Raw genomic sequence first — 57,671 nt, forward strand, 5'->3', positions numbered from 1 at the left:
CACCGGAAAGTGTATTGGAGCTTTGGCCCATGCCGATATAGCCCAAGCCAACTTCCTGAAGCGGCTGAAGTTTATTGATGATCTGAGTTTTGCCTTTGAAAAATTCCAGGGCCTCGTCGATGGTCATTCCAAGCACTTCTGAAATGTCCTTTTCCTTGAATTTGACCTCAAGAATTTCATTCTTAAATCGCTTGCCTTTGCAGGATTCGCAGGTCAGGTGGATGTCGGCCATAAACTGCATCTCCACCGTTATGGTACCTTCGCCCTGACAGGCTTCGCATCTTCCACCATCTACATTGAAAGAGAAAAATGCCGGTTTGTAACCTCGTTGCTTGGAAAGGGGCTGCTCTGAAAAGAGATTTCGGATCGCATCATAGGCCTTGACATAAGTCACCGGATTGGAGCGGGAAGACTTGCCGATCGGATCCTGATCTACAAATTCTACCTGGGTGACCCGCTTATAGTCTCCTTCGATCCGATCGTATTTTCCGCTTTCGTCCAGGACTGTTCCCAGCATTTTTCCCAAAGCCGGATACAGCACTTTTTTGATCAGTGTGGACTTTCCCGAACCGGAAACTCCTGTCACGACGGTAAGTGTATTTAGTGGAAATTGGACAGTCAGATTTTTCAGGTTGTTTTCCCGGGCACCTTTCACCGTGATAGAATCCTTCCACTTCCGATTGCCGATTTTGGTGAAAATCTTCTCTTCGCCACGCAGATATTTGGCTGTATAAGTTGTTCCGGAAGTGATCAAGTCCTCGATTTTTCCCTGGAAAAGCAATTCTCCGCCCTTCACTCCGGCATCCGGTCCGATGTCGATAATCTGGTCTGAGGCTTTCATCACCTTTTCCTCATGCTCTACTACAATCACTGTATTCCCGAGATCCCGAAGTTCTTTTAATACTCCAATCAATCGATCTGTATCCCGCGGGTGCAGACCGATGCTGGGTTCATCCAAAATATACATGGAACCTACCAGGGCCGAACCCAAGGAAGTTGCCAGTTTGATCCGCTGATATTCTCCTCCGGAAAGAGAGGATGTAAGGCGGTTCAGTGTCAAATACCCCAAACCGACCTGATCCATAAATTCCAGACGGCTTACGATTTCCTTTAGCAATCGGTTGGCAATCTTGGCTTCGTGAGGTGCTAACTCTATTTTTTGGAAGAAAGTCAAGGCATCCTCAATCGGCATCAATACGATGTCAGTGATGGATTTTCCCTGGAGTTTGACATAGGATGCATCTTTTCGCAATCTGGTTCCGCGGCAATCCGGACAAGTAGTGCGACCACGGAACCTTGACAGCATGACCCGGTATTGGATTTTGTAGGTTTTGCTTTCCAGATCTTCAAAAAAGGCATTTAGTCCCTGAAAATATTTGTTTCCGGTCCAGAGCAATTCCTGTTCCTTTTCAGTAAGTTCTCCATAAGTCCTATGGATCGGGAAGTCGAATTCGATGCCTTTTTTCAGCAAAGGTTCCAACCACTGCTTGCTGGATTCACCGCGCCAAGGAGCAATGGCTCCTTCGTAAACTGACATTTCCTTGTCAGGAATCACCAAATCCCTGTCGATGCCCAGCACATTGCCAAAGCCTTCGCATCTTTTACAGGCGCCATAGGGATTATTGAAAGAGAAAAAGTTGACCGAAGGAAGCTCGAAACTCATGCCGTCGAGCTCAAACCGGTCAGAAAAAGACTTGGTTTGGACATCCGGCACGGTGATTTTACAGTCCCCATGACCTTCGAAAAGGGCAGTTTGGATAGAGTCGGCAATCCGGAACTGATTGTCTTCGTCGTCTTTCAGCACTGTAGCTCGATCGATTAGGATTTCGTACGAGCCTTTCTTTATTTTCTTTTCCCCCAAAAGATCCTCTACAAAATATACTTCCCCGTCGATGAGGATTCGGGTGTAGCCTTTTTGCAAAAGCAGCTCCAATTCCTGTTCGATTTTTCTTCCGCGCTCAATCTGCAGTGGACAGGAAATCATGACTTTGGCCCCTTCCTCAAAGGAAAGGACATAATCCACAATGTCGGTCACGGTGTGATGCTTCACTTCTTTCCCCGATACGGGAGAAAAAGTCTTGCCGACACGGGAGAATAGCAGTTTCAGGTAATCATAAATCTCCGTGGTGGTGCCGACTGTGGAGCGAGGGTTTTTGGTGCTGACTTTTTGCTGGATCGCAATGGCCGGAGCCACGCCTTTGATGTATTCCACGTCGGGTTTTTCCATCCTTCCGAGAAACTGGCGAGCGTAGGAGCTCAAGCTCTCCACATACATCCGCTGGCCCTCGGCAAAAAGTGTATCGAATGCCAGAGAGGATTTGCCCGAACCAGAAAGTCCGGTGATGACTATGAATTTGTTTCGGGGAATCGCCACGCTCAGGCTTTTGAGGTTATTGACCCTGGCGTTTTTTATGATGATGAATTCTCTGGGATCGAGGGAATCGAAGTCGATTTTAGCGGGTAAAGTGCTTAAAGTCATAGCTGGCAAAGTTAATCAGACAACAGAGGAAATGGCCAAATGGTTGGACTTTTTGTGCCTCGTGAGTGGTAAGTAGTTCGATTTACAACTTACCATTTACAACTTACAAACTCATTTATATTTCAAAATTGGCTTATTTCGAACATGGATCTCCAATTTCTCCTCGATGGATTTGCCGAAGGCTTGAAAAATATGACCTGGCTGGAGGCTGTGGCCATATTTTTTGGGATTGCTTCGGTTTTTTACTCCATGCGGGAGCATATTTGGGTGTATCCGACTGGACTGATTTCTACTTCAATCTATGTCTGGATTTGTTTTCAGTACAAGGTATATGCGGACATGGGCATCAATGCCTATTATTTCGGAATGTCGATCTATGGCTGGTTTGTGTGGAGTCATCCGCAGACTCAGACCAAGGTTCTCCCCACCACCTGGATGAGTTCTAAAGAATGGCATTGGGCAACTTGGTTGTTTCTGCTTTCTTTTGTCATTTTATCTTCTGTACTCAAGGCGTTTACAGACAGTGATGTGCCCTACTGGGATTCGTTTACCACAGCCTCGGCATTTGTAGGAATGTGGCTGATGGCCAAAAAGAAGGTAGAAAACTGGTACTTTTGGTTGCTGACTGACTTAGTCTCTGTACCACTTTATTTTTATAAAGGCTTGATCTTGACTTCATTCCAGTTTCTAATCTTCACCATCTTGGCCACTATGGGCCTAATTGCTTGGATCAAATCTGCCAAAAGCCATGCAGAAGCCTAAGCGAATTCTCATTTTGGGACCGGAGTCTACTGGAAAAAGTACCTTGGCGGAGGACTTAGCAAATCATTTTAGCGAACCTTGGGTGCCGGAATATGCCCGGGAATACCTGGAAAAAATCAATCGCCCTTATAACTACGAAGACTTACTGGAAATCGGTAAAGGACAAGTAGCATTGGAAAATCGCCTAGCCGAAAAAGCCCAAAATTTCCTCTTTTGCGATACAGACCTGCGAGTTATCCACATTTGGTCGGAGCATCGATTTGGCAAAACGGATGCTTGGGTTTTGGATGAAATCGCCCGGAGAAAATACGATTTGATTCTGCTGACTGACACGGATTTGCCTTGGACTCCGGATCCGCTTCGTGAATATCCCGAACTGGAAATGCGCCAGTATTTTTTCCAAAAGTATCTTCAATTGGCTCAGGAAAGCGGTTTTCCTTTTTTGATTGTTTCCGGCGATCAACAAATAAGGCTTCAAACTGCTTTAGATGCTCTAAATCAACTTGTGGATTAGAATCCTTTAATTTTTCAATTTTTCAATCTTCAAATTTTTCAACCCATTCACCACTTCCTCAATGAAAGAGTCGCCGCCTCAACCAATTTTATTTGATCTGGGTGATAGTTGTTGTTTAGTACGATGATCGTTTTGTTTTCCTCAATGAACCGAACCAAAATCGTTTTGTATCCCGGATTGTCACCGGTATGTAGGATCATTTTCCCAAAGGGGCTTTTGGGTTCCACTTCCCAGCCAAAGCCGTAATAGCTTCTTGTACCGTCGTTCAGAATATAGGGTGAAAATGCCTCTTCGAGTGTTTCCTTTTTGACTAATTTTTGGGTGTAAAGTGCCTGATCCCACCTGAGCAAATCCTGTGCAGTACTACTGACTCGTCCCGGACCTTTGCGGTTACCCAGCCAAACGGTGTAGTCTGAGGAATGGAATTTATTTGCATTCACATAATTTCCCAAGCTGTCCAAGAGATGGCCCGCGGCAAAATTAGGAATGGCAGCCTTTTCCTCCAGAGTCCGAATATCTGTGTCTTTCATGCCTAATGGCTTGAAAATCCATTCTTTTGCCAATTCAATGAAATCTTTTTTGCTTGCTTTCTCCACGATGCTTGCCAACAGAACATATCCGGTATTACTGTAGAGGTATTGCTCTCCGGGGTCAAAGATTTTTTGGGGTGCATACCGGTTGAGGTATTCGAGGATTTCCGGATTGCCGGCCACTTTACTTTTGTCCCAGTGCTCATCCATGATGGCCTGATAATCGGGCAGGCCGCTGGTATGAGTCAGCAGATGCCGGATGGTGATTCCTTTGTATGGGATGTCCAGGTACTTTTCCACCGGATCATCGAAGGAAAGCATCTTTTTTTCCCGGCACATCATCACGATCATGGCGGTAAACTGCTTAGAAACGGAAGCTAATTCGAAAATGTCTGATGGAAAAAGCAGGATATTTTGTTCAAAAGATCGCTTTCCTATTGCTTTTTCCATGAGGATTTTTCCGTCCTCTGCTACCAAAATTACCCCTGAGAAACCGTTGGATTCGGCTTGATTAAGAGCGCTTTCCAGGATTTTTTGCTGTGAAAATCCAGGATTTATCAACAGAAAAAACAAGACAATTAATGTGGATAACTTGCTCATTTCACCAAAGAATATTTGTTAATAAAATTGAAAGTAGCATCGAAAGCATTAACCCAGTTTTTATGTAGGAGGAACGAGTGAACCTCATCCGGATAGATTAATTGCTCCACGTGAACACCCTGTTTTCGAAGGACTTCCGCAAGCTCTACACTTTCTGAGAAAAGCACATTCCTGTCGTCATCCCCATGGATCAGAAGCACAGGGTCCTTCCAGTTTTTTACAAAGTTCATAGGGGAGGATTTGAAAGCCAAAGCGGCCATTTCCGGGAATTTCTCAGGTTTATACCAGGAGGCAAAGACCGGAATGTCATTGTTCCAGTTGTGCACGCCATGTATATCCACACCCACAAGGAATTTTTCAGGAGCCTGAGAAAGCGCATGTGCAGTCAGAAATCCGCCATAGCTACCGCCCCAAGGTGCAATTCTTGAAGCATCGACATCAGATCTGGACGCCAGATAATCTGCTGCGGCCATCACGTCCTGTACCTCACTTGCTCCTCCGGCACCGTAATTTTCCTCCTCGCGGAAGTCCATACCGTATCCGATTCCACTGCGGTAATTCAAAATAAATGCAATATATCCCTGAGTAGCGAAGTATTGCTGGGCGGCATAGGTATGACTGTAATACATGCCATAATTGAATCCCAAAAGCATCTGTCTTCTACTACCGCCATGGAGGAAAATTACCGCAGGATATTTCTTGCTTGGGTCGTATTCGGCTGGAAGGAAAAGCTGCCCATAGCTTTCAAAACCGTCTTTTGCTTTAAGTGTAATCGATTCAGGCTTGCTAAGTTTTTTTGGGAAATTAGCCGGAAAATACTCCTCCGCCAGCATTTTGGTCTTCCCGTAGGTTTTGATCATGGGCCATCCCGGACGATCCCAATTGGATTGAAACCAAGCCAAGCCATTTTCGATACGGACAGGAGCCCAATTGATTGTCTGCGGATCGGACAGTAGTTCCATTTCAAATGTGGATAAGTCCAATCTTGACACTTGTCTTCTATCGATATTTCCGATGTTATGGGTGACCAAAAGCTCATTTTTGGTGAAGGAAGTCTGAACCCATTCCACCTGCCCTTCGCCTGGAGTCAGGTGCTTGACTGCTTTGGTTTGTGGATTGACGGCATATAATTGCATCCAGTTGTTTTTTTCCCAAGGGAAAACCAAAGAACCTGAGGGAGTCCACCATAGCCGCTCGCTTACGGCTGGCAAATCGTCCACCATCACAGATCCCCGGCCTAGATCGGCCTTCCAGACCTCCTCAGCTTTCATCGAAGCAATATCGAGTACTCGTATACTCCAGGGATTTGCTTCTTTGATGGAAGTGAATGGAAGTAGGTTTAGGATGTTTGGAATCCGGAGGTAGGCCAATTTTTTCCCATCAGGACTCCAGGCCGGATAAGCATCAAAGTCAAGGCTGGATTCCGGATAGGTCAATTCCTTTTTCTCCAAATCCCATAATCCGACATAGGAATGGTCCGATCGGCCAGACATAAAAGCCAGATATTTTCCGTCAGGAGAAAAGGAAATCATTGAAGCACTTCCTCTAGCCGTGAACAGTTGCTTGACAGAATCTGTGGTGTCTGAGCTTGCCTTCAAATAAACCGATCCGCCGATTAGGTAAGCGACATTTTGGCCATCCGGACTGAAAACAGGTGAAGTTCCCGGAGAAAACCACTTGAATTTTCCGCTTTGCAGATCCAGGCTGTAGATCTTTTTGTCTGTATTTTCCTGAAGTTGTGCAGGATTTGCCGGTTGCCCAGCTGGATTTCTGGGATTACCACGGACAAACAAAATTGTTTTTCCATCCGGGGAAAAGACCAAAGGGCCTAAATCAATTCCGTTATCGCCTTTGTAATCGGTCAGTTTTTTTGCTTGATAATTCGGAGCTTTTGCATAAAAAACATTTCTTTCACCTTGGTCATTAACCACCCAAGCGACAGCTTTTCCGTCCGGAGCGGCAGTCATTGAGGTTGAGAATGGGACCGAAAGAAAATCGGAAACACTTTGTGCTACAAGTTGAAACCAAAGCAAAAGTAGAATAAAAGTAAAAGTGCTCTTTTTCATAAAGTTGGGGTTTTGTTCAAATTACTTAACCCAATGAGGGATTCAAAATGCTTGATGGGTATATGCGCTGATCCAGGAAACCGATATAAGATTATTTCCTAAAAAGTCCTAGCTTTTAGGACTTTATACCTAAAAACTAATGATCCATCGGCCTTTCCTGATTTTTTCCTTTTGGCTTTTTTCACAAATCTGTATTGCTCAAATGACGCCTCAGCAGCGGGATAGCTTGGACAAGCTGACACAGGCGGACCATCAACTGATGATGAAAATGCTTGGGATTGATTCTCTTCGACCAGGCCCGTCGGGAAATCCTCAAGCTCTTAATGCCGCGAATTCTGATGAAAGCAAAGTAAGACTGGAAAACATGCCTCTCCCACTGATTTTTGAAGATGGAAAATCAGTAAAAAATCCAAAAGATTGGGAAAAGCGAAAGGCTGAATTGAAAGAACTTTTTGATCGGGAAATGTATGGCAGGACACCCGAAAACCTACCTGGCGTAAAATGGGAGCTGGTTTGGGAAAAAGATACTCTGATTGGGTCAATAGAAACCAAGTATAGAAAACTGAAAGGAATTGTGGATAACTCTGCTTTTCCTGCGATTTCTGTTTCTATTGATTTTGAATATGGTGTCCCAAAAAATAGTGTAAAACCTGTTCCCTTGGTTAAGGAGTTTGGCTGGATCTGGCCGGCAGGAATGCAGAGACCTCCAGCTCCTCCCGGCCCAAGTTGGCAGGAACAACTTCTTAAAGAAGGCTGGGGCTTTGGGGTAATCATTCCGACAAGCTACCAAGCGGATAATGGTGCGGGACTTCGATCAGGAATAATCGGTTTGGTAAATAAGGGCGAACCCAGAAAACTGGATGATTGGGGAACCCTGAAAGCCTGGGCTTGGGGAGCAAGCCGCGCTTTGGATCACCTCGAAACCGATCCAAAAGTGGATAAGTCAAAAATCGGGGTCGAAGGCTTGTCACGATATGGAAAAGCCGCATTAGTTGCCATGGCTTATGAGCCTAGGTTTTCGATTGGCTTGATCGGTTCATCCGGAGCAGGAGGAGCCAAATTACTTCGAAGGATTTTTGGGGAACAGGTTGAGAATTTGGCTGCCTCAGGTGAGTACCATTGGTTTGCCCCAAATTTTATCAAATACGCTGGGCCGCTTAATCAGAACGATTTGCCCGTCGATGCCCATGAATTGATTGCTCTCTGTTCTCCGAGGCCGGTGTTTATTTCAGTAGGTTCTCCGACCGTGGAAGGGCAATGGATTGATGCCAAAGGAATGTTTGATGCTGCGGTTTTGGCAGGTCCGGTTTATGAATTGCTTGGAAAAAAGGGATTATCAACCGAAGAATTTCCTTCGATTCAGACTTTTTTAGGCGAGGGGGATTTAGCTTTTCGTCAGCATGAGGGCGGACATACGGTTGGTCCTAATTGGCTGTATTTTATAGAATGGGGGAAGAAGTATTTTGGAAAAGGAATCTGAAGATGTGATTGATGTTCCTGAATAAAGGCCGCTAGCGGAATAGGATTACGGAAAATCTGAAACTCGTCAGCCCAAATTTTGACAAAACTTTTGAGGGCTACAGTGGTTTTGCCCGATTGTCCTTGACTCTGTTATTTCCATATCAAGGATTGATCAATGCTTGCAATTGTGGCTCTTCCGGTCAATGCCATTGCCATTTCAAATTCAGCTCTCAAAATTTCTAAGGTTTTGGTAACACCTTCTGCACCACCCGAAGCCAAACCAAAACAGATCGGCTTTCCAACTAACACAGCATTTGCACCCAAAGCAATCGCTTTCAAAACATCAGTGCCTCGTCTTATTCCACCATCCATCAGAATGGGAATTCTCTTGTTTACTCTTTCCACAATTCGTGGTAAAACTTCAATTGTAGCCGGGACAGTATCTAAATTTCTGCCACTGTGATTGGAAACTATTATGCCCGATGCACCGATTTCAATTGCTTTATCTGCATCATCAGGATGTAGAATCCCTTTTAATAAAACTGGTACTTTTGCAAATGAAATTAGCCACTCCATTTCTTTCCAGGTAATAGACAATGATTCACCAATTCTATACGGTGCATTAATACCATCAGGCAATTTAAAATTTACTCTTGCTTGCCTATCTCGAGCACCCCCAACTGGTGTATCCACCGTAATGCAAAGAGCCCGACAACCTAACTCCTCTGCTTTTTGAACAAGGTTTTTGGTAAATTCTTTGTCGTCTCTCACATACAATTGAAACCAAAACGGTTCGGTTGCCACTTTTTTAATTTCTTCCAAAGGTGTGGTTGTAAATGAACTCACCACATAAATAGCCTCCGCTTTACTTGCACCTCTGGCAGTCGCCAGTTCGCCTTCGGGATGCATGATTTTATGAAACGCCGTTGGTGCGACTAAAATGGGATAAGGTAGTTTGTGACCAAAAAGTGTGACAGATGTATCCAATTTGCTGACATCATTGAGCACATTCGGATTTAATTTTATAGCATCTAATGCCTGTCTGTTCCAGCGCACAGTAAATTCATCAGCTGCACCACTTGCGACATATTCGAAGGCCATTTTGGGCATTTTCCCTTCGGCCATTTTCTCAAAATCAAACAAATTAATGATTTCGGACAAGTCAACCGTGTTGCCGTTAATCAATTGGAATTGATCTTGCCCAGCTGATTGGCTTTGTCCGGACAATGGAACCATTAAACCACCTGTCATTGCGGTGATTATTTTGAGTAAATCCCGTCTTGTATGTTCCATTTTGGGTTTGAATTAGTTTGTTTTTTTGGGCCTAAGGTTTCCCTTTCTCTACCTGAAAGTTCAATAAGGAACGCAAATCTTTTCCTCTTTCCAAAACCATAAGACCCTCATTTGCAGGAATGTCATACTTCTCAAATGAATCAGTAGTAGGAAATAGGTGGAGGAAGATTTTTTTCTCTTTCCGAAGCTTACCCAGAAATCAAACTCTTCATAAACCAAAAAAAGAGCCGGCTAAAAACCGGCTCCTCAGTGTTAATCCATTCCTCCTTTTCTGTTTGGAGAACGTTTTGCAGGCCATTCACCAGGTTCCCCCGTTCTTGGGTTGATCGGAATACGCTGCTCTCTTGAAACCATTTCAGGTTCTTCGCAGGCCATGTACACCAAAATCGCGGTCAGAATCGCATTGTTTCTAACATCGTCAAATACGATTTTGTCATAGGTGTCCAGGTTGGTATGCCAGGTGTAGTTGAAATAGGACCAATTGAGTGCACTTAGGTTGAATGCCGGAACACCAGCAGCCACGAAAGAAACGTGATCCGTTCCACCAGTTCCCGGATTACCAGGAAATTCAGTTTTCAGGTCTTTGGTGATCTCTCTCGGTACTTTATTCAGCCAGCGACCGATGTAATCGTAGCTATTGACGTAGCCCATACCTGAAATATTTGCGATTCGGCCTGTGCCGTTGTCCTGGTTAAACAAAGCTTGGATTTTGCCCATCATCTCTGGATGGTCTTCCACAAATCCTCTGGAACCATTCAATCCCTGCTCTTCTGATCCCCAGTGGCCAACCAGAATAGTTCGCTTAGGATTGGGATAAACTTCTTTCAAAATCCGCATTACCTCCATCATCAGGATAGTTCCGGTGCCGTTGTCTGTGGCACCTGTACCACCATCCCAGGAGTCAAAGTGTGCAGAAAGCATCACATATTCATCCGGTTTTTCAGAGCCTTTGATTTCAGCAATCGTGTTGAAAGTAGGCTGGGCACCGGTTTCTTTAGATTGTGCGTTTAGGTTGATCTGAGGTTTTTTGCCGCTTTCAGCCAATCTGAATAATAGGCCGTAATCTTCCAGGGAAAGGTCAACAGTGGGTACTTTTTTGGTAGAGGCAGAGAAAATCTTGTTTGCTCCAAATCCATTTGACCAGTAAGAAGTGATGATACCCAGAGCACCGGCATTTTCCAAGGCTAGGGGAAGAGCTCTGCGGTCTTGCCCGGTAGCTTCCAATCTTTTGTTCCAAGCCTCAGTTACTTTGGTTTTTTCTTCCTTGATTTTTTCAATGGATTCAGGAGTTCCGAATTCTTGCCAATTGTAATCCGGACGACCCGTCACCTGGGGCGCAGAGATCATGACGTATTTTCCTTTAGCTGAAGGAAGCCACTTTTGGAAAGCTTCTGCATTCGCAAATTCCGGAAGAATAACCACTTCGCCGCTTGCTCCGCCTGCTGGGGAGGCTGGGCTCCAAGCCAATTGTGTCCCTGCCAAAGATCTGGTCCAAGGTGCAACCATGTCGATGTGAGTGATTCCTCTTTCCCAGCCTCTCCATTCGCCCCATTTCTCGTTTCGGGCAGGAATTCCCCAAGATTGATAGGTTGAAACGGCAAAGTCGTGGGCTTTTTGCATTTGTGGGGAACCGACCAATCGGGGTCCTACCCCGTCCATGATTTCATGGGCTAACACTTCCAACTGGGAATTCTCAGTCGCTTCTTTGATGATTTTGTCGATGACTTCGTTTTGGGCCTGGACTTTTGTGGCAAACAAAAGCATAAGGCTTAAGCCATAGAGGTAGATTTTTTTCATTGGATTTTAGTTTAGGGGATAAAAATAGGCTATGGATCACACTTTAATAAACCGCTTGTGGATTTTGGGCAAGTGTGATTAGAGTTCCTTCACAACCCGACAGGGATTCCCCAATGCTAAAGTATTATCCGGAATGTCTTTGGTCACTACCGAACCTGCCCCGATGGTTACATTATTTCCGATGGTCACGCCGGGAAGAATCACGGAATTGCCACCGATCCAGACATTGTCTCCGATCATGACTGGCTTTGTCGAAGTTCGGTATCGGGTACTTCCACTCTCCTGAAAAATCCTGTCCGAGGCCTTCAATGGATGGACTGCTGTATAAATCTGCACATAGGGAGCGATCAACCCATTTTTCCCAATTCGGATCAGGTTGTCATCGAGAAACATGCAATTGGTGTTAACAAAGGTATTTTCACCGATTTCGATATTCACCCCATAGTCGCAATAGAATGGCGATTCGATCCATACTCCCGGGTCTATTTTTCCTAAAAGACTTCGTAAAAGTTGATCTCGACTGGCACTATCTCTGGTGTCGCATGAGTTGAAAGCCAAATTCAAAGCTCTGGCGCGGTGATACATTTCCAAAAGTTCAGAATCCCGACTATCGTAGGATTCACCTGAAAGCATTTTTTCCCGCTCTGATTTCATGAAAACCAACAGTTATGTTTTTTCTAAATGGATGAAAAAATATTGGAATTAGTTGGGATGAACCAAACCCAAGAGGATTTTAATTCTATTCCACTGACAATTTTATCTTGAATCTAAATCAGCAATGTTAAGCCTGCTTACCTAAACTTGATTTCGAAAACAGCCAAAATCTTCCAGCATTAGACATCTAGCATCCTCCATCCCACACAAAAACCAGCACACCACAGCACTGATTTTTGTCAGCAAATGGGGTTTTTTGAACCTATTGCCTAATATGTCTTTGGCATATGTTAAGCTTTTGAACTTACTTTAGACCTAAATCCCAATTGCTTTCTACCCCATGGATTCCCAGATAAACCTGATTGATTTCCTAACCTCCTTGCTGCAAAAGGATGCCGAGCCTAAGTCATTGGAATGGTTGAAATCTCAAACCGAAAAAATCCGGACGACTGGAGTACCTTCCCAGTTTTTCCTTGCATTTTCTCAAGCCTCCCGGTTTTTCAATAAAGAAGCAATGAATGTTTCTGATTTGGAAAAGTCACAAGCCGAAGCGTTGGTTTTGGGTTTTGAGCCTGCCATTTGGAATAGACTCCAGACAGCGAGAACAATCTTGATGCTGAGTTTTCCACAGGAAAAAGAAAAATGGTTTGCGGCGATCAACCAGCTTTTTGAAACGGGAGATATGTATGAGCAACAGGCACTTTATGCTGCCCTTTCTCTGATGCCTTATCCTGAAGATTTGCTTCCCCGGGCCATAGATGGATGCCGGACCAATATGACTTTGATTTTCGATGCGATTGCGTTGAATAATCCATATCCTGCCAAGTATTTTCCCGAAGCCAATTGGAATCAAATGGTTTTGAAGTCAATATTTATGCAGCGCCCTCTGTATCGAATCCAAAAACTGGACGAACGCAGAAATCTGGCATTAGCGGATATTGCATCTGATTTTGCCCACGAAAGATGGGCTGCGGGTAGGTCTGTGATGCCCGAATTGTGGAGGCTGGTGACGCCATTTATCAATGAAAAATTTCTGGGGGACCTGAAAAGAGTTGTCGAATCTGAAGACCAGATGGCGGTGGAAGCAGGGTTATTGGCCTTATATCAATGCAATTCTGAGGTAGCAAAACAACTCCTAAAGTCACGCTGTGAGGAAGTCATGGCGATCGAATACGGAGAAATCACCTGGGAAAAAATCGGAGCAGACTATCAGGAAAAACGAGTCTGATTCCTTTCCCAAATCTTAATTTTATATTCTTCATTCTTAATTTTGAATCATGGAAATGTATATAGACCCACATATTCACCTGGTTTCACGGACCACGGACGATTATGAGGCGATGCGAAAAGCCGGAATCGTCGCAACCATCGAACCCGCATTTTGGTTGGGTCAGCCCAGAACTGAGGTTGGTTCCTTCAAAGATTACTTCAGCACCTTGGTAGGTTGGGAGCGTTTCCGCGCCAGCCAGTTTGGGATCGTTCATTACTGCACTATGGGATTGAATTCCAAAGAGGCTAACAATGTGCCCCTAGCTGAACAAGTGATGGAGCTTTTGCCACTTTTTGCAGGAAAAGAAGGTGTCGTGGCCATCGGTGAAATCGGCTACGACGATCAGACTGAGGCCGAGGACCGCTTCTACCGGCTTCAGTTGGAGCTGGCCAAAGATGTCAATCTACCGGTACTTATCCACACTCCTCATCGCGACAAAAAGAAAGGAACAACCCGATCTATGGATGTGGCCGATGAGCACGGAATGGATCCGGGCTGGGTTGTGGTGGATCATAATAACGAAGAGACAGTGAAAGAAGTCCTGGACAGAGGATACTGGGCAGCTTTTACCATTTATCCACATACCAAAATGGGCTCTGAGCGAATGGTCGAGATTGTCAAACAGTATGGCCCTGAGCGTATAATTGTCAATTCCGCCGCAGATTGGGGGATTTCGGATCCCTTGGCAGTGCCAAAAACTGCTCATCTTATGCGAAAAATGGGAATTCCCGAAGAACATGTTCGTCTCACCACCTATCAAAACGCCCTGACGATCTTTGGGCTTAGTGGGCAGATGGATGAAAACGACTGGCTCAAAGCCCCCTCCATTGATCAAACCAAGAAATTGGGAGGAAACTCCGTATTGCGTGGAGGACAGGTTCCAAGAGTGGAAGGTCCTGCCGACCGTGTTGAAAACTAATACATGGCAAAACAAGGAATCTTCCCTTACCTTCAACTGACCCGCCCGGCAAATGTGATCACTGCGATTGCAGATATCTGGGCGGGTTTTGCTGTTGCCGGTGCTTGGGATTATATGGCGACGGATTATGTCTACGGGGACGGTGATTTTTGGTGGAATCTGCTGTGGCTTTCATTAAGTACAATCGGATTGTATGCAGGTGGAGTAGCGTTCAATGACATTGCTGATGCCGAGTTGGATGCTTTAGAAAGGCCGGAAAGACCGATTCCCAGTGGAAGGGCGTCCAAATCCTATGCGACTTTAATGTCATTAGCCCTATTGGTTTTGGGTGTAGTTGCTGCCAGTCAAGTCAGTTGGCTTTCTGCTGGGATTGCTTTTGGGGTGGCGGTTTTTGCGGTTGGATATGATTACTGGGGAAAGCATCAGCGGATTCTGGGTCCGATCAATATGGGACTTTGCCGTTCTGGAAATTTGCTTTTGGGAATCAGTGTCGCTCCAGAAGTATTGGAAAAGATCTGGCCTGTTGCATTGATCCCATTGATTTATGTTTCGGCTATTACCATGATCAGTCGGGGCGAAGTTCATGGTAAAAACCGAAATGCTTTGTATTTCGGAGGAGTGATGTACGGATCAATATTCCTGGTCATTTTCGCGATGGCCTATATCCAAAGCCCCGGATACCTTCAGGTTTTGCCGTTTTTGGCATTGCTGGCCTATATGATTTTCCCACCTTTGTTTAAGGCAATCAAAACTCAGGAACCTAAATTCATCGGAAAATCAGTGAAAGCTGCCGTAATTTCCCTGATTATTGTCAATGCTTCCATTGCTGCCGCATTTTCAGGCTGGCCCGTTGGAATCATCGTTTTGCTGCTTCTTCCCATTTCCCTTTGGTTAGCCAAAAAATTTGCCGTAACCTGAGCGAAAATTAAACTTAATCTCCGCTGAAATTGTCTTTAAGGCGGTAATTGCCCGAATAACCTATTGCCGATACCAATGAATACGATTCTCGAACAGACCTTTTCAGTTCCTTTCCGATACCCGGTGTGTTTCACGGAGGATCTTTTTGATCCCAAAAATGCAATTTTGGTCGATGTCCTTCGGGGAGAGCGTGTTCCCAAAGTCCTTTTTGTGATCGACAGCGGTGTGGCTGATACCCATCCTGAGCTGATTCAGCAAATAAAAACTTACTCCCAAACGTACGAGGAAGTTTTCACTCTTGCTGTAGAACCCATGATTGTGATTGGGGGTGAAGCCTGCAAGAATGACGAGAAGTTTTACCAAAAAATTGTTGAAGCCACGCATTTGTATGGCATAGACCGGCATTCTTACATTGCCGTGATCGGTGGAGGAGCGGTGTTGGATATGGTAGGATTTGCGGCAGCTATTTCCCATCGGGGCATTCGGCTGATCCGGATACCTACTACTGTACTTTCTCAAAACGATTCTGCTGTTGGAGTAAAAAACAGCATCAATGCATTCGGAAAAAAGAACTTCCTTGGCACTTTCACTCCGCCCAATGCGGTTTTAAACGATTTCAATTTCCTGAAAACGCTGGATGACCGTGATTGGAGAGCAGGAATTTCGGAAGCGATAAAAGTGGCTCTAATCAAGGATTTGAGCTTTTTTGAATGGTTGGAAGCAAATGCAGAAGGCCTTGCAAAACGGGAAATGGCGCCGATGAAGGAACACATCATCCGCAGTGCGCAAATGCACATGGACCACATTGCCGGCAAAGACCCGTTCGAGTTTGGTTCTTCCCGGCCATTGGATTTTGGACATTGGGCTGCGCATAAGCTGGAAAAGCTGAGTGATTTCCGAGTCCGTCATGGAGAAGCAGTGGCGATCGGGATTGCATTGGATTCTACCTATTCCTTTGTCCAGGGGAGAATTTCAGAAGTAGAACTTAACCGGATCATCAGACTGATGAAAACTCTTGGCTTTGAACTTTTTGCTCCCGAACTTCATGGGGAAAATCTGATTCAGGGACTGAAGGAATTTCAGGAACATTTGGGAGGTCAATTGACGATCATGCTTTTGGAAAAACTTGGGAAAGGTATCGAAGTCCACGAAATGGATGAGGAATTAATCCACCGATCAGTAGATTTGCTAAAATCATATCAGGAAAAATCCGACTTGATAACCTCCTGATTTTTTTAATTTCAACCTATGGAAATCAAGGGCTTTCATCTTAGCTACTGCAGCAACATACATGCCGGCGAAAGCTGGGACTCGACTTTTCAAAATCTCAAGATTTACATCCCTGAAGTGCGGCAGCGATTGAAAGCCGAAGGTCCTTTTGGAATTGGTCTGCGGCTTTCCAATGAAGCCTCCTTGGTTTTGGAAAAACCAGAGAAACTCAAGGAATTTCAGGTTTGGCTGCGTAAGGTTAACGCTTATGTTTTTACCCTTAACTGCTTTCCTTTTGGTGATTTTCACCGGCAGGTTGTCAAGGAAAAAGTCCATTCTCCCGATTGGACGACCCCAGAGCGAAAAAATTATACCATTCGGTCTTTTCAGATTTTGTCTCACTTATTGCCTCCGGGAATGCAGGGAGGGATTTCCACCTCTCCTATTTCGTACAGACATTGGTTTACCTCAGACGAGGAAAAGGATTCTTGCATGGAAAATGCGACTTACCACCTATTGGAGGTTGTCGAAGAGTTGGTTAATATCCACCGGAAAACCGGAAAGCTTTTGCATCTCGATATCGAGCCAGAGCCGGATGGGATTTTGGAAAATTCTGATGAACTGGTCTGGCTGTTTTCCCATTGGCTGCTTCCAAAAGGGAAACCATGGTTAGCTCAAAAATTGGAAATTTCAGAAGAAGAAGCAGAAGAACTGATAAAAACTCACATTCAGGTTTGCTATGACATCTGTCATTTTGCAATCGTCTATGAAGAACCGGCTAAGACATTTGCCAAATTTGAAGCTGCGGGAATAAGGATTGGGAAAATCCAGATCTCAGCTGCCTTGAAACTTATGATTCCGGATACCGCCAATGGGAAATTCAGTTTGGGCAAAAAGCTCGAGGCTTTTGTAGAGACCACCTACCTGCATCAAGTCGTTGGCAGAAGCGGCACAGGAAATCTAAAATCTTATCCTGATTTGCCACAGGCCTTGGAAATTTTACCCAAAACCAAGGAATTGGAATGGAGAATTCATTTCCATGTTCCGGTTTTCCTGGAAAATTATGGTTCTTTCTCATCCACCCAGGAAACAATTTCAATTGTACTCAAAGAAATTTTATCCAACCCGGAAATCACCCAACATCTGGAAGTGGAGACATATACCTGGGAAGTTTTACCTGAGGATACCCGCCTGAGTTTAGGAGAATCCATTGCAAGGGAATTGGCTTGGGTGATTGAAGGGTTGAAATAGGAGTTAGAAATACCTTGAGTTAGAGAAACCTTGAAATGGAAAGGATTGCTTTCCATTTATAAAAAAAAATCCCCCTAGCCCCCTTGAGATGGGGGAATTTGCATCTGCCAGAAAATAAGTTTTATCTCCAATTTGAGCTATGCAAATTTTGGGAGATTGGAGATTAAAAAAATCATGAAGAAAACAGTTGTCCTAGATATCGTTGCATTATCTCCAAGGGTGATCGGTGAGCATACGCCTTTTTTGAAAAACTGGATCGCTTCCAAGAATCAAACTGTGGTTGAACCCGTACTTCCTGCAGTCACTTGTTCGGCCCAATCCGTTTACCTAACCGGAAAATGGCCATCCGAAAACGGCATCGTCGGCAACGGCTGGTATTTTGATGACGAATGCGAAATCAAATTCTGGAGGCAATCCAACAAACTGGTTCAGGCAGAAAAAGTCTGGGAGGTCCTTCGTCGTGAAAACCCGGGATTTACAGTAGCTAATATGTTTTGGTGGTACAACATGTACTCCAGCGTGGATTATGCAGTGACCCCGCGACCCCTTTACCTGCAGGATGGAAGGAAGATGCCAGACTGCCATTCTCAGCCGATGGAATTGCGTGATAGATTGCAAATTGAACTGGGCCAGTTTCCGCTCTTTTCTTTCTGGGGTCCAAATACTACGATCGAGTCCAGCCGCTGGATCGCCGAGGCTGCCAAAAAGGTAGATCAGTGGCATAACCCGACCCTGAACCTAATCTACATCCCGCATCTGGATTATGGCTTGCAGAAGTATGGGATTGATTTTGAAAAGATCGGCAAGGACCTTCGGGAGGTGGATGATCTGGCCAAAGACCTGATAACCTACTTTGAAAACCAGGGCACCCAGGTCCTGCTACTGTCCGAGTATGGAATCACCTCCGTTAGCAAGCCTGTTCACCTCAACCGGATTTTCAGGGAAAAAGGATGGATTCAGGTAAAGGATGAATTGGGCAAAGAGACACTGGATGCGGGGACGTCTGCTGCTTTTGCAATAGCGGACCACCAGGTGGCCCATGTTCATGTCAACGACAAATCTAAGCTGGCCGAAGTAAAAGCACTGCTAGAAAAAACTCCGGGTGTGGAGAAAGTACTGAATGAAACAGGCAAAAAATCAAACCATATTGACCACCCTCGGGCTGGAGATTTGGTGGTCATAGCCGATGCAGATTCCTGGTTTACCTACTATTTCTGGTTGGATGACGCTAAGGCGCCAGACTATGCGAGATGTGTGGATATCCACCGCAAGCCGGGTTATGATCCGGTGGAATTGGTCCTGGATCCGAAGATCAAGTTTCCATTGCTCACTGTTGGCTCCAAAGTTTTGAAGAAAAAGCTGGGATTTCGCTACCTGATGGATGTGATCCCACTGGATGCAACTTTGGTGAAAGGGGCCCATGGCCGAATTCCTGAATCTGATCTGGATAAACCTCTTTTTGTCTCAGAATCTGGTTTAAATTCAAAAGAAAAAATTCAGCCAACCGAAGTTTTTGAATTAATCCGCAAAGCAGCACTAGGTTAAACCAATCCCAGCCTCTTCTTCACCAGAAGCAGGTTTTCCTGCTTTTTGGGTTCCCTGTTTTTCTGGCAATATTCGGTGTGAAAGTGGTGCTTTTGCATAAAGACCAACTGCAATTCGTCCCAGGCCTGTTCTGTAAAATCCGGGTTGAAATGCTTCAATTCCTCAAAAAGTGTTTTGCCTATTTTTTCAAAAAGATCTGTACCCAAGTATTCCAAATCGGCATCTGCGATGATATTTTCCAGAAGTGTGGTAGGGCTTTGGGGAATCTTTGTAGCCATGATCATCCCATAGATTTTCTTTAGTTCCTGCGAAGAACAATCCATTGAAAGATAGCTTTCGGCGATTTTACACCCTTTTTCCTCATGATCTTTTGGGTTGTCGATAAAGCCGGTATCATGAAAAAGGGCTGCAAGCTTCAAGAGATGAAGATCCTCCTCGGCCACATGAGATTCCCTCGCCAAAAAAATCACCTGGTCCAAGACGTAGGCGGTATGTCCTAGGTTGTGGTAGGTTAGGTGCTGGGGCAATTTTGCCAGAATGTCCCGATAAACCAAATGTTGTATTTCTTCAAATACCATCAGCTGTGCTTTTTACCGACCCTTTTGATCACCCCTCCTTTTACTTCCTTGATGGTCTGCACATAAAAGAATGCCTTAGGGTCTATTTTTTGAATCGCATCTTTCATCCGGTGAACTTCCAACCTGGTGACCACTGTCATGATGATGTCGCAGGGGTGCTTGATATGAAATGTCTCAGGAAGATAACCCCTTTCACCTTTATAAACAGAAATTGCCTTCCCAAAATCCTTAACGATCAATTCCTTCACTTTGTCTTCTTCACGGGAAATAATCGTCAGGGCAGTGTATTCCTCAAAACCTTCCACAACATAATCGGTCATTTTGATTGCTGTGAAATAAGTCAGAATGGAATACATGGCGGGTTCGATGCCAAAAAATGCCGCCGCGGCAAACATGATCAGGGAATTCAAAAAAACCGTGATTTCACTGGCCGAAAGCGGGGAATTTTTTTGTACAAATTCAGTAATTACCTCAAACCCATCGATCAGTCCGCCTCCGCGAATGATTAAGCCGATCCCTAAACCCATCAGTATTCCACCAAAAACTGCAGCAAGGACAAAATCTTTCGTAATGGGACCAATATTCAAAAATTCGAGTACAGCCACCAAAAGAAATACAGAGAAGGTAGATTGTACAGCGAAAGTCTTCCCAATTTTTTTCCATCCTAAGTATAAAAAAGGAATGTTAATTACAACTAACAATACATTGAGGTTAATTCCATAATGGAGATTTGCAATGATGGCAATACCTGTCACTCCGCCATCCAAAAACTTATTGGGAAGCATAAATACTTCCAGTGAAATTGCGGCACAGAAGACACCTGCCACAATGTAAAAAATTGACATTGGGTCGAAAACTGCTTTCCAATCAACTTCTTGTTTATTAAGGTTCATTCTGCTTGCTTTTTAAAAAAGAACACGTTTTTAGCACCAATTAATATTGGTAAAATTTAAGCAAAAAGCCAAGGTACCCCAATTACAGCGTGAGAAATCTTTAAGAATTGGAGAATAATTCTTTTTACCCTCCTTATCGACTCAATTTTTTACCCTAGCCTTGGCAAGCTAAGCTTGTATTTCATGGCGATCATGCGGACGCTGATGATTAGTGCCATCGAAATCAGCAAATTGTAGTTTCGCTCCACACCAAAATAGTCCAGAATCAGGTAAACCACCGCTCCGGCCAGACAGGCCGAGGCATAGATCTCTTTTCGGAAAAGAATAGGGATTTCATTGGTCAGCGTGTCACGGATCACTCCGCCCATTACAGCCGAAAACATCCCCATAATCGCGGCTATTTCCGGTCTTACTCCCAAACTTAGGGCTTTTTCAACACCTAGTACGGTAAATAGGCCAATGCCCACCGTATCAAAAAAGAAGAAGGTTTTGCGGAGGCGACTCAGGATCGCCGGAAATATAAATGCTGTGAGAATTCCTGCTAAAATCGTGTAAAGCACCTGCACGTTTCCAATCCAAACCAGCGGATAGCTGTCCAGCAAAATGTCCCGGAGAGTTCCACCTCCAATCGCAGTGATAAATCCTGTAAAGCCCGCTCCAAAAAGGTCATGCTCTTTTTCCCGGATGGCCAATGCACCTGAGATGGCAAAAACAAAAGTACCGATCAGTTCGAATGCGTATTGGAGATCCATGGATTAGGAGGAGGTTTTAAAAGTCAGGAATATGGGAAAGTGATTTTTTGATTTATTGTCGAAGTAAAACTAATAGGACCGAAGACGGAAGACCGGAGACCGAAGTTTCTTCAAATCATAGCATGAGATTGGGAAGTCTTGTATCTTATATCTTGCATCTAATGTCTTACAATCACATCTTCTCCATCACAAAGACTCCCATTGCCCGCTGCCCATGTACAAGCACGGATTTGGGATTTTCCAAATTTCGAAATCCCATTTTCTCCAAGTTATCCACATGCATTTGGGTGAGCAAAAAGCGTGTAGATCCATCAGGGAGCAAGTATTTACCGTCATTCATCGGTAAACTTTCTTCAATTACTCCTCCAAAGCCGGTTGCCATACGGAACCAGAAAATTCCACCCGGTTTCAAAACGCGGTAGATTTCCCTGATCATTTGCCAGAAGTTATCCACACTGTCTGCAAAATGTAATACTGCCGAACAAATAACCGCATCAAATGCACCGGCATGGAATGGAATGTCCTCCAATCTTCCAATCTGAAATCGGTGAATATCGAAATCCGGATTCAGGCTCTTAGCCCGAAAGCGACAATATTGGATTGCCGTCTCATTCGGGTCAATCCCAAAAACCTGATAGCCCTGGTTGATAAAATAAATGGTATTTCTCCCCTCCCCACATCCGGCATCCAGGATTTTCATTTCCTTGGAAAATCGACTTTTCAGGATTTGGTCCAGAAGATAGATATCCACATTTCCGAGCAGACGATTGAGTTCAGTCGGTTCCATTTTCCAATTGATCTAGGGCAATTTTGGCTTTTTGTCGGCCGATTTCGATCATTTCGGCAGCCCGGTAAAATTCCAGGGTTCCGGCTTGCTTTCGGGAAATTCTCACAGTCACATCCACTGGATATTTTTCAATCAGCAACTCGCAAAATCTGTCCTGAAGTAACTCAAAGGAGCGTGTAATGATACTCAAAGAGCTCATAGAGGGAGATTTTTCTTTTTTTATTTCTTCAGGAAAATAATGTGTCATTTTTCTGTGGTAATCCTTTACCCAATTTGGAACTGAAATAAAGCTCTTCCCTTTTTCGTCTTTTTTGGGTGGCTCGACAAAAAGGTAATCAGGCCCATTGACTTCCACGACCACCAAAAGTCGGTTTTCATGGGTGGAAATGAGGGAGATCGGAACGGGATTCATGACTCCCCCGTCAATGTATTCGTGTCGATGGTGCTTGGCTGGCTGGAAAACAGATGGAATACTTCCCGATGCCCGGATTGCTGCATACAGGCTCCCTTCCCTAAAAATGACTTCATTTCCACTTTTATAATCCACTGCGTTGCAGGAAAATGGGACCGTCAAATCCTCAATCTGGCAGTCGTTGACCACATTTTTTAAGGCATTATACACTTTTTCACCCTTTATAAATCCCCTGCTCGAAAATGTAAAATCCATTAAAGAGAAAACGTCAATCCTGTCCAGGTTGCAAATCCAATCCTTGAACTCCGGCATTTTGCCGGCTGCATACATCCCGCCTACCAGGGCGCCCACAGAGCATCCGGCAATTTCAGCAATCTCGTAGCCGCGGTTTTCGAGCTCTTCGATGACACCTACATGCGCCAATCCTCTCGCTCCTCCGCTGCTCAAAACCAATGAAACTGTTTTCTTTTTTGACATATATTTAGAGATTGAAAAAAGATCTTTAAATCAAAAATCACCAGCGAAACTGAGCTTGAGCAGAGCATCACATGCGGCGATATTCATTTAAATGCTAGATTCAATTTGCCTTTAAAAATCAAAAGTTATCCTACGAAAGTAAGCAATATGAGCCAATTTAAACCCTTTCACCTGGCATTTCCAATCCGAGATATAGCCGAAACCCGTGCATTTTATGGCGATTTGTTAGGTTGCGACATCGGTCGAAGTACCGATAAATGGATCGATTTCAACTTCTTCGGTCATCAGCTTTCTGCCCATATCAAGCCTGATGAACTGGCAATTGCCAAGACCAATATAGTGGATGGGAAGTATGTTCCGGTACGTCATTTCGGGGCAATTTTGGGTTGGGATGAATGGCACGATCTTGCCGATAAGCTTAAAGCCCATGGGATCGAATTTGTGATTGAGCCCTATATCCGTTTCAAAGGCGAAGTGGGAGAGCAGGCCACCATGTTTTTTTTGGATCCCTGCGGAAATGCCCTGGAGTTTAAATCATTTCAGGACCCTACCCAGATTTTTGCCAAATAGTCAGCCATGAACTATCGCTACCTCGATCATGGCATTGGTAGGATGATCGAGCTGGAAGGCAAAGACTACCTGTATTTTAGCGGGACATCTTATCTCGGCATTGCCCAGGACGTGGATTTTCTGGATGTCTTGGCCAACAATATATTCGAGTTTGGAGCTAACCACGGACAAAGCCGGATCAATAACATTCGCCTCAGGGTTTTTGACGAGTTTGAAGAAAGCTTTGCCTTATCGGCAGGATCCGAGTCGGCAGCGGTGTTCAGTTCGGGATATCTTGCCGGAATTGCAGCCTGGAAGTCACTGATCGTTGGGACAAATGAGGTATGGATCGCGCCGGATACACACCCAGCGGTGATTCCGGATACTTTTTCTGCCCCTATCCAATTCCATTTTATCCAATGGAAAAATGCCTGTTTAGAAAAAGCAGACCAACTTTCTCCACGCAAAATTCTGCTGATCGGCAATGCAGTAGATCCCTTAGCCTGCGAAATTCACGATTATTCCTGGGTAGCGGAGATTGCCCAGAAACACCAGGTAAGCCTGCTGATCGATGACAGCCACGCCTTTGGCACCTTCGGAAACATAATCTTTGGCACCTACCAGCAGTGGAATTATCCAGGAGTAAATCTACTGGTTTCAGGATCTTTGGGTAAGGGACTTGGGCTTCCGGCAGGGATTGTTTTGGGAAAAGATCGGCAAATCTTGCAAATCAAGGAAACTCCGCTTTTTGGAGGGGCTTCCCCGGGTTCACCTGCCCATTTGGCAACTTTCTTGGAAATGCAAGAGCGCTATTTGGAGAAAAAAGACTGGCTGGAAGAGGCCTGTAAGCTCTTTTCCCAAGAAATCTCGGACATCCCGCAGATCAAAGGCAGCAGGGAGTTTCCAGCTTTTGTCTATTCTGAGGACAAGTGGGTGATCGAGTTTGAAAAAGCAGGAATTATTACTTCCTCCTTTCCCTATCCTACACTTCAAAGCCGAAGGGTAAACCGAATAGTCATCTCCGGTTTTCACGAAAAAGAAGACCTGATGTACCTCAGCGATATTATCCACAATTTCCTTTGAAAATGAAGAATCTGCTCGCAATCGCTGCTGCATTTGCCATTCTATCTTCCTGTACCCAGGAAGAAAAGAGGCCTTTTGAAACCGGATTCGAAGATTATCCCACCCTGAAGCGGGTCTTGGTGGATAGTAGTGCCTATCAGGTCCAGATTCTTTACACTCAAATAGACCGAAATGAACACGGGAATCCGATGTTTACTGATTTCAGTTTTAACCTCGACGATGCTCATTATTTCTATCCTGCTTCCACCGTCAAATTGCCGATTGCTTTATTGGCTTTGGAATGGCTTGAGGAACAAAATCTCGAGGGTTTGACCTTGGAAACGACCATGCTGACGGATTCGGTCAGAACCTCACAGATTCCGTTTTTTTCTGATTCCACCTCCCAAAATGGCCTTCCAAGTATCGGACATTACATCAAAAAGATTTTGTTGGTCTCTGATAATGACGCAGCAAACCGACTCTACGAATTGCTGGGATTGGACTACATCAACCGAAAGTTGAAGGAAAAGGGATTGAATCATACGGTGATTACTCAGCGATTGAGCTTTCCGATTTCTCCTGCAGAAAACCGGCATTTTAACCCGATCCGGTTTGTAGATAAGTCGGGAAACACGATTTTGGAAATCCCGGCCCGGCAAACTGACAGCGTCTTTGTTGTTCCCGGAAATCCTCAATTAGGTAAGGCTCATTATTGGAATGATTCCCTGATTCAGAGCCCGATGGATTTCAGTTTCAAGAATAAATTTGCCCTGTCAGACCTCCACGGAGTGGTCAAGAGGATCACCTTTCCGGGTGGTTTTGTAGGAGAGGAACGCTTCAACCTAAATGAGGAGCACCGCAATTTCATCCTGAAATACATGAGTATGCTTCCCCGGGAAAGTGACTACCCGAAATACGACACTGCGGAGTTTTACGATGGGTATTCCAAATTTTTCAAGTTTGGAGCTTCCAAAAATCCGGTCCCAAATCATTTCCGAATTTTCAACAAGACAGGCTGGTCTTACGGGTACATGATCGATGGGAGCTATTTTGTGGACTTCGAAAATGGTGTCGAATTCCTGGTTTCAGCAGTGGTCTATGCCAATGAAGACGGTGTGCTCAATGACAACAAGTATGAATACGAAGAGATCGGAAAACCCTTTTTCGCCGAATTGGGTGAGTACCTGAACCAGCTTGAACTCAAGCGGAAAAAGCAATTATCTCCGGATTTGAGTGGTTTTAGGTTTGAGTATTAAAACCCTTTTGTGATATAGTTCAATCTGACCATTGAGTTTTCCGCGAAGAACTTTCAAGTTTTAAAGCTTTGTTGGTTTGGCTTCCTAGAGATTCAACCAATAATTCAGCTTGAGTACCAAAGACCGCTGCTTTGGAGCGAAGTCTCCTGGAAAATAGTTGTCTGTATAGACCAAAAAGAAATCCGAAACCGGTGCATATCTCCACTGCAACCGGGTGTTGATATTCAGATTATCGATCTGATTGTTGTATTGGACAAAGGTCGTCCAGAAGAGACTTTTGGAAAAAGTCAGATCAATGCGTGGCCCCACCAACACAAGATCGGCGTCATTTTGGGGTTCCGGAAGCCGGATTCGAGCATAATTGAAATTCATGGAAATATTGGCCAAGTAGCCCAGTCTTAATCCCATCTGACTGGTCATTCGCTGGAAGTTTCCGGTAAAATACTGACCAGCTTCGGCTTCCATTAAGATGTTGAATACGTTTCTGGGATTACTTTGGTACTCTACCTTCACTGTCTTGTTGGTATAGTCTGTTCCAGCAAGGAGGGCTTCTCCTCCAGTTCTGGTGGGATCAAAGTCTTCAAAAAGGTAAACATACCGGTTGCTTTGTGTCACGATCAATTCTGAAAGTGAATTGAAGCGAACCAAATAACTGATGTTTATATCCCGATCAGTCTGACCCAATTGCTCATTCCAATAGCCCTCAAATTCCAGTTTGGGTCCATGCCGATTGATCAGCTTGGAATTGGGATAAAATAAATAGGACACATCAGGATTAATTCTTTTGAAATCCGTCCGGGGTACATAGCCGACAGCCGGGTTAAATTCTTTTCCAATGTCCAGAATACTGACACTCCAATTCCAATGAATGTCGGAAAAGATCAAAAGGGCATTGAAGGAATAAGGAGATTGTTTTTCTCCCGACTCAAAAGTCCGGTGATAAAACACCTTTCCGGTCCATTTCCCGTCAGCGGAATTAAGATTGTAATCTACCCCCAGAAGCCTGTTGTAGGCCGTTGGGTCAAAAAGTTGTTGGTATTCATCCAAAGCCAAGGATTCACGATCTACATAGATCAAGCCGATATTGGACCTGGTAAATACCTTCTTTTGAATAGCCATCACCGTGAAATTTTTCCCGGAAATCCCCGCCTCATCATCCGTGGCAGTTTGCATATTCATGGCCCCGATTCTCCAATCCTGGGTCACTTTTCCGCTCAAGCGGGTACCATAGATGATTTGGCTTTGCACATTTTGCCCTGTGGCAGAATCAATGTCAACACCAATTCTTCGTGAGAAAAATGGCCTGGAATTGGGGTGTCCGAAACTTTCAAAGAGGTCGGCATTTTCAAGGAAAAACTGCCGTCGCTCGGGAAAAAAAATCTCAAAGCGATCTAGATTCGTCACCTGCTGATCGACCTCTACCTGGGAAAAATCCGGGTTGAAAGTCAGATCGAGGTTCAATGCCGGACCAATCCCGATTTTTGCATCTCCACCAAAGGAAGGTTTCAATTCTTCCGAAGTTCCTTCCAGAAAATTCTTTGAAGTTCGTGCTGCTGTATAGGGGATCAAGGAAATATTTGCAGCCGATTTTTTGATCGGCTCCTCAAAAATCAGTTTGCGGCTGTAAGCCAGAGAAAGAATCGGAAAATTTCTCGGGATAGGCGTCCAGGTGCTCCTTTCTCCATATTCGCTGTCGATTCGATAGAAATTTGCATTCCAGTTTTGAGCTCCGTCGCTAAAGCGTATAGTAGAAAGAGGGATGATCAATTCTGCCTGCCAGTGGTTTTCAAATATTTTTGCTTCGGAAAACCATTTATTGTCCCAGGCTAAACTTAGATCCTCAGAGCGGGAACCTCCATTGGAAACCAAACCTTCGCGCTGTACACCGTATGGATTTATTCCGAATTGAAATGCATTGGTCTTGTCATTGAAAGTGTCCAAAACGATTACGATGGCGTCATTTTGCTCACCTCTAAAATCTCGGCGGAGGGAAGTGGAAACGTAATTTCGTGGACCCAGATTTTCCATCACTGCGGCGATGTACAGATTGTGCTCATCAAAGGCAATTTTTACCCTGGTCCGAACTTTGGAGGCCGAAGTGTCGGAAGGAAAATATTGGGTAAAGTTTCCATTCCATCCTTCCGAATCAGTCCAAATGGCTTCATCCAGATTTCCGTCGAGCGTGATTGGCTCTTTCAGTTTAAATGCAAAGGCATTAGACTCTGGAACCGTCTGTGAATTTGTCGAAAAGGAAATCAGGAAGCAAGCAAATGCTGCAAATCCAAAGGAAAGTTTCATGTAAGGTCGGAGGCAGCAAAAGTAAGTGCAGGAAAGCTTTCCTATTGAGGAATTTTACCAATGGTAAACCTTGATTTTCTGGCGGTCAATCGGTGCCGAATGCTGTAAGTACCAGACTTCTATTTCCGCCATGATGTCGGAATTCACAGAGGTAAATTCCCTGCCAAATTCCCAAAGCGAGTTTACCGGTTGAAATTGGAATTTGTAGGTTTACGCCAAAAAATGCGCTTTTGATGTGTGCAGGCATATCATCATCTCCTTCATAATTGTGAACAAATCGAGGAAAGGATTCTGGAATCAGCTCGTTGACAAAAGTTTGGAAATCCCTTCTCACTGTCGGGTCTGCATTTTCATTGATGCAAAGCCCTGCAGAAGTGTGCTGTAGGAACACCTGAAGAAATCCTATCCTGATTTGTCGGATATCAGGGATGGCTTTTTCGATTTGATCGGTGATGAGGTGATAGCCCTGTGGATAACTCGGAAGGCGAAGGGGTTTTTGAAAAAAGAACTGACTCACTTTTTGCTTTTTTTAGCCAATGGGTTGTATGTTAATGCTGCATTGATCCAGTACTCCAATTGCTCCTTCAAATCAAATCCTTCAGGATAAACGAACACAAAACCTTTCATTGGTTTTCCATTGAAATTCATATGACGTGCTCCGTGTTTCTTCAAAGCGTCTTCATAGGCGATCTCACCAACCCTGACCATGAGTCTATTTTCACCTGTAACTTTGTCCTGATCCAGCCCAAGCAGCATTTTTTCATCCACCAAGATCACTTGCCCACCCATCATCTTTTTGGGAATGAATGGGACTTTTTGGGATTTCAGAATTCTTGAAATCCTGTCAAGCTGGTAGGAATCAAAAGCCATTTTTAATCAAATTTTCCCCACTTTATTCTCCAGAGTCCCGATCCCCTCAATGGTGATTTTCACAATATCACCCGCTTGAAGCGTAAAATTATCCGGTACGATTCCCGTTCCCGTCATCATCAGACAGCCAATTGGGAAAGTATTAGCACGGAAAAGCCAATCTGCCAATTCCTGAGGTTTACGCTTCATTTGGGCCAAGGTAGTTTCCCCCGAAGCTTCGATTTTTCCAACTCGATGGATTTCGAGGCTGATTTTTGTCGTGTCGGGGAGCATTTCCTCCTGAATCAGGATGCAAGGACCGATGGCGGCGCAACCCGGATAAACTTTGGCCTGCGGCAAATACAAGGGATTTTCTCCCTCAATGCTGCGGCTGCTCATATCATTGCCCACGGTGAATCCCTGCACTTTTCCCGAAGGAGAAATCAACAATGTCAACTCCGGTTCAGGAACGTCCCAAGTGGAATCTTTGCGGATATTTACTGTTTCTCCAGGATTGGAAACGCGGCTCGAGGTCGCTTTGAAGAATAATTCGGGACGGTCGGCTGCATAAACTTTGTCATAAAAATCCGCTCCACCGGCATCCTGGGATTCTTCCATTCTGGCAGTTCGGCTGCGGTAATAAGTCACCCCAGCTGCCCAAACTTCCTGATTTCCCATAGGAGCCAAAAGGCCTTCTTCTTTTAGTTCTTCAGCTTTTTCAAAAGAAATTTTCTCCCAATGTGTGGCTTCCGATTTCAAGAGTTGGGGCAAATGCTCCCTTCCCAAAAGCTGATCCCAATCGAGTTCGGGGCCAAGAAAGATGCCATTGTCAGATTCTAAAAGTGTTCCAGCTGTCAGTTTGTAAAGCTTCATAGGTTTGTTGGGGGTTTATTGCCGGGAATTTAGAAAAAAGGAATTGAAGGGCGAGACTTGCAAAGAAACTTTTCGCGAGTACCTTTGTTCAAGATCATAAGGGGTGCCTTAACGAAACGGGCTGAGATCATACCCATACGACCTGATCCGGGTAATGCCGGCGAAGGGAAATGAGAAAGTAAAGCGTTGCTGTCAATGAAAATGCCGAAGTGGTACCCTTCAGGCTATTCTGGAGTTTCTGTTTTGCAAACCGGGTAAACTGTCACAGAAGACCTCCCTTGGGTTTTCTAATGTTTCACTCAAATGACCCGAAAGGGAGATTACACATGAAAAAGTTTCTAATTGGTCTGATTTTATCTTTGGCCACAATTTCGGCTTGGGCTCAACACAGCCTCAGTGGAAAAGTCGTGGATGCTCAAAGCGGTGAAGCCCTCGTTGGTGCGTCTGTTTGGACTGAGAATCTTGGGAAAGGTGCGGTGACGGATGAGGAAGGAAAGTTTTCGATTTCCAATTTGCCTGGTGGAGAAGTGGAATTGCGGGTATCATTTCTTGGTTTTGAAACCTACCGTCAGGTAGTTACCGTCCCGCAATCCGGAGATTTGGTGATTTCTTTGGCGAGTAGAGCCATTCTTACCGAAGAATTTATCGTCTCTGCCACCCGGGCTTCCGGAAGCACTCCGACGACTTTCACGACTGTGGATAAGTCTGAAATTGCCAAACGAAATTTGGGGCAGGACATTCCGATCCTGCTTCAATATACTCCGTCGGTGGTGAGCTATTCTGATGCGGGGGCTGGAGTCGGCTATACCGGATTGCGTATTCGTGGATCCGATCAGACTCGGATCAATGCCACTGTCAACGGCATTCCCATGAACGATGCCGAGTCTCATGGGGTGTTTTGGGTCAATATGCCGGACTTTGCATCCTCTGTTGAAAATATTCAAATCCAACGTGGAGTCGGCACTTCAACCAACGGAGCCGCTACTTTTGGCGCCAGCCTCAATTTCCAGACAGACACCCGTCAAGACGATCCGTACGCCCAGATTGACAATAGTTTTGGATCCTTCAACACCTGGAGGCATACGGTAAAAGCCGGAACAGGTTTGCTTAATGACCGCTTTGCTGTGGATGCACGACTTTCCAAAATCACTTCAGATGGCTATGTGGACCGGGCATTTTCTGACCTGAGCAGTTGGTTTGTTTCTGGTGGGTATTATGGAGAAAAAAGTGTGGTTAAGCTGGTGGCTTTTTCGGGAAAAGAGCAAACCTACCAAAGTTGGTACGGTCTTCCTGAATCTAAGCTGGAGGATGACCGAACCTACAACTATTATACCTACGACAACGAAACGGATAATTATCAGCAGGATCATTATCAATTGATCTATACCGGAAAAGTCGGGTCAAACTGGAAAACTAATCTAGCCTTTCATTATACCTACGGCCGGGGATATTATGAACAGTACCGGGAGGATGACGATTTTGCGAGCTATGGATTGCCGCCGGTGATCATAGGGGATGAGATAATAGAAAGCACCGATATCATCCGACGTCTTTGGCTGGACAATGATTTTTATGGTGTGGTGGGATCGGTGAATTACATCTCCACAAATGGAAAATTAGATCTGATCTTGGGCGGTGGTGCCAATCGATACGATGGAGACCATTTTGGGGAGATCATCTGGGCAAGAATCGCGGGTGACACCGAGATTCGTGATCGCTACTACGACAACAATGCGGTCAAAGACGATCGGAATATTTACGCAAAAGGCACCTATGAAATTAGACCCGGATTGAACCTGTTTGGTGATCTTCAGGTTCGGGGCATCAATTATTCTTTTGTAGGGGTAAATGACGATCAGCGAATTGTAGATGGACATGAGAATTACACCTTTTTCAATCCAAAGTTTGGGTTTTCGTACGAAAAAGGGAACCGGACCTGGTACGCCAGCTATGCGGTCGCCAACCGTGAACCAACCCGATCTGACTTCACTGACAATCCCATCACAGAAGTGCCAAGGCCCGAAAAGTTGAACAACATCGAAGCAGGTGTCCGCGCAAATGCCGGGCGATTCAGCTACAATGCCAACTTCTACTACATGGATTACCGGGATCAGTTGATCCTGACTGGGCAAATCAACGATGTCGGGGCCTATATCCGGGAAAATGTGGAGTCCTCCTATCGGGCTGGAATTGAGCTGGATGGAGCATACAAGGTTTCTTCTGCCTGGACCTTTGGGGGAAATATCGCTTTTAGCCAAAACAAGATCAAAGAATTTACGGAGTACATCGATGATTATAGCGTGGAAGAATTTCAGCAGGAAGCAATAACTTATACTGATACGGATATTGCTTTTTCACCCAATGTAGTGGGATCGGCAATAATCGAATTCAAGCCGACAAAAAATCTCTCGCTAAACTGGCTCAGCAAGTACGTAGGCCAGCAATTCCTGGACAATACAGGAAATGACGAAAGGGCACTGGATGCGTTCTTTACGAATGATCTCCGGATCAGCTATTCCGCTACACCTCGGTTTTTCAAAGGTTTGGAACTGAATTTATTGATCAACAATATCTTCAATGAAATGTATGAGCCTAATGGCTATACCTTCAGCTACTTTGTGCCAGGAGAAACGAGCAGTAGAGAATTAGTCACGGAAAACTTCTACTACCCTCAGGCGGGGACGAACTTCTTGTTGGGATTGAGTTTGAAGTTTTAAGCTTTTCTCACAGATCGCACAGATGATCTCAGATTAATATTCGAGATCATCTGTGAAGATCTTGGTCAGCCATGAAAGAAAATTTCATTTCAGGAAAGCTTAAACCCGTTTCGGATTATATCCAAAGCAGCAATGGCGTCTTTCTCTTTTGAATAATCGAAAACCATGAATTTTTTGCAGTCAACTACCAGCACACATTTATGGACTATAGCATTCCAGGAAATCGTGGGGCTGATTCCATTTGGAAAGTTGGATTCAGTGTAGGTGTAATGGATCAATTCTGCGTTTTCGATTTGTGGTAAACTTTGCCACTCCCCAAATTTTATCCACAAGATGCTCTGATACGCTTTGAATTTGTTTGTCTCAAAATCAATAAGGGTTCCTTCTGATATGGAAATCATTAAGGTGCCAATTACCAATGCCCCTCCACCTACCATAATGATCTTGTAAATAGGAGTTTCCACTTCAATCAGGAAAGGAACTGCCAATACAATCAGTCCCATCAGGATTACAACTTTTCCTGCAGTTTTTATTCCGTTTCTCTGGATCGAATAGTGGAAGTGGTTCAAGGTTCTTGGGTTTTTATTTTTTGCTCAATAAGGCAAACAGTTTCTCATTCACATAATAATTCCCCGTACCCAGCTTTTCCTTTCGCAATACTCCATCCTTTGCCAGTTTATTGAGATAGGCAGCGGCCGTGATTCGTGATACGCCAAGATCCCGCACCAGAAAATCGATTTTGGTATAAGGATGCGCAAAGAGATTGTTGAGCAACTCCTGGGAGTAAAATTTGTAGTTATCCCGAAGTGTGTTCTTCATCTCTGCCATCAGCACTTTGAGGTCTTCAATCAGTTGAATGGACTCTTTAGCAGTATTTTCCACACCCTGAATCATGTAGCTGATCCAGCTTTCCCAGTCTCCATTTTCCCTCACTCCTTGCAGGAATCGATAATAATCTGGTTTGTTTCGGATGATGTGACTGCTCAGATATAGGATGGGAAGCTTTTGCAAGCCAGAGAGAATCAGAAACAGAATGTTCAAAATTCGTCCGGTCCGTCCGTTTCCGTCATAGAAGGGATGGATGCTTTCAAACTGAAAATGAACAATCGCCATCTTCACCAACGGATCGTAATCACTCAATTCGGGATCGTTGATAAACCGCTCCAGGTTGGCCATGAGGCTTAAAATCTCAGCCGGATCCTGAGGAGGAAGGTAGACCGTTTCTCCCGTTTGGGCATTTTTCAGGGCGGTGCCTGGCAGCTTGCGGAAGCCCGCATTATTTCCTTCCAGCGCCTCCTGAATCTTCAATATCGTCTGATTGGTCAACAATCCTTGGGTTTCCACCAGCTCAAATCCGCGCTTCATGGCAGCGACGTAGTTTTGTACTTCCTTGATATCGGGAGAAATGTTCACCTCATATTCCAGATTGGCTTTGTACAGCTCGTCATGCGTGGTGATGATGTTTTCCACAGAGGAACTATCCTTGGCTTCCTGGATTCCCAGCGTATTGAGCAAGATGATCTGGTTGGGAATGGACTGGATAATCCCCTTCAGCTCCGCCAAGGCAGCATGTGCAGCGGGCAGTTGCTTGAGGATGGATTTGGTTTCCAAATCCTCCTCATAAGGTAAAGGGATAAGTTTCCAGACCATTGCTTTGTAAAGAAAAGTCGATTTTCTTTACAAAGGTAAATTCTTATGTAAAGAAAACAAGCTTTTCTTTACATAAGATGAATGGTGTGTAAAGATTTTGGCATTTTCTTTACATACTAAGAATGATGTGTAAGGATTTTCCAATTTTCTTTACCTATCGAAAATGCTATGTAAAGAATTTGGTATTTTCTTTACATAGTAAAAGGGCAATGTAAAGGAACTTAACATTTCTTTTGAGCAAAAGCTTACTCCCTCAACACCAGTTTTACCCGAAACTCGATCTCCCGATCCACCAAAGTCCGGTCTGCCCAAGAGCCTTCGTAGGCAATATTCCAGTCAAAACGATCAATAAGGAAACGGGAGGAAAGGGTGTTGTCGTGATGAATAGCTGAAAGGGTGACGTTTTTGGTAATTCCCCGAATGGTCAGGTTCCCGGAAATCTCCGGATTTTCAGGGAAATGAGTTGTGATTTTGGTGATTACAAATCCTGAATTTGGAAAGTTATCCACATCAAAGAAGTCAGCGTGCATCAGGTGCTCTGTCAAGTTTTTAATCGGAATAGGATCGGTTTTAGGAATGTCAGTGATGGAAATGGACTTCATGTTGATTTCAAATTTTCCCCCTGACAATCCAGCATTATCCCTCAGCAAAAATCCCTGACTGATTATGACTTCACCTTCGTGACTTCCGGCTCCCCGCATTTTGGTGCCTTTCCAGTAAAGCTTGGATCTGTCTAAGTCAAGTTTCAAGGTGTCTACTTCCTTTTCGGTGGTTTTTGCCTGAATTTGGCGAGTTTGGACCAATGCCTTTTGGATTTTAAAATTGGACTTATCCACACAGCAAGATGCCAGTAGAAGCAGGATCAGCATTCCAGTCTTATTCATATCCAGGAATATTAAGACCCAAGATGATATCCCTTCGGAAAGTGAGCATCCCGCTTTCCGGTTGTGGATTTCCGATTCCGGATCCACCCCGATTGCTGAGAAGCTTTCGTTTTTTATCGGTTAAAATAGGGTCATTTCCAAACACAAAATCATCCAGATAATATTCGTTTTTGTCAGACTCTTTTACCGTGAGGTGAATGTGTTCCGGATCGGATCGGTCAGGGTAGGCCGCAGGGCGGAAAGTGTAAAAAGCATAGTGCCCGCTTTGATCTGTTTTGACCCAACCCCTCAGGTATCCATGACGTTTTGCCCAACCGGTTTCATTTCCCTTTTTCGGATAGATTCCTGTAGGGTCGGTATGATAGATGTAAAGGATTACATCCTTTGCCGGGGTTTTTCCGTCTTGCTGAAAAACCGTTCCGGTGAGTTTGAGCTTGGGTTCAGAATTGTCAAATTCCGGAAGCGTATCCACGTTGGTCAGGGTTTTTTCCCCAAACTCAAAGATTGCTTCACAGCCTTCACAGCCACCGCCAACTGGTTTCCGGGACTGACCGGAGCAGTTGATACTCAGAAAAATGGAACAAAAGATCAGGCATCGGATAAGGTTTCGGTTCATCGCTTTCTTTTTCCCACAAATGGAACGAAAGAATTGGAAGCCCGAAAATCGAATCGTCTATCCTGTGGAGAATCTACATCAACCTGTGGGAGCTTGCTCAAATTTGCTTCGAAAATCCTGGGCGAAATTTCTGCTCAGGCGAAGATTCTGTCCATTGGAAAGCAAAAGATCATAATCTCCATTGCCTCGGGAGCTGATCGAATCCACTTTGCTGACATTTACCAAAGTGGTTTTATGGATTCGTACAAAAACTGCAGGATCTAGTTTTTCAGCAAATGATTTAAGCGATCCCTGTTGCAGGTATTTTTTTTCGGCCGTAAAACACTCCACGTAGGGTGTAGCAGCGAAAAGGTAAAGGATGGAATCTGTAGGGACTTTTTCCGTTTTTTTGCCGCTCGAAAGCAGCAAAAAATGGGGATGCTCGATGGGTTGAGGGAATTGGGAATCGGGTGATTTTTGAAAGGGAATCAGAGAAATTGCTGTGTAGATCAGCAAGTATTTGTATAAATCTTGGGAAAGCGAATAGCTCAGATTGCCCAAAAACCGAAACGTTTGCTCATAAAACAACCCCGACAGCAAATGCACCAAAAAGGCAAAAAGCAGCAGATGGAAGATCGTCGCCAAGAGCACGAAAAGGGCTCGTTTGGCCCATTTGGAAGGGGTTTTTGAGTGTTTGAAAGCCTCTCTCAGGATCAATGTGACCGGAATGATCAGAGGCCAAAACAGGTTGAAAAGCAGCGATTCGGAAAAATAGAAAGCATAGTCCTGATAGCTGGACTGGAGATAGTCCTGAAGTATCGTGATCCCCAACAACGCTACCAAAAGCAGAATCAGGTTTCTTGCTTTTTTTAGTTTTGACATCCGTCTTTGGAAAATTGCACGATGTGTATCCACAGTAGTTTAGAACGACCTTCTTGGATGAAGTTATAAGCTTCGTGATGATTTTGAAAACAAAAATGGCCTCATCTGCTCCAATGAGGCCATCTTAAGCTATAGAAGCGCAATCCAATTTTACTCAGGAAACAGCGTCTTATCCAATCCCGGTACGATCCGGAGGGCGTTTTTGTAATACACTTTCTTCAGCACTTCGTCAGGCAGACCCAATCCGTACATTTTCCAGTAAGCGTGATATTTTTTGTAGTAAGGAAAATATTCATCCTCGGTTTCCAGAACTCGGAAATAGGTATAAAACTCCTCCTTATTATAGGCATCTTTTCCAAATAGAATCCGGTCTTGGTATTTGGTGAAAAAGGCATTGGCTCGCTTTGGCTGTCTTCCCAATTCCGCAATGATGGCACCGATTTCATAATTGACATTCGGGTATTTGTCGAGATGGGCTCCGGCAGCATCCAGGTCATTGGCCATCCAACCCATGTGGGCATTGATGAAAGTTGTCTTGGGATGCTTCCCGAAGACATTGTGCTGTTCGGCCATGATTTGTTCAAATGGAGCAGGATTGGTTTCCGATCTTTTCCTATTTGGATTGAGTTTCAACTCCAGCCATCGTTCGTTGGTGGAGTCCATCGGCTGCCAGAATTGAGCTGGATCAGCGGAGTGAATCAGGACAGGAATGCCCAATTCACCGGCTTTTTCCCAAACGGGATCCAGATCCGGGTGATCCACCGGAATCCGATTGCCGTTGTTGTCTTTGGAATTTAGTCCCAGGCTTTTATAAATTTTCAACCCTACCGCACCGGCCTGAACATCTTCTTCCAGTTCTTTGACAGCCAAGGCAGTCCATTCAGGAGTTCCAAATCCGTTGAAATTCAGATTGGTAAAAACCATGAACCGACCAGGAGCATGAGTTTTGAACTCATTCATCATTCCTTTGATGTAGTCCTGCTGGGTATTGCTGTTGCCCTGCCCGAAGCCGCGTCCGCTGAGATTGATCATGATTGCCATGTTGATTTCGTCCATCTCGGAAGTGAGCTGGTCGATTTTGGCTTCATTGATTCCGCCCTGATGGCTGTGAATATCGATGAAAGGAAACTTTGCTCTGGTTTTTGGATTTTCCGGGACCTTGAGCGTGGAGGGCGGATTGTAATTCTCAAAGCTCATGTCCTGAGCCATGGTGGTGCCTGAAGTCAGGCCAAATGCTAAAATGGAAAAGGAAATTTGGAGTAGCGATTTCTTCATGAGCGATTTAACTGAGAAAGGAGGAAAATGGATGCAAAAATTCTTTGAGCGGAAAAAATGAAATCCCGGTGGAAAAAGCCGGGATTTCATATGATTATAATTTGATTTTTATAGGCCAAATGGAATCTCGCATAGCTGACAATCATCCCAGTGTGTGACGCTTGAGTCGTGCTCGATTTCAAAGTTTTATCGGGCAGTGCCGCTGTCAATTACCTGACCGAAGAAAATCGAATTCATAAAGAGTTTGTTGGTACCAAACCAGAAGGCCCGGAAGTTGGGATTGTCAGCAAAACCGATGATTCTGCCCTGGCCGACGCCTGAAATTCTGATCACGCTTCCGTTTTGAATACCCGGAAGGTTGCTCGGATGAAGGTATCCAGATGCCAAAGGACTTTCAGTATAAACTAATGGATTGGCGTAGGGATTTGGAGATACTTCCATGAAGAAATTGTCATTTCGGAACGTATAAATTTCTTTTTGGGTATAACCGTATCCGATCGGATGAGTCAAATCCAGATTGGCTTTGAAGATAGCTCCGAAAGTTCCTTTTGCGCCGGTTGCGTTTTCAAAGTCGGCATAGCTTTTTTGGATCCCTTTTTCATCGTTTTCCACTTTGCGAAAGGTAAAATTTCCAATTTCATTTTGTGCCAGCCAACGAAGAGCGCCTCCTTTTGCTACAAGTGTTCCGCCCTTGGTGGTCCATTCTTTCAGCTTTTCGGCGCTCGACTTTCCAAGGGAATTGTAGCTTCCGTCAGCCATTAGAATCACATTGTAGCGATCCAGATTTGCCATAGCTACTGAGCCGACAGGCAGCAAAGTCACCGGCATTTGCATGCGTTGATCCAGCAGGTGCCAGATTTCACCGGCTTCACCGCTGTCCACTCCTCCATCTACCAGAAGCGCGATTTGGGGAGTTTTCAAAGGAACGATGAAAGTTGACCCCAAATTTGCCCCACCGGTATATCCAGTGGTGATGGCATGAATGTCTACATGGGCAAACTGAGCTATTTCCTGAAGTTTCGCGAAAAAGGCCTGATTGTCAAGTCTGGATTCTCCTTTGTCAATGAGGATTGTTCCCCGGCCGAAAGTTTTTCCTTCCGGTGTGGAAAATTCTTTATTGGCTACTCGTACTAAAAAGCCGGCTTTCAACAACTGATAGGCTGCTTTTGGAGAATAATAATCCGTCCATTCCATGGCATATTGGTAAGCACCTGAACTGCCCACCACTTTGCCCGGGGACAAGTTGAAGTTGGCCTTATCCACTTGCTGGACACTTGCCAGATTCAGGATTTTGCTGTTGAGCGCGATGAAGTCCAAATGGAAAGCCATCGGATAAGTCCAGGCGGAAATGTCATAAAACAAGCTGTCCTGAAACGTAGTCCGTGTCTCAAACATCGCCTTGATCAGACGGTATTGAGGCTGGTCAGCAGGAACGATGTAGGAAGTCTCTTTTTTGAATTGTTGACCGTTGACAGTGATGTCTTCATTCAGGGCAAAAACTTTGATGTCATGCTGCAGAATCAAATCAGCTAGGTGAAAACTTCGGGCATCGTCGTCTTTTGCTCCAAAGATGTATGCCTTGTTGGCATCCGCATCGGTTTCTTTTTTGATCTCTGTGTAAAAATCCTTCATCCATTGATTCAGCTCCACCCGCATTTCTTTGGCAGCTTGAAAGGAGGAAAGATTGGCGGTAAACTGGTTTCTGATCGTAAACGGAAAGCTCAGCATGCCATTGACGCTTTCGGCCAGATGGCCTCTGGAACTTGCTTGCTCAAAAAGAATCCCGATTGAGCCCTGCACATCCGGATAAGTGGAGCCTTTACCATAGTAAAAGTCATCGTAGTTTTCCTGGTTGTAATAGAGTGACCCAATCTGATCCAATGCTTTGGCATGATAGGTTCCGATCTTCTCGGTCAACTCAAAGTTCTTCGCTGGAGTCAGGGGGTGCATTCTGGCAGGTACGCCAGGCTGAAAGAAAAAGGTACTGTTGGTTCCCATCTCGTGAAAATCCAGATGGATGTTTGGAAGCCAGGCCTGAAATACTTTCACCCGGTTTCTTGATTCGGGATGCTGGACTGGAAGCCAATCACGGTTAAGGTCAAACCAATAATGATTTGTACGTCCTCTTGGCCAAGCCTCATTCAGCTCGCGCTGTGCAGGATCGCCATTGAGGTTGTAGGCTTTGTGAGAATTGACCCAAGAGGCAAATCTGTTCAGTCCGTCTGGATTGATGGCAGGATCAAGGAGCAAAACCATGCTCTCAAGATCGGATGCGATTTCATTCGCCGCGGCGAAGTGGTAAGCCGCAACCAATGCCGCATTGGCTCCACTTGGTTCGTTGCCATGCACGGAATAGCCCATATACATCACCACGGGCATATTTTGAACATCGACGGTTGCACTTGGATCCCGAAGTTTGGCCCGGTCGGCTTTGATCTGGTCCAGTTTGGTAAGATTTGCCGGAGAAGTAATCGTCAAGAGTGTTTGGGGCCGCTTTTCATAAGACCGTCCGGTTTCCTCAAAAATCACTCGGTCGGAGGCCTCGGCCACCGCTTTCATATACATGACCAATTGATCATGGGTCACATGCCATTCGCCCACTTCATAACCCAAAACTTGCTTTGGAGTCGGAATAGCTGGATTGTATGTGTAGCCTTTGGGAAGGTAATAACTCAAGTCCTGGGCGAATGTGAGTGTAGTAAGAAGGGCTAAAAGCACTGCAAGCGTGTACTTTTTCATTGGTTGGGGTTTAAACTTTAGGCTAAATTCTTACTTTGAACTGACAAAAAAAGCTATTTTGGATTGATGGTAAAAATAATGGAAGAAACGATATGGATTAGATGACTCCGAATTCTGGGTTTGTCATTTGGCAATTATCAGGCCTAGTCTTGCTTGGATTTTGGGTTTATGCGCTTTTTGACTGTGTCAAATCAGATTTTTATGGGCAAAATCAAAAATTAATCTGGATGATGCCGGTCTTATTTGCTCCTGTGATTGGGACGTTTTTGTATATCAGTATGAGCAAAGGCTCAAAAAAGGAAAGAAATTTTCAGCCGATTTTCAATCGGGATAATTCACATAAATCTTAAAAACATGACCTTTTCTTTTGTTCAAAATATGGGTGGCGGTGCGATTTTTATATTTCTAATTTTAGGAATAGCCTATTTTATCCTTTGGGTTTATTGCCTGATAGATGTGCTCAGGTCAAATTTTAAGGATCAGAACATGAAATTGATCTGGGTTGTCATTTTGTTATTTGCGCAGGGATTTGGTCCGATTGCGTATTTGATTTTGGGAAAAGGATCTAAAACGACTTAAACTATGTGGAAGTATCTGGGGATTATCGTCTATGCTTACACCATCTATGATGTGGTGACCAGCCGCTTTGCCAATTCAAATGATAAATTGATTTGGGCATTGATTGTTCTTTTGCTGCCTTTGCTGGGAACCATTTTATGGTTTGCAATTGGGAGGAATAAGAGGCTGTGAAACGGTCAGTTGTGAAAAATATCCTTCAGCGCAGCTGACAATTCATAAAACTCAAACTGAAAACCCGCTTTCTGGATTTTTTGGCAGGACACCCGATTTCCACCCAAGACCATAGCGGCCATTTCTCCCAATACCAATTTCAATACAAAGCCAGGAACACCGATTCCAAGATAAGTTTTCCCTTTGGCGTAGGCCGCCTCTTGGGTGAGCTGTTGATTGGTCGCGGGATTTGGGCCAACTGCGTTGTAGACACCTTGGAGTGTGGTTTTTTCCAAGGCAAATACAAACATCCTCGCAAGGTCTTCAATATGAATCCAGCTCATCCATTGGTCACCGGATCCCAAGGGAGCAGCAACAGGTGGTTTGAGCATTTCTCCCAAAGCACCGCCTCCAGCATCCAATACAATTCCTGTTCGAAGAATCACGGTTCGAATGTCTAGGCTTTCAATTTTTTTGACTTCATTTTCCCAGGCTTTCACCACTTCGGCTAAAAAATCAGAACCTGCGGGGCTGGTTTCATCCACTAGTGAAGTTCCTGTGTCCAAGCCATAATACCCCACCGCAGATGCTGAAATGAAGGTGTTTGGTCTTTTTTCGGATTTTTCAAGAGCGGAAAATAGTAAACGGGTGCTATGGGTTCGGGATTCGAGAATCAGTTTTTTTCGATCGGGGGTCCATCGTTTTTCTGCCACGCCTGCACCTGCCAAATGAATAATTGCATCTGCCCATTCGATTGCTACTGGATCGATTTCCTGTTTTTCGATATTCCAGAGAAAGGATTTTCTACCAGGCTGCAAACCGCGACTCAACCAGGCTACTTGGTAACCTTTCTTTTCCACTAGGTCCGTAATTCGTTGACCTATAAGTCCTGATCCGCCGGTGATTAAAATATTTTGCATGGGTGAGAATTTCTAAAGTAACCTTAAAAACCCGGATTTGGTTGAAATGTACGCTTTCGAGACAACCGACCGAGCAATTTGTTTGGGTTTATTTATTCGATTAGTTGATCAGTTTTGTGGTTTCTACCCTTATTTTGCGCCAAATCCCTGATAGTGAACAGAAGAGAAATAGCGCGATATTTTGTCCTTTGGCTTGGATTGGCTGCTTTGGTGGGCATCCTATCCGGTTCGGCTTCTGCCATTTTCTTGGTTTCTCTGGATTGGGCTACCAATTTTCGCGAAACCCATCTTTGGCTGATTGCCTTTCTTCCGCTTGCTGGATTTGGTATCGGGTATGTCTATTACCATTATGGGGCCAATTCTTCGCAAGGGAATAATCTCTTGCTGGAGGAGATTTACCAAAGCAAAAATCCCATTCCGCTGAGGATGACGCCCCTTGTTCTGTTAGGAACGATTTTCACCCATCTTTTTGGAGGATCAGCAGGGCGGGAAGGCACGGCTGTGCAGATGGGTGGGTCATTGGCGGATCAATTGACCAAATGGTTTTCTCTAACTAAAGGAAACCGTAGGATTGTAATTATTTGTGGAGTAGCAGGAGGATTTGCTTCTGTTTTTGGGACACCATTGGCTGGAGCCGTTTTTTCTCTGGAGTGGATGCTGATCAGGAAGTTTCGTTGGAAATCTGTCTTCCCGGCGTTTTTGGCGGCATTTGTAGCTGACTGGATTTGCGAGTTTGGGTGGGGAGTCGGTCATACGCATTATTTGATTCCTGAAATTCCTGTTCATTCTCTGGCCAATTTGGCTTGGGTGATTCCTGCAGGAATTGCCTTTGGTTTAGCAGCCAGACTTTTTGCCGAGACTGGCCATGCGATTTCAGATCTTTTTAAAAGAACTATTTCCTATCCCCCACTTCGTCCCCTGATCGGTGGGGTATTGATTGCCGGGATTGTGTATTTATCAGGAACGACGACTTACCTCGGTTTGGGAATTCCGAGAATAGTGGAGGCTTTTGAGACTCCTTTACCGTGGTACGATTGGCTTGCAAAAACCGGCTTGACGGGATTGACCTTGGGCTCGGGATTCAAGGGAGGTGAGGTAACTCCCCTCTTTTTTACCGGAGCCACATTGGGAAATGCACTTTCAGCTTGGATTCCCCTGCCATTGGCACTTTTGGCTGGAATGGGGTTCGTGGGAGTTTTTTCCGGAGCTACCAATACCCCGATGGCCTGTACGGTGATGGGCATGGAGCTTTTTGGATATGAATCGGGGATTTTCTTGGGATTGGCCTGCATTACAGCTTATTTTTTCAGCGGAAAAGGCAGCATTTATGCGTCCCAAAATTTAGAGGCGAAATACTTTTGGCGATTGTAAAAAGGAGTACCTTTCGGGTCGTTTTTGGAATTAAAAATCACTTAGAACCAGTTCTTAGGGCAAAATAATGAAGTTAAACTTCCGGTTTTTTTCCAATCCTGATCAAAACCTTCAATTTATCAAAAGACTGGTTTTGTTTTTGGGACTGGCAATGCGTTTTCTCAGTTTCGGAACTTTCGGTGTTCTCATTTACCGAATGGGCTATGCCATAGATCCAACCAAGGTTCTATTTATTTCGAAGTTGTTTGAATTGATGGTGTTTTTGTTGGGATTGGTAATTATCCTAAGAAACCTCTTTTCGAACATGTCCCGAAAGAACAAGAGGCTAATTTTTGAAATGCTGGTGGCAGTTTTCCTTATCATTTCTGCTTTGCTCAGGTGGAGGGCATTCGGGGATTTTTCAGAAGATGCGCTCTTTTTCACCAGGAAGTATTCTCTTCAGAATATCCTTGTGTTTTTGATCTTTGTGCAGGAACTCGGGAAATCCAGCCTTTTGGTCAACAAGCTCAAAATCAGTCCTTCCCTGATATTCATCATGAGCTTTTCATTGTTGATTTTTATTGGCACAGCACTCCTCTCTTTGCCAAGATCCACCACAGCAGGGATCAGTTTGATTGATGCTTTTTTCACTGCTACTTCGGCAGTTTGTGTGACAGGGCTTGCAGTTTTGGATACTTCAACGGCATTTACACCTTTCGGGCAAGTCATCATTATGACCTTGTTTCAAATCGGCGGATTGGGAATGATGACTTTTACGACCTTTTTTGGATTTTTCTTCAAAGGAAGCCTTTCGATCGAAAACAGCCTTTTTCTTCGGGATTACATCAATGAAAACAACGTGGGAGAAATCTCCTCGACTTTGATAAAAATCATCATATTCACCTTGCTGGTAGAGCTTTTTTCAGCAATACTGATTTTTATTTGGACTGATGACTCCCTTTTTTCCTCTACAGGTCAAAAGTGGTTTTTTGCCAGTTTCCATGCGGTTTCAGCTTTTTGCAATGCAGGATTTTCCACCTTAAGCTCCAATTTGTACGAAACGGGATTCCGTGAATTGTACAACATGCACCTGGTAGTTGCCGTGACCATTATCCTTGGAGGGATTGGTTTTCCGGTTTTTATCAACTATTACAATTACATTTCAAGGGTGCTCAAAGGAGCTTTTCGATCCACGTTTTTCGGTGAAAAGTACAAACACACCCCACGGGTTTCCAATATCAATACCCGATTGGTTATGTACACTACAGGGGCATTACTTGTGATTGGCTTTCTGAGTTTTTGGGTTTTTGAGCAAAATTCTACCCTTAAAGGACTAAGTCCTTACGGTAAATTTGTGACGTCATTTTTTGGCGCAGTGACTCCACGTACTGCCGGTTTCAATACTGTGGATATGGCTGCGCTTTCGGTCCCAACGGTTTTGATTTATTTGATCCTGATGTGGATTGGAGCTTCTCCGGGATCTACAGGCGGAGGTCTGAAAACCAGTACTTTTGCTGTGGCGCTTCTCAATACCTGGAGTGTGGCCAGGAACAGACAACGGGTGGAAGTTTTCGGCAGGCAAATTTCCAATGATACACTCAGGAAAGCATTCGCAGTGATCGCGTTGTCGTTCCTTACCATCGGTTTAGGAGTGTTTTTGGTTACCTATTTTAACCCAGAATTGGAACTGATCGACGTCGCTTTTGAGATTTTCTCGGCATTTGCCACTGTGGGATTGAGTCTAGGAATCACCGCAAAACTGACCACCGCCAGCAAGTTGGTGGTCGCTGTGGTCATGTTTTTTGGAAGGGTTGGGACATTGACCATTTTGGTAGCGCTAACACGAAAAACTGCAGAACTTCGATATAAATACCCGGAAGAAACGGTCTTCATCACCTAAATCATAGAATATGAAATACATCATTGTGGGAATGGGAAATTTCGGATCCTACCTCGCCAAACGACTGACAGACCTTGGACATGAAGTGGTAGGTGTGGACAACAGCGAAAGCAAAATTGATCAAATCAAGGATCATGTGACCTATGCGATGGTATTGAATGCCACTGACCAATATGCTGTTCATAGCCTACCGATGAAAGATTGCGATGTGATCATTATAGCGATCGGGGAGGATGTGGGGGCGTCGATTATGGCAACGGCGATCTTCAAACAATTGAAAGCAAAGCGGATCATCGGGCGGGCGATCAATGCGCTGCATGAAACGGTAATCCGGGCTATCGGAGTCGATGAAATCATTCATCCAGAAGAAGAAACAGCCGAGAGATTGGCAAAAAGACTGGAACTAAAGGGGGTCATAGATTCCTTGGAAATCTCCGACGATTATAATATTGTCGAAGTAAAGGTCCCCAATAGGTATGTGGGAATGACCGTTGCGGAGGCTAATATCCGAAAGGAGTTTTCTCTCAATATTTTGACCACAATCAAGGAAAAAGAGAAGACAAACCTGCTGGGGATAAAATTGCCACAACGGGATGTGGCTGGAGTCATTTCGGCGGATTATTTATTCGAAAACGACGATATTCTATTGATTTTCGGGAAAATTAAAAACATTCAGGATTTTCTGAATCTGGAAAATTAACCAACTTTCCCTCCGCACTTCCGGCAATACTTATCGCCTGGTTCTACCCGTTCAAAGCCGCAAAATGTGCAGGATTTGGTCATTTCAAAGTGTTCGGGCCTTTTCCTTTTAGCCATTTCAGAGGTTACAATCCCGGTAGGTACCGCGATGATGGCATATCCCATCAACATGATCAAAGAAGCTAAAAGTTGTCCTATCGGGGTGACCGGAGTAATATCGCCAAACCCGACTGTAGTTAAAGTAACAATCGCCCAATACATTCCCACAGGTATGCTGGTAAAGCCACTTTCAGGACCTTCCACAACAAACATGAGCGTACCCATAATCAGCACAATCGTCAAGACTGAAAAGAGGAAAATCTGAATTTTGGTGGCACTGGCTTTTAGCGATTCTCTTAAAAAATCAGCCTCCGCCAGATATCTTCCGAGTTTCAAAATCCGGATCACACGAAGCAATCTCAGGGCACGGATGACTGAAAGCAATTGGGTATTGGCGACAAAAAAGCTCAAATAGACTGGCAGAATTGCCAAAAGGTCCACAATACCATAAAAGCTGGTGACGTATTTGAGTGTTCTGCTGGTCAGCCAAACCCGAAGGATATATTCCAAGGTGAAAAGGAAAGTAAAAGCTAATTCAAGGATGTAAAATATGCTCCCATATTGTTGATGGAGCTCTTCCACTGAATCAAGAATTGCCACAATGATAGACCCAAAAATCAAACAAAGAAGTACAAGATCAAACGTTCTTGAGGCTCGGTCATTGGATTCAAAAACAATGTGGGCGAGCCGTTTTTTCGACAAAATCATGGAGGAATTTAGAGAAAAATACCCTAATCCAAATAGTAGACCCGCTTCACCCGGGTGCTGATATTGGTCAGCAATTCATAGGGAATCGTGCCGATCCGATCGGCAAGTTCTTTGAGTGAGATTTGCTCTCCATAGATTACAGCTTCATCACCTGCTTTGGCGTCGATCTCGCTTACATCTACCATCACCATGTCCATGCAGACATTTCCAATAACTGGGGCTTTTTTGCCATGAATCAGGACATATCCTTTTCCCTGTGAAAATCTGCGGTCATATCCGTCGGCATATCCGATTGCCAAAGTTGCAATTTTGCCGCCTTCAGGTAGATTTCCTTTTCTGGAATAGCCAACTGTTGCGCCGGGGGAAAGGGTTTTTACCTGAGAAATGGTGGTTTTAAGTGTGCTTACCGGCTTGAGTGCCGAGTCATATTTACCAGTGACTTCTACTCCATACAGCCCGATTCCCAATCTCACCATATCCATCTGAAACTCAGGATACCGGACAATCCCGGCAGAATTGAGAGCATGGATCAGTGGTTTGTAGTCCAAAATCTCACCAATTTCGGCTTTCATAACAGTAAACTGCAGGAGTTGGCTGCGGGAAAATTCCTCATGCTCTTCTTCGTCCGCACCTACTAGATGCGTATACAGACTGGCAATTTTCAACTCAGGAAATGATTTGATCAGGCTTTTCAGTTCTGAAAGATGCTGCTCCTCAAATCCAAGGCGGTGCATTCCGGTATCGAGATCCAGGTGAATAGACAGCTGGATTTCATGGTTTTGGGCGTAAATCCCAAGTTTTCGGAAAAATTCAGGACTGAAAACGACTGGCTCCAGGTTAAACTCCCGGAGCAAATCAAAAGATTCCTCCACTGGATTGAGTACCATGATCGGCAGGCGGATTCCCTGTTTTCTCAGGGAAACTCCTTCGTCTGAAAATGCCACAGCCAGGTAATCCGCCCCCATCGTTTGCAAATGGTTGGCAATTTCTGCCGCCCCTCCGCCATAGGCGAATGCCTTGACCATGACCATCATTTTGGTTTCAGGTTTTACCTGTCGTTTGAAAAAATTGAAATTATGAGTCAGTGCATTCAGGTTGATTTCAAGAGTTGTACCGTGTATCCGCTGCTGAAATTTGTTTACCACCCGCTCGAATGCAAAAGGTCTGGCACCTGTAATGAGGATCAAGTCATTTTGAAATGCTTCAGGATCCAAGGAGTGTAGGAGACTTTCGGTTGAAGGATAGTTTTCGAATTGAGTTGGAAAATATACTTTCAGGCGATGTACTTCATTTCCCACTCCGATGATTCTGTCCAATCCAAAGGATTTGATCAGTTCGGCGACTTCAGAATAAATTTTCTCAGGGATTCCCTGCTGAAGCAGATCGGATAAAATCAAAATCTTTGATCGCTTGGGACGCTGTTGGCTGAGAAATTCCAGCGCCACTTTCAGTCCTGCAATGTCATTGTTGTAGGTGTCGTCGATCAGAAGCGAGTCATTTAATCCTGGCTTCAGGGTCAGCCTCATGTCGACAGACTTGAGATGGTCAAGTCCTTCCTGAATTGCCGGAAAATCCTGCCCCAAAGTCAAGGCAGCAATGATCACATGGGTGATATTTTCGATCGATGCGGAATCAGTAAAGGGAACCTGAAAAGTGAACGTGCTCAGATCACTTTTCATCAGCATGATTTTGGTCTGAGATTCCTGCTTTTTGACCGAAACCGAAAAGTCTGCTCCGGGATTTGAGGACCAGGAAATGAGGCGATCCGGAGGAAAATTTTTCTCAATTTCCAGGGAAATCAAAGGCTGATCCTTGCAATAGATTACCAGTTTCGTTTCGGAGAAAAGCCTGAATTTCTCCCGGATTTTTTCCTCAACACTAGTAAACCCTTCCTCATGAGCTGTTCCGATATTGGTGAAAATCCCTAAATCAGGCCGGATCATTTGACTCAGAAAATGCATTTCTCCATATTTCGAAATACCTGCTTCAAGCAAGGCAACCTGATGATAAGGCTGTATTCCAAAAATGGAAAGGGGGACACCTACCTGGGAATTATAGCTTTTTGGGCTTTTTGCTACAGTAAAGCTCTGACTCAGGACTTGCCCCAGCCATTCTTTGACGATAGTTTTTCCGTTGCTTCCGGTGATTCCGACCACAGGTTTTGTAAACTGTCTGCGCTGATATGCCGCGATCGCCTGCAGAGCATTCCTGGTATTTTCTACTTGGAGAAAAGTTGCTTTTTTCTCCAATTCAGGATCGATTGTCCAATCCTTATGGACCAAAAAACATCGGATTCCTTCCTTTATCAGAGTGGGAATAAAATCCGCCCCATCCGCTTTTGCACCCCTTAACGCCACAAAAAGATTTAGCTCTGGTTGGAGGACCTGTCTGGAATCTATGCTGATTTGGGTAATCAGACCGGAAAATTCCCTTCCGTGAGTTTTTCCTCCGGTGATTTCCCTGACTTGGTCTATGGATAGCGGACTGAGCATTTTACTCCTCGGCTACTTGTTTCTTTTTGAAAAAAACCTGCTTGATCCAGCGTGGAAGGAATATAGCTCCCAAAATCAGGTACGGATAATAGGAAAACAACCTCCAAATGATGCTGGTGACGAAAGTATATTGGCCCAAGAACTGGGAGAAAAACTGTCCGTAGAAAAACTCTGCTGTTCCGCTGCTTCCCGGTGTAGGAGAGATCATCATGACGATCCACATGATTACCTGTCGGGCAAAAACAATGATTTCCTGATCAAAAGAAAGCGGGACAAAAGCCGAAACCAGTGCATTCAGCATCAGGTATCTCGAAGTCCAAACGAAAATCGTGAGGCCTATTATCTTCAGCCAAAAAGAAGAGCTTTTTCCGGCAAGTTCCTTCGAGGCCACGATGATTTGATCTCCAAATTCTTGAGCGCTATGCTTCCATCTTCTGAGAAACTTAATAGAGCAGATCTTGATTAGCACCCATTTGAAAACCCTAGGTCTGTAAAAGAGAGCCAAGGCCATGACCAAGCTGTGAATTGCATAGAGACTATAACTAATCCAAAAAATCGCCTGTAAGCTGTCCTCCATCTGACGTTCGAGCAGCTTGCTCTCGGGAAAGATGTGTCCTTTGGCTAAGTACAGAATGATTGGGGCACCGATTACGAAAAACAGATTGTCCAAGATTGCGGTGACCATCACAATGGCGATGGCTTTTCCCATCTTGATCCCTTCTTTGTTCAGAATAAACATCGCCACCGCCGTACCCCCGACCACCGAAGGAGTCACTGCCGAGGCGAACTCCCAGAGAATGATGACATAAATTGCGCGCGTCCAAGTTAGATGCTTGTCGGTGAGCTCTCTGATCCGATAGACGTATCCAAAGTCCCGAAAAAATAAAACCGCAACGGCAAACAAAAGCCAGGGTATGGAGGCATCCTTGACCACTTTCAGGTTTTCGGTAGTCAGATTGGGATCCAGGTAAAACATGGCAAAGACGATCCCGATTCCAATCAGGACAGGTACCCAAATTTTGTTAGGGTTAAGGGTTTGAAAAATCTTTTTATTGTCCAGCTTCATAGTCAGGCTGCAGCGATTGGCTCAGTCTTTTCTACCCAAAAGTTATTGTATCCTTCACCGATAATAATAGTGACCTGAGAAAGTTGAAGAAGCTCCAGGATAGCTAAGAAGGTGTAGATCACGAATATTTTGTCCGGTTTGTAATTGATGAATTCAGTGAAAGGTATCTGTTTTTTAAAGCTTATTTTTTCCAGCACAAAGTCTTTTTGCTGCTCGATCGTGTAAGGATACTGAATCACAGTGTGTTTGGTTTCCTCGGTACGGGAAGCCATTTTGGACATGCATCTCTGGAATACCTTCAGCAGTTTGTAAAGATCTACATGCTGCATTTCAGCTTCAACGTCTTCGGCCTTGCTTAGTTCCAAAAGTTCCCGGGTTAAATTTCCTCTTTTTTCCCGGGAAAGCCGATCAGCTTCCATAGCAGAAAGCTCCTCTACTACCGATTTGTACTTTTTGTATTCGAGGAGATTTCTGACCAGCTCTTCTCTTGGATCGATTTCCTCGCCTTTTTCATTCAGTTCCGGTCGGGGTAAAAGCATCCGGGATTTAATTTTCATCAAAGTAGCCGCAAAGAGGATAAAGTCGCTGGCCACTTCAATCTCCATTTTTTCCAAATGGTGGACATAATCCAGGAAGTCGTTGGTAATCTTGGAGATGGGAATATCGTAAATATCCAGTTCGTCCCGCTCGATGAAAAAAAGCATCAGATCGAAGGGTCCCTCAAACAGCGGTAATTTGATCTCGAAACTCACCGGATAGTTAATTTTATTGGTTAATTTTGGCTCTTCGTAGCCAAAGATATTCAATTAAGTAAATTAATTGGAGGGGAATATAATAAAGCAAAGGGTTGTTTCTGGCTCGTTTTTAGTAAGAGGAAACAAATTGACCCGCTTTGAGTTATTCCACTTTGACGCCAACACTTCTGAAAATGCAAATTACTCCCGGTCCACTCCTTGCCCAGATAACTACTCCCGAGGATCTTAAGAAGTTTCCCAAAGACAAATTGGTCCAAATCTGCGATGAACTGAGACAGTTTATTGTGGATAACGTATCTGTTTATGGAGGGCATTTTGGTGCAAGTTTGGGTGTGGTTGAGTTGACTGTGGCCTTACATTATGTGCTGAATACTCCCGATGACCAATTGGTTTGGGATGTGGGACATCAGGCTTATGGACACAAAATTCTGACCGGAAGGAGGGAGCAATTTCACACCAATCGGGTCTATGGAGGTCTTTCGGGATTTCCAAAAAGAAAAGAAAGCGAATACGATACTTTTGGAGTTGGACATTCGAGTACTTCTATTTCAGCGGCACTAGGGATGGCGGTTGCCTCCAAATACAAAGGTTCCAAAATCCAGCATGTCGCAGTGATCGGTGATGGATCGATGACCGGAGGGATGGCTTTCGAAGCCATGAACCACGCCGGTGTCAGCGATTCCAATCTCCTGATCATTCTTAATGACAACTGCATGGCCATCGACCCCAATGTAGGGGCCTTGAAGGACTATTTGACTGATATCACCACGTCTCATACTTATAATAAAGTTAAGGACGAGGTGTGGAAAATGTTAGGCAAGATGAGCAAGTTTGGCTCAAGTGCGCAGGAAGTCATCTCCAAAGTGGAAGGGGCTATCAAATCTGCGGTGCTCAATCAGAGCAATCTTTTTGAATCACTCAACCTTCGATATTTCGGTCCTGTGGACGGCCATGACGTAGATCATTTGGTAGAAATCCTAAAGGACATGCGTGGTATCCCCGGGCCAAAGATCCTTCATTGCATTACCGTGAAGGGCAAAGGATATGCTCCGGCCGAGACGGGAAACCAAACTACTTGGCATGCGCCGGGTACATTTGACAAAGTGACCGGGGAAATATTCAAAAAAGTACCTACTACTCCTCAGGCTCCAAAATACCAGGATGTTTTTGGACATTCATTGGTCGAATTGGCCGAAATGGATTCCCGAATCATGGGAGTGACACCGGCGATGCCTTCTGGGTCATCGATGAATATCATGATGAAGGCGATGCCAGACCGGGCATTTGATGTGGGAATTGCGGAGCAACATGCGGTTACATTTTCAGCGGGTTTGGCTACTCAAGGGCTGGTTCCTTTCTGTAATATTTATTCCACTTTCATGCAGCGGGCCTATGATCAGGTCGTTCATGATGTTTGTCTGCAAAATCTCCCTGTAGTGCTTTGTCTGGATAGGGCGGGATTTGCCGGAGCAGATGGACCTACGCACCACGGGGCTTACGATATTGCTTTTTTCCGTTGTGTTCCCAACTTGGTTGTTTCTGCTCCCATGAATGAGGAGGAGCTTCGAAACCTGATGTACACGGGCAGCATATATAATGGGCCTTTCTCGATTCGCTACCCAAGAGGTGCAGGTGTGATGCCGGAGTGGAAAACTCCTTTCCGTGAAATTCCGGTTGGTCAGGGACGAATAGTGAAAGAAGGTGAAGGAGTGGCGATTCTCACCATTGGCCATATCGGTAACTATGCCGTGGAGGCTTGTAGCATCTTGGCAAAAGAAGGCTTGAATCCCGCCCACTACGACATGCGGTTCGTGAAGCCCTTGGATGAAGAACTACTGCAAGAGATTTTTGGCAAATTCAAAAAAGTCGTGACTGTGGAAGACGGTTGCCTGATGGGAGGATTCGGATCAGCTGTTTTAGAATGGATGGTCGACAACGGATACGCTGCTCAGGTGAAGCGTCTGGGTATTCCAGATGAAGTCATCGAGCATGGCGAGCAAATTGAATTGCACCGAGAATGCGGGTTTGATCCAGCCGGAATAGCGGAGACAGTAAGAAGTCTTGCTGAAGTGGTTCGGGTTTCCTAAAAATTTCCCCATGTCTAAAATTCATTTTTTTGAGAAGGGCAAAGGTCAACCTTTGGTATTGATTCACGGTTTTTGTGAAACCAGCAGGATGTGGGAAGATTTTGCCGAGAAACTATCAGAAGAATTTCGGGTGATTTGTCCCGATTTGCCCGGAATCGGAGGTTCTCCCATTTCCGGTGATCAGGTTGCTTTGGAAGAGGTTGCGGTCATATTGGAAGAATGGTTAGATGAAAATCAAATCATGAATCCCATTGTAATCGGCCATTCCCTAGGCGGTTATGTAGCTTTGGCACTTCTAGAACAGATCGGAAATCGAATGAAAGCAATCGGCCTGTTTCATTCCACGGCTTTTGCTGATGATTTGGAAAAGAAAGAGATGCGAAACCGGACAATTGTTTTTTTAAAGAAAAACGGAGTGGAAAAGTTTGTGACCTCATTCGTCCCTCCACTTTTTCCCGAAAACCGGAGAGATGAACTCTCCTCAGAAATCGCAGCGGCAATTGAAGACGGAAAGCGCTCCAGTTTGGATGGCTTAGTTGCATTTACCGGAGCAATGCGTTATCGAAAAGACCGATTGGAAGTCCTAACGCATTTTTCAGGGCCCAAATTACTTATAGCCGGAACAGAAGACGGAGCGGTGAAAATCGCTTCCAGCCGGGCTCAAAAGCATGCTTTTACCCAATACCATGAACTCGAAGGTGTGGGTCATATGGGGATGATTGAGAAAAAGCAGGAGACTCTGGAGCTGGTCCGAAAGTTTGCTTTGGAAGCGCTTTAATCAGAGCGTTTTACCTAATATCCCCATCAACTCCTCCAAGTAATTCTGGTCCGTCTCATCAAAGTCTGCCAATTGATCACTGTCCACATCTAGCACCATTGCGACTTTATTTCCTTTGAAAACCGGAACCACAATTTCGGATCGGGAAGCTGAACTGCAGGCGATATGTCCGGGAAAAGCATCGACGTCCGGTACCAATTGGGTTTTGGCTTCTTTCCAGGCTGTTCCACAGACGCCTTTTCCAAAATTGATCCGGGTACATGCGATCGGTCCCTGAAATGGACCTAAGACCAATTGCTCATTTTTCACCAAATAAAAGCCAACCCAAAAGAACCCAAAAGCTTCACGCAAAGCTGCCGAGGTATTTGCCAGGTTTGCATAAAGATCAGGTTCGCCGGTAATCAAAGCTTCGATCTGAGGAATTACAGCCTGATATTTTTCCGCTTTTGTTGCTGCATCGGGAATGAATAAATTCTCAGCCATGGTAGTAAACGTTTAATATGTCTTCGCCGATTGAAAGTGTTTCAGCTGGATTTTGGTTCAAAACCGGAGCTGGAATTCCCGTTTCAAATTTTGCCTTTCCTGTAAAAATCCGGGCTTCATCCCAAAATCCGCTTTCAATGAATCTAGATAAAACCCTGCTCCCGCCCTCGACGATCAGGCTTTGGATTTTCCTGGAATTCAAATCATTCAAAATATCTAGAATTGAAAAATTGCTACCCAAATCGACGAAATCAAGGTTTTCCTGAGAATCGGATTTTTTCGAATTGTAACAGACTGTGGAAATGCTTTTGTCAAAAAGATGCAGGCTTTCGGGAAGTTCGCAATTGGAATCCAAGACGATCCGGGTGGGATTTTTTCCAGCCCAATCCCTGACATTCAATCGTGGATTGTCATAAAGGGCAGTGTTTTTTCCGACCAAAATCGCATCTTCCTCAGCCCTCCATTTATGGACTAACTGTCGGCTTTGGGTACCGCTTATCCATTTGGAGGAGAAGTTTTCCCTTGCTACGAATCCATCTTGGGTTTGCGCCCACTTCAGGATCACATAGGGTCTTTGTTTTTCGATTTGGGTAAAAAATCGCCGGTTTTGCCAACGGGCTTCCTTTTCCAAAACTCCGATTTCCACTTCGATTCCGGCATTTCTTAGGATTTCGATGCCTTTTCCCCCGACGAGGGGATTGGAGTCCATTGCAGCTATGACCACTTTTTTCAGGCCTTTTTCTACCAATAGCTTAGCGCAAGGAGGAGTTTTCCCCCAATGAGCACAAGGTTCCAGCGTGACATAGGCTGTGGCTTCTTTTAACAATTCCTGGTTTTCGACCGACTTGACCGCATGGACTTCTGCATGAGGGCCACCATAAACGCGGTGGTAGCCTTCTCCAATGATTTTTTCCTGATGGACTATCACGCAACCCACCATCGGATTTGGACTGACATTTCCCTTGCCCCACTCGGCAAGTTCAAGCGCCCTTCTCATGAAAAGTTGGTTTTGCCCGTTCATTTTTTGGTCAGGGTGATTCGGTCCAGAGGGGTGGTTTTTCCAGTTTTAATTTCCACATTGAAAAGTGTGTCAGAATATTCAATGTCTTTTGGGTCTATGTAAATGGTGTAATTGCCCGGATCGAGACGGAATAAAAAGTTGCCGGAAGTATTGACATGTGTGCTCACAGAGTCGACATTCCTGATTGCATAGATGACGGGACGAAGGTCAGTAGGACTGGTGGTTCCTGTCAAATCACCTCTTCCAATTCCCGAATAAGCACTAATTGTCGGATTAAAATCAAGAATCAGCGGGTTGGGACTGGTTACCTGAATGGATTTTTCCAAATCAAAATCCAAAACCAAATCATAGGAAATGCCCGATTCGAGGTCAATATCCAAGGCTTGGAAATAGTCTGTTTTTCCTCCTGGTAGCTCCAACGGATAGCGGTCTTCATCCAAAAAAAGTGAGTTTCCAGGGCCTAATCTCAGGGTGATTCCGGTGATTTGTCCAAGCTGCATTTCACTCCTCGCCACAGGAAGAGCAGTGCCTCCCACCAGTTGAGAAACGTCGACTTGTTTGTCACCGGGCTCATAGGGCAGGAATATTTTCTGAATTTCTCCTTCCCGACCATTGGGCACAAATTCAAGTTCAATCCCTTGAATTTCAACAATTACGGAATCCCATTGTGCTGGAGCATCGATCAGCAGGACATTGACGAGCGCCTTGGGACTCGAATCAAATTCATTGCAAGACCAAGCCACAGCGGAGCAGGCCAAGAGAAGCAAGAGAGATTTCAGTCTGTTCACGGATCAAATTTAGGGTAAATGAATTCAAATTTCCCTGCCATTTACGGATTTGGGGATTTTGAAGGGGAAAATCTCCTTTGGGAATAAACTCGCTCCCGAAACCTGTATTGTCCTTTGGGATTTTTAATTTTGGGCATGATGAAATGGGAAAAGTTGCTGGCAAACGGGCGTTTTGGAGTTTCTCCAAAATCTCCGAATTTGGAATCCAGCCGGACAGAATTTGAAATAGATTACGATAGAATCATTTTTTCGGCACCATTTAGGAATCTTCAGGACAAGACCCAGGTTTTTCCGCTTCCGGAGCAAGCTTTTGTTCACACCCGCTTGACCCATAGCCTCGAGGTGTCCAGTGTAGGCAGATCATTGGGTAAATCCTGTGGGGAATTTCTCCTCGAAAAATATCCCGCATTGGAAAAGTTGGGTGTTTCTGCCTCCGCTATCGGGTCAATTGTGGCTGCTGCTTCTTTAACACATGACATTGGAAATCCTCCTTTTGGACATGCCGGTGAAGAAGCTATTTCTGACTTTTTCAGATTACACCCTCATGGGAAAATATGGGAAAAGCATGTCAGAGTAGATCAGTGGGCGGATCTGATCAACTTCGAAGGAAATGCGCAGGGTTTTCGAATGCTCGTATCCCGCCAATTCGGCTTGAATCTGACTTTTGCCACTTTGGCCGCATTTACTAAATATCCCCGTCCAAGCCTGATCCCCCAGCGGGATATCGCCCGAAAAAGCCAAAAGAAATTTGGGTTTTTCATCAATCAACTGGTTGATTTTGAACAAATGACAGAGGCCCTGGGAATCGAGAAAATCAGTGCTGAATGCTGGGTAAGGCATCCATTGGCATTTTTGGTGGAAGCAGCAGATGACATTTGCTATACCATTATCGATCTGGAGGATGGATGCACCTTGGGTTTGGTGAGTTTTGAAGAAACGGTGGCGCTTCTTAAGCCGATTCTGGGAGAAAGATTTGATGAGGAAAAGTTGAAAGACAGGA

The 57,671-nt window shown here is 44.7% G+C and carries 52 protein-coding genes and 1 riboswitch (2 of these 53 only partly in view); of the genes, 22 read left to right on the top strand and 30 right to left on the bottom strand.

Translation table 11 applies throughout. From position 1 onward, the window contains the following. Nucleotides 1–2,479, bottom strand: partial view of an excinuclease ABC subunit UvrA gene (uvrA, locus tag B0E43_RS18785; RefSeq protein WP_077352618.1) — the 5' portion only. The gene continues 338 nt to the left of window position 1, outside the view; the window shows 2,479 of its 2,817 coding nt (coding positions 1–2,479); it begins with the start codon at nucleotides 2,477–2,479; the stop codon falls past the left edge of the window. 144 nt (nucleotides 2,480–2,623) lie between these two features. Between uvrA and pnuC the strand changes: the two genes are divergently transcribed. Further along, entirely contained in the window at nucleotides 2,624–3,241 is a 618-nt protein-coding gene (gene pnuC, locus B0E43_RS18790) for a nicotinamide riboside transporter PnuC (RefSeq protein ID WP_077352620.1), read from the top strand. Continuing rightward, nucleotides 3,228–3,755: an AAA family ATPase gene (locus B0E43_RS18795; RefSeq protein ID WP_077352622.1), complete on the top strand. Its 528-nt coding sequence runs from the start codon at nucleotides 3,228–3,230 to the stop codon at nucleotides 3,753–3,755. Before pnuC ends, B0E43_RS18795 begins: the two co-directional genes overlap by 14 nt. A 47-nt stretch (nucleotides 3,756–3,802) precedes the next feature. Here the strand turns inward: B0E43_RS18795 and B0E43_RS18800 are convergent, their stop codons facing one another. Together B0E43_RS18800 and B0E43_RS18805 are read right to left on the bottom strand one after the other, a co-directional pair. Then, nucleotides 3,803–4,885 carry a serine hydrolase gene (locus tag B0E43_RS18800; RefSeq protein WP_077352624.1) on the bottom strand — a complete coding sequence of 361 codons (1,083 nt, stop codon included), beginning with the start codon at nucleotides 4,883–4,885 and terminating at the stop codon, nucleotides 3,803–3,805. Beyond that, the gene (locus B0E43_RS18805) at nucleotides 4,882–6,951 is read right to left on the bottom strand and encodes a prolyl oligopeptidase family serine peptidase (RefSeq protein WP_077352626.1); all 2,070 of its coding nucleotides are present in this window, start codon (nucleotides 6,949–6,951) and stop codon (nucleotides 4,882–4,884) included. The genes B0E43_RS18800 and B0E43_RS18805 overlap by 4 nt, the downstream gene beginning before the upstream one ends. Before the next feature lie 202 nt (nucleotides 6,952–7,153). Here B0E43_RS18805 and B0E43_RS18810 point away from each other — a divergent pair, with 202 nt between their 5' ends. After that, complete coding sequence (locus B0E43_RS18810) at nucleotides 7,154–8,431, top strand: acetylxylan esterase (protein WP_254423458.1); 1,278 nt, start codon at nucleotides 7,154–7,156, stop codon at nucleotides 8,429–8,431. A 131-nt stretch (nucleotides 8,432–8,562) separates the two neighbouring features. Here the strand turns inward: B0E43_RS18810 and B0E43_RS18815 are convergent, their stop codons facing one another. From B0E43_RS18815 to B0E43_RS18825, 3 genes are all read right to left on the bottom strand, one after another. Continuing rightward, the gene (locus B0E43_RS18815) at nucleotides 8,563–9,705 is read right to left on the bottom strand and encodes an alpha-hydroxy acid oxidase (protein ID WP_254423459.1); all 1,143 of its coding nucleotides are present in this window, start codon (nucleotides 9,703–9,705) and stop codon (nucleotides 8,563–8,565) included. Nucleotides 9,706–9,957: 252 nt separating this feature from the next. Further along, entirely contained in the window at nucleotides 9,958–11,502 is a 1,545-nt protein-coding gene (locus B0E43_RS18820; protein ID WP_077352632.1) for a M20/M25/M40 family metallo-hydrolase, read from the bottom strand. 78 nt (nucleotides 11,503–11,580) lie between these two features. Then, nucleotides 11,581–12,156 (bottom strand): sugar O-acetyltransferase, encoded by a 576-nt coding sequence (locus B0E43_RS18825; protein WP_077352634.1) that lies wholly within the window; start codon nucleotides 12,154–12,156, stop codon nucleotides 11,581–11,583. A gap of 340 nt (nucleotides 12,157–12,496) precedes the next feature. Between B0E43_RS18825 and B0E43_RS18830 the strand changes: the two genes are divergently transcribed. From B0E43_RS18830 to B0E43_RS18855, 6 genes are all read left to right on the top strand, one after another. Next, on the top strand, nucleotides 12,497–13,384 hold the full coding sequence (locus tag B0E43_RS18830) for an EboA domain-containing protein (protein ID WP_077352636.1): 888 nt from the start codon (nucleotides 12,497–12,499) through the stop codon (nucleotides 13,382–13,384). Nucleotides 13,385–13,433: 49 nt separating this feature from the next. Continuing rightward, on the top strand, nucleotides 13,434–14,345 hold the full coding sequence (locus tag B0E43_RS18835) for a TatD family hydrolase (RefSeq protein WP_077352638.1): 912 nt from the start codon (nucleotides 13,434–13,436) through the stop codon (nucleotides 14,343–14,345). Nucleotides 14,346–14,348: 3 nt separating this feature from the next. Beyond that, nucleotides 14,349–15,263, top strand: coding sequence for a UbiA-like protein EboC (gene eboC, locus B0E43_RS18840; RefSeq protein ID WP_077352640.1), 915 nt, complete (start codon nucleotides 14,349–14,351; stop codon nucleotides 15,261–15,263). Nucleotides 15,264–15,338: 75 nt separating this feature from the next. Then, nucleotides 15,339–16,493, top strand: coding sequence for a 3-dehydroquinate synthase (locus B0E43_RS18845; protein ID WP_077352642.1), 1,155 nt, complete (start codon nucleotides 15,339–15,341; stop codon nucleotides 16,491–16,493). Between the two features lie 18 nt (nucleotides 16,494–16,511). Further along, a complete protein-coding gene (gene eboE / locus B0E43_RS18850) occupies nucleotides 16,512–17,723 on the top strand; it encodes a metabolite traffic protein EboE (protein ID WP_077352644.1) in 1,212 nt (403 codons plus the stop codon). Between the two features lie 174 nt (nucleotides 17,724–17,897). Then, the gene (locus tag B0E43_RS18855; protein WP_077352897.1) at nucleotides 17,898–19,268 is read left to right on the top strand and encodes an alkaline phosphatase family protein; all 1,371 of its coding nucleotides are present in this window, start codon (nucleotides 17,898–17,900) and stop codon (nucleotides 19,266–19,268) included. Here B0E43_RS18855 and B0E43_RS18860 read toward each other — a convergent pair. The 5 genes from B0E43_RS18860 to B0E43_RS18880 form a co-directional block, all read right to left on the bottom strand. Further along, complete coding sequence (locus tag B0E43_RS18860; protein WP_139352825.1) at nucleotides 19,265–19,846, bottom strand: HD domain-containing protein; 582 nt, start codon at nucleotides 19,844–19,846, stop codon at nucleotides 19,265–19,267. The genes B0E43_RS18855 and B0E43_RS18860 overlap by 4 nt on opposite strands. After that, nucleotides 19,846–20,739, bottom strand: coding sequence for a YitT family protein (locus B0E43_RS18865; protein ID WP_077352648.1), 894 nt, complete (start codon nucleotides 20,737–20,739; stop codon nucleotides 19,846–19,848). Before B0E43_RS18865 ends, B0E43_RS18860 begins: the two co-directional genes overlap by 1 nt. Before the next feature lie 149 nt (nucleotides 20,740–20,888). After that, nucleotides 20,889–21,491 carry a trimeric intracellular cation channel family protein gene (locus B0E43_RS18870; protein WP_077352650.1) on the bottom strand — a complete coding sequence of 201 codons (603 nt, stop codon included), beginning with the start codon at nucleotides 21,489–21,491 and terminating at the stop codon, nucleotides 20,889–20,891. A gap of 172 nt (nucleotides 21,492–21,663) precedes the next feature. Then, nucleotides 21,664–22,278 carry a bifunctional 2-polyprenyl-6-hydroxyphenol methylase/3-demethylubiquinol 3-O-methyltransferase UbiG gene (locus B0E43_RS18875; RefSeq protein WP_077352652.1) on the bottom strand — a complete coding sequence of 205 codons (615 nt, stop codon included), beginning with the start codon at nucleotides 22,276–22,278 and terminating at the stop codon, nucleotides 21,664–21,666. Further along, nucleotides 22,265–23,167 (bottom strand): patatin-like phospholipase family protein, encoded by a 903-nt coding sequence (locus B0E43_RS18880; RefSeq protein ID WP_077352654.1) that lies wholly within the window; start codon nucleotides 23,165–23,167, stop codon nucleotides 22,265–22,267. Before B0E43_RS18880 ends, B0E43_RS18875 begins: the two co-directional genes overlap by 14 nt. Nucleotides 23,168–23,314: 147 nt before the next feature. Between B0E43_RS18880 and B0E43_RS18885 the strand changes: the two genes are divergently transcribed. From B0E43_RS18885 to B0E43_RS18895, 3 genes are read left to right on the top strand one after another with little or no spacing between them, the layout of a single operon-like run. Beyond that, a complete protein-coding gene (locus B0E43_RS18885; RefSeq protein ID WP_077352656.1) occupies nucleotides 23,315–23,737 on the top strand; it encodes a VOC family protein in 423 nt (140 codons plus the stop codon). 6 nt (nucleotides 23,738–23,743) lie between these two features. Then, nucleotides 23,744–24,799: an aminotransferase class I/II-fold pyridoxal phosphate-dependent enzyme gene (locus B0E43_RS18890; RefSeq protein WP_077352658.1), complete on the top strand. Its 1,056-nt coding sequence runs from the start codon at nucleotides 23,744–23,746 to the stop codon at nucleotides 24,797–24,799. Nucleotides 24,800–24,801: 2 nt separating this feature from the next. Continuing rightward, the gene (locus tag B0E43_RS18895) at nucleotides 24,802–26,034 is read left to right on the top strand and encodes a serine hydrolase (protein WP_077352660.1); all 1,233 of its coding nucleotides are present in this window, start codon (nucleotides 24,802–24,804) and stop codon (nucleotides 26,032–26,034) included. 84 nt (nucleotides 26,035–26,118) lie between these two features. Here B0E43_RS18895 and B0E43_RS18900 read toward each other — a convergent pair whose 3' ends face one another. The 4 genes from B0E43_RS18900 to B0E43_RS18915 form a co-directional block, all read right to left on the bottom strand. Then, entirely contained in the window at nucleotides 26,119–28,332 is a 2,214-nt protein-coding gene (locus B0E43_RS18900; protein WP_139352826.1) for a carbohydrate binding family 9 domain-containing protein, read from the bottom strand. A gap of 85 nt (nucleotides 28,333–28,417) precedes the next feature. After that, complete coding sequence (locus tag B0E43_RS18905; protein ID WP_077352661.1) at nucleotides 28,418–28,849, bottom strand: secondary thiamine-phosphate synthase enzyme YjbQ; 432 nt, start codon at nucleotides 28,847–28,849, stop codon at nucleotides 28,418–28,420. After that, complete coding sequence (locus tag B0E43_RS18910) at nucleotides 28,846–29,202, bottom strand: TfoX/Sxy family protein (RefSeq protein WP_077352663.1); 357 nt, start codon at nucleotides 29,200–29,202, stop codon at nucleotides 28,846–28,848. The genes B0E43_RS18905 and B0E43_RS18910 overlap by 4 nt, the downstream gene beginning before the upstream one ends. A gap of 6 nt (nucleotides 29,203–29,208) precedes the next feature. After that, nucleotides 29,209–30,054, bottom strand: coding sequence for a fumarylacetoacetate hydrolase family protein (locus tag B0E43_RS18915; RefSeq protein ID WP_077352665.1), 846 nt, complete (start codon nucleotides 30,052–30,054; stop codon nucleotides 29,209–29,211). Between the two features lie 89 nt (nucleotides 30,055–30,143). Next, nucleotides 30,144–30,240: riboswitch (TPP riboswitch) on the top strand. Nucleotides 30,241–30,380: 140 nt separating this feature from the next. Here B0E43_RS18915 and B0E43_RS18920 point away from each other — a divergent pair. Beyond that, nucleotides 30,381–32,771, top strand: coding sequence for a TonB-dependent receptor (locus B0E43_RS18920; RefSeq protein ID WP_077352667.1), 2,391 nt, complete (start codon nucleotides 30,381–30,383; stop codon nucleotides 32,769–32,771). 89 nt (nucleotides 32,772–32,860) lie between these two features. Here the strand turns inward: B0E43_RS18920 and B0E43_RS18925 are convergent, their stop codons facing one another. The 7 genes from B0E43_RS18925 to B0E43_RS18955 form a co-directional block, all read right to left on the bottom strand. Next, nucleotides 32,861–33,340 carry a hypothetical protein gene (locus B0E43_RS18925; RefSeq protein ID WP_077352669.1) on the bottom strand — a complete coding sequence of 160 codons (480 nt, stop codon included), beginning with the start codon at nucleotides 33,338–33,340 and terminating at the stop codon, nucleotides 32,861–32,863. A gap of 13 nt (nucleotides 33,341–33,353) precedes the next feature. Beyond that, nucleotides 33,354–34,421, bottom strand: coding sequence for a Fic family protein (locus B0E43_RS18930; protein ID WP_077352671.1), 1,068 nt, complete (start codon nucleotides 34,419–34,421; stop codon nucleotides 33,354–33,356). A gap of 245 nt (nucleotides 34,422–34,666) precedes the next feature. Then, nucleotides 34,667–35,305, bottom strand: coding sequence for a YceI family protein (locus B0E43_RS18935; RefSeq protein WP_077352673.1), 639 nt, complete (start codon nucleotides 35,303–35,305; stop codon nucleotides 34,667–34,669). Then, complete coding sequence (locus B0E43_RS18940; protein WP_077352675.1) at nucleotides 35,298–35,921, bottom strand: intradiol ring-cleavage dioxygenase; 624 nt, start codon at nucleotides 35,919–35,921, stop codon at nucleotides 35,298–35,300. The genes B0E43_RS18935 and B0E43_RS18940 overlap by 8 nt, the downstream gene beginning before the upstream one ends. 78 nt (nucleotides 35,922–35,999) lie before the next feature. Continuing rightward, a complete protein-coding gene (locus tag B0E43_RS18945; RefSeq protein WP_077352677.1) occupies nucleotides 36,000–36,782 on the bottom strand; it encodes a LytTR family DNA-binding domain-containing protein in 783 nt (260 codons plus the stop codon). A gap of 150 nt (nucleotides 36,783–36,932) precedes the next feature. Next, complete coding sequence (locus B0E43_RS18950; RefSeq protein ID WP_077352901.1) at nucleotides 36,933–38,057, bottom strand: amidohydrolase family protein; 1,125 nt, start codon at nucleotides 38,055–38,057, stop codon at nucleotides 36,933–36,935. Nucleotides 38,058–38,243: 186 nt separating this feature from the next. After that, nucleotides 38,244–40,796: a M14 family metallopeptidase gene (locus tag B0E43_RS18955; RefSeq protein ID WP_077352679.1), complete on the bottom strand. Its 2,553-nt coding sequence runs from the start codon at nucleotides 40,794–40,796 to the stop codon at nucleotides 38,244–38,246. A 101-nt stretch (nucleotides 40,797–40,897) separates the two neighbouring features. On the opposite strand from B0E43_RS18955, the gene B0E43_RS31415 reads away from it, so the two are divergent. The 3 genes from B0E43_RS31415 to B0E43_RS18970 are packed head-to-tail and all read left to right on the top strand — an operon-like array spanning nucleotide 40,898 to nucleotide 41,546. Next, nucleotides 40,898–41,146, top strand: coding sequence for a PLDc N-terminal domain-containing protein (locus B0E43_RS31415; protein WP_077352681.1), 249 nt, complete (start codon nucleotides 40,898–40,900; stop codon nucleotides 41,144–41,146). A 4-nt stretch (nucleotides 41,147–41,150) separates the two neighbouring features. Then, entirely contained in the window at nucleotides 41,151–41,375 is a 225-nt protein-coding gene (locus tag B0E43_RS18965; RefSeq protein ID WP_077352683.1) for a PLDc N-terminal domain-containing protein, read from the top strand. Nucleotides 41,376–41,378: 3 nt separating this feature from the next. After that, a complete protein-coding gene (locus B0E43_RS18970; protein WP_077352686.1) occupies nucleotides 41,379–41,546 on the top strand; it encodes a PLDc N-terminal domain-containing protein in 168 nt (55 codons plus the stop codon). Between the two features lie 5 nt (nucleotides 41,547–41,551). Here B0E43_RS18970 and B0E43_RS18975 read toward each other — a convergent pair whose 3' ends face one another. Continuing rightward, a complete protein-coding gene (locus B0E43_RS18975) occupies nucleotides 41,552–42,445 on the bottom strand; it encodes a TIGR01777 family oxidoreductase (protein ID WP_077352688.1) in 894 nt (297 codons plus the stop codon). 153 nt (nucleotides 42,446–42,598) lie between these two features. Between B0E43_RS18975 and B0E43_RS18980 the strand changes: the two genes are divergently transcribed. From B0E43_RS18980 to B0E43_RS18990, 3 genes are all read left to right on the top strand, one after another. After that, complete coding sequence (locus B0E43_RS18980) at nucleotides 42,599–43,816, top strand: voltage-gated chloride channel family protein (RefSeq protein ID WP_254423460.1); 1,218 nt, start codon at nucleotides 42,599–42,601, stop codon at nucleotides 43,814–43,816. Between the two features lie 67 nt (nucleotides 43,817–43,883). Beyond that, a complete protein-coding gene (locus tag B0E43_RS18985; RefSeq protein WP_077352692.1) occupies nucleotides 43,884–45,695 on the top strand; it encodes a TrkH family potassium uptake protein in 1,812 nt (603 codons plus the stop codon). A 10-nt stretch (nucleotides 45,696–45,705) separates the two neighbouring features. Further along, nucleotides 45,706–46,395 carry a TrkA family potassium uptake protein gene (locus tag B0E43_RS18990; RefSeq protein WP_077352694.1) on the top strand — a complete coding sequence of 230 codons (690 nt, stop codon included), beginning with the start codon at nucleotides 45,706–45,708 and terminating at the stop codon, nucleotides 46,393–46,395. Here B0E43_RS18990 and B0E43_RS18995 read toward each other — a convergent pair. Genes B0E43_RS18995 through B0E43_RS19010 form a run of 4 tightly spaced genes read right to left on the bottom strand, consistent with a single transcriptional unit; the run spans nucleotide 46,392 to nucleotide 51,511 of the window. Next, nucleotides 46,392–47,201, bottom strand: a complete 810-nt coding sequence (locus B0E43_RS18995) for an ion transporter (RefSeq protein WP_077352696.1) — start codon at nucleotides 47,199–47,201, stop codon at nucleotides 46,392–46,394. The two genes, B0E43_RS18990 and B0E43_RS18995, sit on opposite strands and share 4 nt — an antisense overlap. Before the next feature lie 23 nt (nucleotides 47,202–47,224). Next, nucleotides 47,225–49,693 (bottom strand): bifunctional UDP-N-acetylmuramoyl-tripeptide:D-alanyl-D-alanine ligase/alanine racemase, encoded by a 2,469-nt coding sequence (locus tag B0E43_RS19000; RefSeq protein WP_077352698.1) that lies wholly within the window; start codon nucleotides 49,691–49,693, stop codon nucleotides 47,225–47,227. A 1-nt stretch (nucleotide 49,694) separates the two neighbouring features. Next, nucleotides 49,695–50,759 (bottom strand): lysylphosphatidylglycerol synthase transmembrane domain-containing protein, encoded by a 1,065-nt coding sequence (locus B0E43_RS19005; RefSeq protein WP_077352700.1) that lies wholly within the window; start codon nucleotides 50,757–50,759, stop codon nucleotides 49,695–49,697. A gap of 2 nt (nucleotides 50,760–50,761) precedes the next feature. Continuing rightward, nucleotides 50,762–51,511 carry a ScpA family protein gene (locus tag B0E43_RS19010; protein WP_077352903.1) on the bottom strand — a complete coding sequence of 250 codons (750 nt, stop codon included), beginning with the start codon at nucleotides 51,509–51,511 and terminating at the stop codon, nucleotides 50,762–50,764. A gap of 176 nt (nucleotides 51,512–51,687) precedes the next feature. Between B0E43_RS19010 and dxs the strand changes: the two genes are divergently transcribed. Both dxs and B0E43_RS19020 read left to right on the top strand, forming a co-directional pair. After that, nucleotides 51,688–53,601: a 1-deoxy-D-xylulose-5-phosphate synthase gene (dxs, locus tag B0E43_RS19015; RefSeq protein WP_077352702.1), complete on the top strand. Its 1,914-nt coding sequence runs from the start codon at nucleotides 51,688–51,690 to the stop codon at nucleotides 53,599–53,601. Between the two features lie 10 nt (nucleotides 53,602–53,611). Next, nucleotides 53,612–54,379 carry an alpha/beta fold hydrolase gene (locus B0E43_RS19020; protein WP_077352704.1) on the top strand — a complete coding sequence of 256 codons (768 nt, stop codon included), beginning with the start codon at nucleotides 53,612–53,614 and terminating at the stop codon, nucleotides 54,377–54,379. Here the strand turns inward: B0E43_RS19020 and B0E43_RS19025 are convergent, their stop codons facing one another. The 3 genes from B0E43_RS19025 to B0E43_RS19035 are packed head-to-tail and all read right to left on the bottom strand — an operon-like array spanning nucleotide 54,380 to nucleotide 56,671. Further along, the gene (locus B0E43_RS19025; protein ID WP_077352706.1) at nucleotides 54,380–54,862 is read right to left on the bottom strand and encodes a GAF domain-containing protein; all 483 of its coding nucleotides are present in this window, start codon (nucleotides 54,860–54,862) and stop codon (nucleotides 54,380–54,382) included. After that, nucleotides 54,855–55,859 (bottom strand): bifunctional diaminohydroxyphosphoribosylaminopyrimidine deaminase/5-amino-6-(5-phosphoribosylamino)uracil reductase RibD, encoded by a 1,005-nt coding sequence (gene ribD / locus B0E43_RS19030; protein WP_077352905.1) that lies wholly within the window; start codon nucleotides 55,857–55,859, stop codon nucleotides 54,855–54,857. The genes B0E43_RS19025 and ribD overlap by 8 nt, the downstream gene beginning before the upstream one ends. Nucleotides 55,860–55,879: 20 nt before the next feature. Continuing rightward, nucleotides 55,880–56,671, bottom strand: coding sequence for a DUF4382 domain-containing protein (locus B0E43_RS19035; RefSeq protein WP_077352708.1), 792 nt, complete (start codon nucleotides 56,669–56,671; stop codon nucleotides 55,880–55,882). Nucleotides 56,672–56,809: 138 nt separating this feature from the next. On the opposite strand from B0E43_RS19035, the gene dgt reads away from it, so the two are divergent. Beyond that, on the top strand, nucleotides 56,810–57,671 hold the 5' portion of the coding sequence (gene dgt / locus B0E43_RS19040) for a dGTP triphosphohydrolase (RefSeq protein ID WP_077352710.1). Its footprint extends 482 nt past the window's final position; only the first 862 of its 1,344 coding nucleotides appear in the window; the start codon lies at nucleotides 56,810–56,812; its stop codon lies beyond the right edge, outside the window.

It is taken from the genome of Algoriphagus sp. A40 (genome assembly GCF_002002735.1).
Lineage (GTDB): Bacteria > Bacteroidota > Bacteroidia > Cytophagales > Cyclobacteriaceae > Algoriphagus.

Excerpts from the sequence above, each read along its gene's own strand:
- B0E43_RS18815 (WP_254423459.1), bottom strand. The coding sequence starts at position 9,705 with ATGGAACATACAAGACGGGATTTACTCAAAATAATCACCGCAATGACA.
- B0E43_RS18885 (WP_077352656.1), top strand. The coding sequence starts at position 23,315 with ATGAGCCAATTTAAACCCTTTCACCTGGCATTTCCAATCCGAGATATA.
- B0E43_RS18860 (WP_139352825.1), bottom strand. The coding sequence starts at position 19,846 with ATGGTATTTGAAGAAATACAACATTTGGTTTATCGGGACATTCTGGCA.
- B0E43_RS18950 (WP_077352901.1), bottom strand. The coding sequence starts at position 38,057 with ATGAAGAAATCGCTACTCCAAATTTCCTTTTCCATTTTAGCATTTGGC.
- B0E43_RS18900 (WP_139352826.1), bottom strand. The coding sequence starts at position 28,332 with ATGAAACTTTCCTTTGGATTTGCAGCATTTGCTTGCTTCCTGATTTCC.
- B0E43_RS18865 (WP_077352648.1), bottom strand. The coding sequence starts at position 20,739 with ATGAACCTTAATAAACAAGAAGTTGATTGGAAAGCAGTTTTCGACCCA.
- B0E43_RS31415 (WP_077352681.1), top strand. The coding sequence starts at position 40,898 with ATGACTCCGAATTCTGGGTTTGTCATTTGGCAATTATCAGGCCTAGTC.
- B0E43_RS18990 (WP_077352694.1), top strand. The coding sequence starts at position 45,706 with ATGAAATACATCATTGTGGGAATGGGAAATTTCGGATCCTACCTCGCC.
- B0E43_RS18895 (WP_077352660.1), top strand. The coding sequence starts at position 24,802 with ATGAAGAATCTGCTCGCAATCGCTGCTGCATTTGCCATTCTATCTTCC.
- B0E43_RS18935 (WP_077352673.1), bottom strand. The coding sequence starts at position 35,305 with ATGAATAAGACTGGAATGCTGATCCTGCTTCTACTGGCATCTTGCTGT.
- dxs (WP_077352702.1), top strand. The coding sequence starts at position 51,688 with ATGCAAATTACTCCCGGTCCACTCCTTGCCCAGATAACTACTCCCGAG.
- B0E43_RS18835 (WP_077352638.1), top strand. The coding sequence starts at position 13,434 with ATGGAAATGTATATAGACCCACATATTCACCTGGTTTCACGGACCACG.
- B0E43_RS19000 (WP_077352698.1), bottom strand. The coding sequence starts at position 49,693 with ATGCTCAGTCCGCTATCCATAGACCAAGTCAGGGAAATCACCGGAGGA.
- B0E43_RS18795 (WP_077352622.1), top strand. The coding sequence starts at position 3,228 with ATGCAGAAGCCTAAGCGAATTCTCATTTTGGGACCGGAGTCTACTGGA.
- B0E43_RS18810 (WP_254423458.1), top strand. The coding sequence starts at position 7,154 with ATGACGCCTCAGCAGCGGGATAGCTTGGACAAGCTGACACAGGCGGAC.
- B0E43_RS18975 (WP_077352688.1), bottom strand. The coding sequence starts at position 42,445 with ATGCAAAATATTTTAATCACCGGCGGATCAGGACTTATAGGTCAACGA.
- B0E43_RS18955 (WP_077352679.1), bottom strand. The coding sequence starts at position 40,796 with ATGAAAAAGTACACGCTTGCAGTGCTTTTAGCCCTTCTTACTACACTC.
- B0E43_RS18915 (WP_077352665.1), bottom strand. The coding sequence starts at position 30,054 with ATGAAGCTTTACAAACTGACAGCTGGAACACTTTTAGAATCTGACAAT.
- B0E43_RS18870 (WP_077352650.1), bottom strand. The coding sequence starts at position 21,491 with ATGGATCTCCAATACGCATTCGAACTGATCGGTACTTTTGTTTTTGCC.
- B0E43_RS19025 (WP_077352706.1), bottom strand. The coding sequence starts at position 54,862 with ATGGCTGAGAATTTATTCATTCCCGATGCAGCAACAAAAGCGGAAAAA.
- B0E43_RS18855 (WP_077352897.1), top strand. The coding sequence starts at position 17,898 with ATGAAGAAAACAGTTGTCCTAGATATCGTTGCATTATCTCCAAGGGTG.
- B0E43_RS18965 (WP_077352683.1), top strand. The coding sequence starts at position 41,151 with ATGACCTTTTCTTTTGTTCAAAATATGGGTGGCGGTGCGATTTTTATA.
- eboE (WP_077352644.1), top strand. The coding sequence starts at position 16,512 with ATGGAAATCAAGGGCTTTCATCTTAGCTACTGCAGCAACATACATGCC.
- B0E43_RS18825 (WP_077352634.1), bottom strand. The coding sequence starts at position 12,156 with ATGAAATCAGAGCGGGAAAAAATGCTTTCAGGTGAATCCTACGATAGT.
- B0E43_RS18995 (WP_077352696.1), bottom strand. The coding sequence starts at position 47,201 with ATGATTTTGTCGAAAAAACGGCTCGCCCACATTGTTTTTGAATCCAAT.
- B0E43_RS18910 (WP_077352663.1), bottom strand. The coding sequence starts at position 29,202 with ATGGCTTTTGATTCCTACCAGCTTGACAGGATTTCAAGAATTCTGAAA.
- B0E43_RS18875 (WP_077352652.1), bottom strand. The coding sequence starts at position 22,278 with ATGGAACCGACTGAACTCAATCGTCTGCTCGGAAATGTGGATATCTAT.
- B0E43_RS18940 (WP_077352675.1), bottom strand. The coding sequence starts at position 35,921 with ATGAACCGAAACCTTATCCGATGCCTGATCTTTTGTTCCATTTTTCTG.
- ribD (WP_077352905.1), bottom strand. The coding sequence starts at position 55,859 with ATGAGAAGGGCGCTTGAACTTGCCGAGTGGGGCAAGGGAAATGTCAGT.
- B0E43_RS18890 (WP_077352658.1), top strand. The coding sequence starts at position 23,744 with ATGAACTATCGCTACCTCGATCATGGCATTGGTAGGATGATCGAGCTG.
- B0E43_RS18920 (WP_077352667.1), top strand. The coding sequence starts at position 30,381 with ATGAAAAAGTTTCTAATTGGTCTGATTTTATCTTTGGCCACAATTTCG.
- B0E43_RS18800 (WP_077352624.1), bottom strand. The coding sequence starts at position 4,885 with ATGAGCAAGTTATCCACATTAATTGTCTTGTTTTTTCTGTTGATAAAT.
- B0E43_RS18930 (WP_077352671.1), bottom strand. The coding sequence starts at position 34,421 with ATGGTCTGGAAACTTATCCCTTTACCTTATGAGGAGGATTTGGAAACC.
- B0E43_RS19005 (WP_077352700.1), bottom strand. The coding sequence starts at position 50,759 with ATGAAGCTGGACAATAAAAAGATTTTTCAAACCCTTAACCCTAACAAA.
- eboC (WP_077352640.1), top strand. The coding sequence starts at position 14,349 with ATGGCAAAACAAGGAATCTTCCCTTACCTTCAACTGACCCGCCCGGCA.
- B0E43_RS18985 (WP_077352692.1), top strand. The coding sequence starts at position 43,884 with ATGAAGTTAAACTTCCGGTTTTTTTCCAATCCTGATCAAAACCTTCAA.
- B0E43_RS18880 (WP_077352654.1), bottom strand. The coding sequence starts at position 23,167 with ATGTCAAAAAAGAAAACAGTTTCATTGGTTTTGAGCAGCGGAGGAGCG.
- B0E43_RS18970 (WP_077352686.1), top strand. The coding sequence starts at position 41,379 with ATGTGGAAGTATCTGGGGATTATCGTCTATGCTTACACCATCTATGAT.
- B0E43_RS18845 (WP_077352642.1), top strand. The coding sequence starts at position 15,339 with ATGAATACGATTCTCGAACAGACCTTTTCAGTTCCTTTCCGATACCCG.
- B0E43_RS18830 (WP_077352636.1), top strand. The coding sequence starts at position 12,497 with ATGGATTCCCAGATAAACCTGATTGATTTCCTAACCTCCTTGCTGCAA.
- B0E43_RS18805 (WP_077352626.1), bottom strand. The coding sequence starts at position 6,951 with ATGAAAAAGAGCACTTTTACTTTTATTCTACTTTTGCTTTGGTTTCAA.
- B0E43_RS18820 (WP_077352632.1), bottom strand. The coding sequence starts at position 11,502 with ATGAAAAAAATCTACCTCTATGGCTTAAGCCTTATGCTTTTGTTTGCC.
- B0E43_RS19020 (WP_077352704.1), top strand. The coding sequence starts at position 53,612 with ATGTCTAAAATTCATTTTTTTGAGAAGGGCAAAGGTCAACCTTTGGTA.
- pnuC (WP_077352620.1), top strand. The coding sequence starts at position 2,624 with ATGGATCTCCAATTTCTCCTCGATGGATTTGCCGAAGGCTTGAAAAAT.
- B0E43_RS18945 (WP_077352677.1), bottom strand. The coding sequence starts at position 36,782 with ATGTCAAAACTAAAAAAAGCAAGAAACCTGATTCTGCTTTTGGTAGCG.